The following is a 56,993-nucleotide window of genomic DNA, read 5'->3' on the forward strand; positions in this document are numbered from 1 at the left end:
AGTTCGAGCATCTTCGGATCGATCATGATCATCCGGCACTGGTTCGGCGTCAGCTTGTACAGCAGCGACAGGATCATGCTGTTCAGGCCGACCGACTTGCCCGAACCGGTCGTGCCCGCGACCAGCAGATGCGGCATCGGTGCGAGATCGGCGATCACCGAATCGCCCGCAATGTTCTTGCCGAGAATGATCGGCAGCTGCGCCGACTGGTCCTCGAACGTCTGGCTGCCGACGAGTTCGTGCAGACTGACCGCCTCGCGCCGTGCGTTCGGCAGCTCGATACCGATCACGTTGCGGCCCGGAATCACCGCGACGCGCGCGGAGATCGCGGACATGTTGCGCGCGATGTCGTCGGCCAGCGCGATCACGCGGCTCGCCTTGATGCCGGGCGCTGGCTCGAGTTCGTACATCGTCACGACCGGGCCCGGCCGCACCTCGATGATCGATCCCTTCACGTGGAAATCGTCGAGCACGTTCTCGAGCAGCCGCGCGTTGCGCTCAAGCCCGGCCTTGTCGATCACGTTGCCCTGGCTCGGCGGCGACGGCGTGAGCAGGTCGAGGCTCGGCAGCGTGAAATTGTCGCGCAGGTCTAGCGACGACTGGCGTTCCTTGGGTTTCGCCTGCGACGGCGCATTCTGGCGGTCCGCGATCACGGGGGCAGGGCGCGGGTCCGGCTCGGCGACCGCGCGCGGCTCGACCGGTTTGCGCGTGAGGGTCAGCGGCTCGTCGTCGTCCTCGTTGATGTCGGCAAAGCCGTCATAACCTAGCGCCTCGGTGCGATTACGGCGGGGAAGGCGCCATTTGCGCTCGCCGAGGTCGATCTCGATGCTCTTGCCCCAGACGATCGCGCCCGCGATCGCCGCGATCAGCCCGACCGCGCGGGCGGACCACAGCTCGGCGACCGGCTGGCCGATGAAGCTCAACGCCCAGTGCACCGCGCTGGAGACCGACAGGCCGATCACGCCGCCCCAGCCGGCGGGGAGCGCCAACACCGAATTGCCCGACACGAATGCCAGTGCGCTCGCCATCAGTGCGACGCCGATTGCCGCCCCGCGTACCATCCGCAGCCAATGCCCAAGCGGCGCATCCCGCCACAGCCGCATGCCGAGGATGGGTCCGATCGGCAGCATCAGCGCCACCGCGGGCCCGAACAGGGTGAGCGCGATATCGGCGAACCACGCGCCCGGCGGCCCGACCAGATTGGCCGGATAGCCGCCCGACGCAGTGTTCAAGGCCGCGTCGCTCGGGTGATAGCTCGCCAGGGCCAGGGCCATCAGCAGCGTGCCGACGAACAACGCGATCGCCGCGATCAGCGCACCGCTGCGGACGGCGCCCGCCTTCACCGTCTCACGCCACAAGGCTGGCTGCGCGCGGCTGGCCATGACCCGTATTCTCCAAATTCGAAATAATGGAGAAATTCATCGTCCTCGGCAGCCTCAACGTCAAGCTAACCGCGCGACAACACGGGTTAAGCTGCGTCCGGATCGTCGTTGGCAGCGACCGGCGGGCGGGATAAAGCGGGCTCATGGACACAGATGTAATCATCCTCGGTGGCGGGCTGGTCGGCGCGACGCTCGCCGTGGCGCTCGACGTGCACGGCATTTCGACCATCGTGATCGATCCCGCGGACCCGGCGGTTACGCTGGCGCCCGGCTTCGACGGTCGTGCGTCGGCGGTGGCGAGCGCGAGCCACCGGATGCTCGATGCGATCGGCATCGGCGCGACGCTGGCGGGGCAGGGCTGTGCGATCCGCCAGATTCGGGTGAGCGATGGGTTGGAGCCGGGTGCGCTCGATTTCGTCCCGGCTGCCGACGATGGTGCGCTTGGTACGATGTACGAGAACAAGCTGATCCGTCGGACATTGTTCGATGCCGCGACCGCCGCAGCCAAAGTCGACCTGCGGATGAAGACGCGCGCAACATCGGTCGACCGCGCCGAATCGGGCGTTACCGTCACGCTGGACTCGGGCGACACGATCCGCGCGCCGCTGATGATCGCCGCAGAGGGTCGGAACTCGCCGACGCGAGAGGCCGCCGGGATCACGATCGCGCGCTGGTCGTACGAGCATACCGCGATCATCGCCGCGTTCCACCACGAACGCTCGCACGAAGACGTCGCATACGAAATCTTCTATTCGAGCGGCCCGTTCGCACTGCTCCCGCTCCCCGACGATGCCGATGGTCACCGATCGGCGATCGTCTGGACGGTCGACGCGAAGAACGCGCCCGGCATGCTCAAGCTTGGCGACCGCGCGTTCCTCGCCGAAGCGGAAAAGAGCATGGGCGGTTTCCTCGGCGCGTTGTCGATGGCGACGCCCCGGTCGAGCTACCCGCTCGGCTTCCACCATGCCGCACGCATCACCGACACGCGGCTAGCGCTGGTCGGCGACGCCGGCCACGGCATCCACCCGATCGCCGGGCAGGGCCTCAACCTCGGCTTCCGCGACGTCGCGACGCTCGCGGAGGTGCTGGTCGAGGGCAAGCGCCTCGGCCTCGATCTCGGCGACGCGGCGCTGCTCGCGCGCTATCAGCGCTGGCGCGGGCTCGACACGTTCATGACCGCCGCCGCGACCGATACGCTCACCCGCCTGTTCGGCCTCCCCGGCAAGACCGCCAGTGCCGTCCGCCGGTTCGGTATCAGTGCGGTCAATGCGATCCCACCGCTCAAGGACCGTTTCATGGCGGAGGCACGTGGGGAATCAGGCGACCTGCCGAAGCTCTTGCAGGGCACGATGATCTAGCGTGCCTTGGCCGATCCGGCGTTCCGACGCGAACAGCGCGGCGTGGCTGCGTTGCGCGTCACCGCGGCGATCGGTCAGCCGGTCTTGAGCCACTGACGGAGCAGCGCGGTGACTTCGCCGGGACGCTCCATCGGTGCGAGGTGACCGCAGGAGCGAAGCATGTGGAACCGAGACCCTTCGATCCGGGCACTCAGCGCGCGTGCGTCGTCGGGGGTGCAGATCAGGTCGCGGTCGCCGACTGCCACCAGCGTCGCGACTTGGATCGCTGCGATCGCCTCGCTGATGTCGGGACGAGCAAGGAGTGCGCGTTGCTGGCGTTCGAAGACGGTCTGGCCGACGCGCTCCGCCATCGCCTGTGCGGGGCCGGCGACGATCGCGGTCAGGCGGGGGTCGGCGTGCGGCGCGGTGGCAAGCAGGCCCTGGCCGACGACGGTGCGGGGGCGCACCTCCATCGACGCGCGCGTGCCGAACAGCGCGATCCGTTCGATCCGGTCGGGGGCTTGCCGCACCATCTCCATCGCGACGTAGCCGCCGAGGCTGACGCCGGCGACCGCGAACCGCGGCGGTGCACTGGCGAGGACACGCGCGGCCATTTCGGACAGGGTATCGTCCTGCGACAGGTCGCCGAACTCGACCTGCGCGACGGCGGCGAGGTCGACGATCTGGCGGGCCCAGAGCTGCCCGTCGCAGCCCATCGCGGGGAGCAGCATCAGCGGTGTACGCGGTCGGACCATGCGGAAACTCCGGTAGCGGCGGGTTGCGGGGATGCTCACGTCAGGCGACGAACGGGAAGGCGAGCGCGATCATCCCGACCAGCGTCATCACCGTGCAGACGGCGATGGCCGGCACGAGCGTGAAGCGCTGGTGATCGGCGAGGTCGATCCCGACCAGGCTGACCAGCAGATAGGTCGACGGCACCAGCGGGCTGAGCAGGTGGACCGGCTGGCCCATCAGCGACGCGCGCGCGATCGCTTCGGGGGCGACGCCGTAATGCGCGCCGGCCTCCGCCAGGATCGGCAGCATTCCGAAATAGAACGCGTCGTTCGAGATGAAGAAGGTGGCCGGCATGCTCAGCAGCGCGGTGATCGGCGCCATGTACGGCCCGAGCGCGGGGGGGATCACGCCGACCACCGCCTTGCTCATCGCCTCGACCATGCCGGTGCCGCCGAGGATCCCGGTGAAGATGCCCGCCGCGAAGATCAGCGACACCACCGCCAGCACGTTGCCGGCATGCGCGGAGATGCGCTCCTTCTGGTCGGCGACGCCGGGATAGTTGACGATCATCGCGATCGCGAACGCCAGCATCATCAACACCGACAGCGGGAGAATGCCCCACACCAGCAACGTCAGCAGCGTGATGACGAGGGCTGCGTTGAACCAGATCAGCTTGGGACGGCGGGCTTCGGGATATTGCGAAACGGCCATGCCGGTGAACTCGGTGTCCGCGGTTATGCCCGCTTCACCCATCCGGACGCGCTCCTTGCGCCCGAAATACACGGCGAGGCCGATCAGGAAGGCAAGGCCGGCGATCATGCCGGGGATCAGCGGCAGGAACAGCGTGGCGGGGTCGAGCTTCAGTGCGCTGGCGGCGCGCGCGGTCGGCCCGCCCCACGGCGTCAGGTTCATGATCCCGCTGGTCGTCATCAACAGGCATACGAGATACAGCCGGTTCATGTTGAAGCGCTTGTAGAGCGGCAGCAGCGCGGCGATCGTGATGATGTAGGTGGTCGACCCGTCGCCATCGAGGCTGACGAGCGCGCACAGCACGACCGTCCCGATCAGGATCCGCATCGGATCGCCGTGGACCATCCGGATCAGCCGCCCGACCAGTGGATCGAAGAGGCCGGTGTCGGTCATCGTCGAGAAGAAAAGGATCGCGAACAGCAGCATGACGCCCGTCGGCGCGAGGTTCTTGATGCCGTCGATCATCATCGGGCCAAGACCCGCGGCCTCGCCCGCGAACACGCCGAAGATCGACGGGATCACGATGAGCGCGACCAGCGGCGTCATCTTCTTGGTCATGATCAACGTCATGAACGTGGCCACCATCAGGAAGCCGAGCAGGGCAAGATTCATCGCATCGTCCTAGGAAAGGGCGTGAAAAAGGGGGGTGGGGGCGGTGGCAAGGGCCGTCGCAGTCAATGTCGAGCGGGCCGCCACAACCACTCCGTCATCTGACGAAAGTCAGGATCCAGGGTTACGGGGTGCAGTGCTGCGTGGCTCTGGGTCCTGACTTTCGTCAGGATGACGGGGCACGGGAGGCGCTTTGTAGGGCCCAAGACAGCGCCAAACACGGGACCGACTGTCAGCATCAGAACGTCACGCCGACACGGGCGCTGACCGTCTGACCGCTGTCGTTGCCGACATAGTCGCCGGCGCGGTTGTCGGTGTTCCACTGGATTGCGTTCACCTGGAAGCGGGTGAAGCTGTTGAGGTACCAGTTGACGCCTACGGTCGCCGCCCAGCCGTCGCCGCCGGTCAGCAGATTGTCGAAATCGAGGCTTTCGTAGCGCGCGGTCAGTTCGATCGCGCCGACCCCGCCGTCGAAGGTCGGCTTCAACACCTTGGGCTGGCCGAAGCTGCCGAGACGCGGGTTGTACGGCGGCAGATCGCCGGTCAGGAACAGCCCGCCCGAGACGCTCCACGCCTTGCTGACGAAATCGGGACGCCCGCCGTCGAGCCGCGCGTTGCGGCGGCCCGCCTCGCCCATCACCCACAACGGCCCGCGATAGCCGCCAAGCTCGACCCCGTAGCCGGTCGTGCCGGTGCCGCCGATCAGCGGCCCGGTCGACACGCGCAGCGCCCCATTGAAGCGGCCGCCGATCACCGTGTTGCGGGTCAGCGTGCCCGCAACAGACGACAGCGATTCGTCGAAGCCCCACGCGCCGATGTGGAGCACGCCGGTGTCGGACTTGATCGGGTTCCAGTGCGCGCGGCCGAGCACCGTGCGGCTGTCGCCGACCGCCTGCGTGCCGTCGATCCGGTCGCCGGTGACGGTGACCGACGCATGGCCGGTCTTCCAGAAGATGCGCGGCATCACGCCGATGCCGTAGAAGCCGCGCTGCGGGATGATCGCGGTCGAGACCGTGCTGCGCTCTAGGAACGGCGTCGAATCCGAGCCCGTCGAGCCTTCGAAGCTGCGGTCGTTGAACAGATGGCCGGCGCGGACGTCGTAATCGAGGCCCGGCGTGATGCGGTTGCGCCAGCCGACGAACGCGGTGACGACGTCGACCTCGTTCTCCGAGAAATCGCTCTCGAACTGGTAGAAGAAATGCGTGCCGACGCCGCCTTCGAGGCCGAGGCGCAGTGCGCGCATGCCCGTCGTCGTGATGTTGCGGCCGTCGTACTTGGAGCCGAAGCTGGAGCTGACGTCGGTCAGAATGCGGCCGCGCGGCTTGAACGTGTAGACGCCGTCCGCCGAGTGGAAGACGGGCAGGCCCGCACCCCATTCGGTGGTCACGCCCGACGGATTGTCGCGCGCGGCGACCGCTTGCGCGACGCTGCGGTCGGCGGGGCCGGGGGGCGCGAGTTGCGGGGCGAATGGCAGGGTGCGACGTGGCTCGTTATTCTGCGCGACCGCCTGCGGCGCGATCTGCACCGGCGCTACCGGAGCGGATGCCTGCGCGACGGCGGTGACATTCTCGAGCCGGTCGAGCCGCGACTTCAGCGCTGCGATCTCGGCGGCCTGCGCACGCACCAGCGCGGCAAGGTCGGCGTCGCTCGGAGTCGATGTCGGGACTTGGGCCAGCGCCGGAGTCGCGGCGATCAGCGCGAGTGCGGCGCACCCGGTACGGAAAAGAGTCATTTTTGGGCTCCGGTGGCGAGAATCGCGGTCCAGTCGCGCAGGAAACGCTGGCGCTTGACGCGGTCGAGGTTGACGAGAAGTTGTGGGCCGACGCGGATCGGGCGGGCCTGCGCGGCGGGAAGACGGCGCGCGGCCACATCCGTGCGGACCGGCCACAGGCTGCGCTTGGCGAGCAGCGACTGCCCCTCGCGCGACAGCAGGAAATCGAGGAACAGCTTCGCCGCCGCCGGGTGCGCGGCCTCGCGCGCGATGAACGCGATCCGCGACGTGACGATCGTATAGTCCTGGAGGAACGCGACGCCGATGCGGGGATCGGTTCGCGCGCGTTCCAGCGCGTAGGAGCCGATGACGTTGTACGCGATCGCCTGCCGCCCCTCGGCAACGCCGCGCAGCATAGGCTCGCTGGTCCGCGACAGGACGGGCCTGGTCGCGGCGATCGCCTCCAGCAACGACCGCGTATCGCGCGTAATAGCCAGGTCTTCGGACAGATATAGATAGCCGACGTTGGAGCGCGCCGGGTCGAACGTCGTGACGCGGCCGGTCAGCGCGCGGGCGTTCCGACGCAGCCACGTCTCCAGCGCGGCGTGCGTGCGCGGCACCTGTCCGGCCGGCACGAGGCGCTTGTTGTAGACGATCCCGATCGGCTCCGCGGTGACGCCGAAGCCCATGTTCTTCCACACGGACACCGGCGGCAGCGCGGGCTTTTCGGGACTGGCATAGCCTTGCGCGAAGCCGTCGTTGATCAGCTTCACCTGCAGGTCCATCGCCGACGACCAGACGATGTCGGCGGATAGTTTCCTGGCACGAGTCTCCGTGACGAAGCGGCGGTACATCTCGGTCGAACCGAGGTCGGCGTACAGCACGGTGATGCCCGGATAGCGCTTCCGGAATGCAGCGACGACCGGCAGCAATTCGGCGCGATCGGCATTGCCGTAGATCCGCACCTGCCGCTCGGCGCGCGCATCGGAGATCAGCTGGTCGTAGGAGCGCGGATAATTGGCAGGGCGCTGCGCCACGACGGCGGTCGCGGTGAAACTCGTAGCCAGCAGTGCGATCTTCAGAAAAATTCGGGTCATCGTCACTCTCCTCGCCTTCCGTCTCTGTGTTCGGATAGACTGCATCGGTGGAGTACGAAGCGAACCTGTCACCAACCTTTCATGGTTTTTCATGCGCATCCTGCTGATCGAGGACGATGCGGCATTGGCACGCAGCATCGCGGCGTTGCTGCGCGCGGGCGGGAATGCGGTCGATCACGTCGCGACCGGCGAGGACGCGTTGTCGGTGGTCGCGGGCGAGCCGTACGCGCTGGTGATCCTCGACGTCGGGCTGCCCGGGATCGACGGGTTCACCGTGTTGAAGACGTTGCGGCGGCGTGGCGAACGCGTCCCCGTACTGATGCTCACCGCGCGCGATGCGCTCGACGACCGGGTGCGGGGGCTCGATCTCGGTGCCGACGACTACCTACGCAAACCGTTCGATCCCGAGGAACTGGAGGCGCGGGTGCGGGCGCTTGGCCGGCGGCGCGGCGGCGATCCGCTGCCGGTGCTCAGCGTCGGAACGCTCACGATCAATCGCTCGACGGGCGAGGCCGACATCGCGGGCCGCGCACTCGACTTGCGGCGGCGCGAGCGTGCGGTGCTGGAGGCGCTGGCGACCCGCGCAGGCCGCGTGGTACCGCGCGAACTCCTGATCGGCGAGGTGTTCGGGTTCGACGAGCCGGTCGGCGACAACGCGATCGAGGTGCATGTCACGCGGCTTCGCGGCAAGCTCGCGCCCGATGGCCCCGGTATCCGCACCGTAAGGGGCGTCGGCTATATGCTCGATGCCGGCTGAGACCATAGCTACCGATCGGGGCACCCCAGCGCTGCGAACGCGCCTGCTGGTCGCGGTGCTCGGGCCACTGCTAGCGGCGGCGATCCTGATCGGCGTGGTCGGTGCGACGTTGATCGCCGACGTCGTCCGCCGTACCAACGACCGTGTGCTCGGCGGCGCGCTCGGGGCGATCGCCGAGACGGTGCAGGTCGAGCGGGGCGAGGTGACGCTCGACCTGCCCTCCGCCGCGTTCGGGATGCTGGAGAATACCGAGCGCGACAACGTCTATTACCGCGTCGCCGTGGGGCCAGATCTGCTCACCGGTTACGCGGACCTTCCCGCGCCCGATCCCGCCACGCTCGACATCGACGTGCCGCGCTATCGCTTCGCGCGCTACCGGGGCCAGCAGATCCGCATCGCCGAAGTCCGCCGCTCGCTGCCGCGGATCGACAAGCCGGTCGTCGTCCAGATCGCCGAGACGCTCGACAACCGCGGTGCGCTTACTCGCCGGCTGATGCTCGCTTTGCTGATCGGCGAATGCGTCCTCGTCGGTGCGGCGGCGTTGCTCCTCCGCCCTGCGCTAGGCTGGAGTCTGCGTCCGCTTGCCCGCCTCCGCGGTGCCGTCGAAGCGCGCGACGGACGCGCGCGTCCCGATTTCTCGCCGCTGGATACCGGTCCGCTCCCCAGCGAACTCCGCCCGCTCGCCGGTGCGTTCGACCGCCTGCTGGCGCAGCTCGACACCGCGACCGTCGGCGTCCGCCGCTTCACCGCCGACGCCTCGCACCAGATGCGAACGCCCTTGTCGGTGCTGAAGGTCCAGGTCGCGCTCGCTAGGCGGGGCTCGGGACCGGAACGCAGCGTAGCACTCGACGAGATCGCCGACGCGGTGACTCGTCTCGAACGGCTGGTGACGCAGTTGCTGGCGCTGGCGCGCGCGGAGGAGGCCGGCGTGTCCGCGCCGCTGGAGGCGGTCGACCTGCGTGAGGTGGCGGCGGCGGTCATCACGCGACAGATCAACCGCGCGATCGATGCGGGCATCGATTTGACGATCGAAGGCGACCCGGAGGTCAGCCACGTCGTGCCCGGCCACCGGACGCTGATCTTCGAGATCGTGTCGAACCTGATCGACAACGGCATCCGCTACAACCGGCGCGGCGGAACCGTGTCGGTCAGGCTCGAGACGACGCCGTCGGAAACGACGATTGCGGTCGTCGACGATGGTCCGGGGATACCGATCGACCAGCGCGAGATGGCGTTCGACCGGTTCGTCCGGCTTGGCGCGCCCGGCAGTTCGGAGGGCAGCGGCCTCGGTCTGGCGATCGTGCGGTCGGCGGCCACACGCCTCAACGCGACCGTGGCATTCGGCGACGCGGCCAGCGGTACGACCGTCGTCCTGCGCTTCTTTCGTGCGCGCGAGTAGCCAGCATCGATATCGCCAGGTGGGGAGGGCGCTGGGCGTGCGACGTCCTTAACGTGTCCTTTGCGGCAAGCCTCCGCCTGTCGCACGGATCGCCGCCTGACGGCTTACCGGCAGTTCTGCAGCGTGATCGCGTCGCGATGGTCGTGCGCTCGACCCCCTCGAGTGCGGTACGCCGGCGCGCCGCGAAATATTGTCGGGCGGTCGAAATGCTTTGCCATAATGCCGGTATGCTATTGTGGACGTGTGGGACTTTGAGTAGCAAATAGTCGCTTGGAACAGAGTGCGAACCAGACGTCCTTGCGGGACGAGGACGCCGATCATACGCTGATCATGGCGGCTTTCGGCCGTTCGCTGGACGCGGCCGATCCTTTCGTCGTCGGGTTCAACGAAGCGATATTGCCTATGGCGATCAGCGATCCGACGCTTCCCGACAACCCGATCATTCACGTGAACGCCGCGTTCGAGCGCCTGACGGGGTATCCCCGCGACGAGGTGGTCGGACGGAATTGTCGGTTCCTGCAAGGGCCGGAAACCTATTCCGAGGACGTGTCGCGGCTTCGCGACGCGATCGGGCGGGCCGAGCGGATCAAGATCGACCTGCTCAACCACCGCAAGGACGGGACGCCGTTCTGGAACCGGCTGCTGGTCGCGCCGGTGTTCGATCGCAGCCGGCACCTGCGCTATTACGTCGCGTCGCAGCACGACGTGACGCTCGAGCGCGAAACGCTGGCGCTGCTGGAAGCCGAACAGCGCGAACTCGAGGCCTCCGCCGCGGAGACGCAGGCTCGGCTCGTCGACAGCGCCGCACGGCTGCAATTCGCGTTGAAGGCGGGGCGGCTGGGCGCGTGGACCTTCGATCCGGCAAGTCAGCAGCTCGATGCGTCGACGGGTTGCAAGATCGTCTTCGGCTATGATCCCGACGCCGAGTTCGGCTATCCCGAGTTCCTCGAAGCGATCCATGCGGAGGATCGCGCGCGCGTCGTCGCGGCGATCGCCGAAACGGTCGCGACGGGATGCGACTATGACATCGAATACCGCATCGTGACGCCGACCGCCGAAGTGCGCTGGGTCGCGATCCGCGGCGAATTGCTGACGCGCGCGGATGGTACGGCTCTGTCGATGACCGGGTTCTCGACCGACATCACCGAGCGCAAGCGGACCGAGGAACACCGCGCGCTGTTGGCGGGGGAATTGACGCACCGCGTGAAGAACACGCTCGCCACGGTCAGCGCGATCGTCAACCAGACGTTGCGTGATGCCGCGTCGATGTCCGAGGCGCGCGACACGATCGGTGCACGGATCGGATCGCTGGCGGTCGCGCACGACCTGTTGCTGCGCGACGAGGTCGAGGGTGCGACGATCGCCGATATCGTGACCGGCGTGATGGCGCCGTTCGACGATGGCGGCGGTCGCCTGTTCTCGGTCGAGGGGCCGCATGTCCGGCTCGAGCCGCGCGTGACGCTGGCCTTGTCGATGGCGCTTCACGAGCTGGCGACCAACGCCGCCAAATACGGTGCGCTCCACGTCGCGGGCGGGCATGTCACGATCGCCTGGAGCGTCGGCATCGGCGAAGGCGGACGCAGGCTGGCCTTCATGTGGGAGGAAACCGGCGGCCCGGTGGTCACCACGCCGACGCGCACCGGCTTCGGATCGCGGATGATCGAACGCGTGCTCGCGCAGCATATGCGCGGCACCGCGCAGATCGAGTATCGCGGTACCGGGGTCGTCTTCACGATCGACGCGCCGCTCTAGGCTTGCGCGCGTCGATGCCGAAACCGCCTGCGCTGACGACTCCCGACGGGCGGTATATCGTGGTGCGCGGACGGCTCTGGCGTACCGCGAATCCTGACCTGCCTGAAGGCGAACGCGCGCGACTGGTTGCGGCCTTGATGGACGGACGGCGGGGCGTGGCCGCGGCGAAGCGGGGCGGGGACAGTGCGGCGGAGGCGGCTGCGCGGTCAGCGGTCGATGCTGCGAAGCACGGTCTCGGCGAGCGAGGCCCGGTGTGGTGGACCGACGGTGCGCCCGATCTCAACCGGCACATGGCGCGAACGACGCCGTATGCGGACTGGTTTGCGACGGTGGATGACACTGCGGATGACGCGGCGTAACAATAATACGCTTTTAACCGTAAACGACCGCCAGGCGGGACCCGACCCGGACTCAGCGCGTTGAGGGACCCTGATTTACGGGAAACGCAGATGTGCCACGTGCTTGTGATCGAAGACGACTGGCTTATCGCGGATCATATTATCAGCCTCATCGAACAAGCCGGCGCGACATCCTATGATCAGGCAGATTGCGAAACCGACGCGGTCTTCGCTGCGGGCGCGCGCATCCCTGACATGATCGTGTCCGACGTCCGGCTGCGCGAGGGGACCGGGCCGCTGGCGGTACAACGGATCATCGCCGCGCACGGCAATATCCCCGTGATGTTCATTACCGGAACGCCCGAAGCCTGCGTGCCGTGCGATCCGCCTGCCGAAGTGCTCGACAAGCCGATCATGGAGTCCGCGGTTTTGGAGACGTTCCGGAGACTTGCCCCACATTGACAGGTACGAGGTACGGCGTGGTTGGCGCCGTACCTCGACGGGATATCAGCCCTGGATATCGCTCGCGTCGAATTCCTTGAACGCGGCCTTCACTTCGGCGGCGCGGGCGTCGTCCTCGATATCGACCGAAACCACGATCTTGCCTTCCAACGCCGCATCGTCACGCGACTCCGGCGTCGGGCCCTTGCCTTCGGTATCCGAACCGGCCTTCTCGTCGCCGACGCTGTTGTCTGCGCCGTCGGTGGTGATGAAGATGTCCGTCCGTTCGACGCCCTGCTCCTGGACCAGGCGCTCGACGGTCATCTCGGCTTCGCGGCGGGTGTCGAACTTTGCCTTGAGGGTGGTGGACATTGGTCGCTCCTTGTTGCGGGTCAAAGGGTCAGGCGGGACACAGATCGGGCGATGCGGCATCCGCGCGATCGCTGGCGTCGATGTCCGCGAGGTGATCGAGAAAGTTGCTGAGTTCGGTGCGGCGCCGTGCTTCGTCGGCGAACTCGCGGTCGACGCCCAGCGCCCACAACAGCGAACGGCGATCGGGATCGTCATGCAACGCCGCGAGCTGCGCCGCGCGGTGCTCGACGTCGTCGGTCGTCTCCGCGAGCCCGGCTTCGACGATGTCCTCGGCCTGGCGACGCAGCGCCACGGCGATCTCGCCGAGCGCGAGTTCGGGATGATATTGCACGCCCCAGAAAACCCCGCCGTCGTGACGGATCTCGGCCGCCTGGATCGTCGTGACCGCGTTGCTCGCCAGCAGGGTCGCATCGGCGGGGAGCGTTTCGACCTCGTCGCCGTGGATCGCGGGGGCGTCCCAGCTGGCCGCGCGGCCGGCGAGAAGCGGGTGATCGCGGCCAGCGTCGGTCGGGGTGATGCGGCGGGCGATCCCGGCCTCCATCTGCTGCGGCATCTTGCGGACCGTCCCACCCGCGGCGGCGACCGCGAGCTGCAGCCCGGCGCACGATCCGAACGACGGCGTGCCCGACGCGAATACAGATCGCATGAAGGTCAGCTGGCGCCGGACCTCCGGGCTGTCGTCATAGACGTGGAGCGGCGATCCGGTGATGAACACCGCGTCGAACACGCCCAGGGCGTCGGTTTCGTAGACCTGTGCATCGTCGTCGGCGGGCGCGACGATCGTGATCTCGGCATCGGGCTGCAACTGACGGAGCGTCGCCGCATAGGTTTCGCCCGAGCTTTTGCCGGCATGGCGACGACGCGCCTCGCGCTCGTCCGCAGTCTCGCTTTCGGCAACCAAAAAATGCGGCAAACCCGGTCCTCTCCCGTTTCGGTTCGAGCGACCTCAACGCGCTGGCGGGCGTTTCGTCCGCCGCTGCCGCAAATTTTGCGCGCTCACATCTCCAGCGCGCGCTCGTAGCCAGTGAGTTCGAGATAGCCGCGACCACCGCGCGTGCGGACCGCGCCCTCCCAATAGACCGGCAGGCCACTGCGGCGGGCGTCGAGTTCCTGCGCGGCGAACATCGGCACCAGCCGCCAACGCTGGATGCCGCCGGCGACGCGGACGCTCAATTCCTGCGAGACGGGATAGACTGCCCCGGTTGCCTTGCTCCGCCATGTCGCGAGCGGGCGGAAGGCGACGTCTTTGGGGCCGAACACCGTCATGCTGCCGTCGGCGCGGCGGAGCGAGCCGCCCGTCCAGACCGTGCCGCCGCCCTTGCGCCGGATCCGGAACGCCATCAGCGCGGAGCCATCGTCGAAATTGAGGCCGGTCCAGTCCCAACCCCGCGCTGTGGGCGCGAGATAGTTGGACGACCATTCGCGGTCCAACCACGCCTCGCCGGTCACTGCGACCGTTCCGCCACCTTTGCGGACCCGGCCGGTGACGCGGAGATGCGGCACCGAGTAATAATAGCTCGCTTCCTCAGGGCGCGGTCCCTTGCGGCTATAGCCTCCGATCCCCTGCGGCAGGGGAGGCTGCGTCGGCTGGAAATCGAGCGCGAGGCCGAAGCCGTCCGCGTCGACGCGCGCCGTCCAGCGGCCATCGCCAGCGCGGCGCAATCGCCAGTTGCGGATCGCGACGTCGGCATCGCCGGTACGCGCCTGCGCCAGACCGAAGCCTTCGCGTGCCGCCTGCTCGCCGTGGAGCAGCTTGCCGGTGGCCGGATCGGACAGTGCGGCATGCGCGAACAGGACCTGGCGCGCGGCGAACCGGCTCGGGTTGCGCGGATCGACCGGCGGGCGCGTCCGGAAGAACGTAACCTGGAAGCCGAGATCCTTACCGTCCGCGGTCTTCAGCCAGCCGGTGACGTACCACCATTCGGTGCGAAACGCCGGGTGCGCGCCGTGATCCGCTGGAAAGCGCAGGCTGATCCCCGGCCGCACGACGGGATAGGGCGTGGCGGCTGGCGCGGCGACACCGATCGCGGCGATCCAGCCGAGCAGGGCCCAAGGTCGCAGCATCACCAATCCTCCCGCACCGACTGTACCGCGCTCTTTGCCGTGGCACGCCGCCCCGCCAGCATCGCGGTTGCCGCCGCCGCGCCCGTCAGCGCGGTCGCGACGCCGATCAGCGTGCCCACCGGAATGCGCGTGGTCATCGTCCAGTTGAACGACTGCGGGTTGATGACGTGGATCAGCACCTGCGACAGGAGCAGCCCCAGCCCGACCCCTGCGAGTGCACCGGTGAGACCGACGATCGCACCCTCGGTCGCGAGCATCCGGGTGAGCTGGCCGCGCGTGAGCCCCAGATGCCGCAGCATCCCGAACTCGCGTTCGCGCGCGATCGTCTGCGCCGACATGGTCGCTGCCACGCCTGCCAGCCCGACCAGGATCGCCACCGCCTCCAGCAGATAGGTGACCGCGAAACTGCGATCGAACAGCGTCAGCGCGAGTTTCCGCAGCGTCGCGGGCTGGCCGACCTCGACCTGGGGACGTAGGTCGGCGGGCAGGCGATCGGTCATCGCGCGCGCGACCTTCGCCGGATCCGCACCGGGCAGGATCGTCGCGGAAATTTCGTCGCGGCGGTCGTCGCCGGTGAGGCGCTGGTAATCGCCCTCGTCGATCAGCACCGCGCCCGCTTGGCGCCCGTAATCGCGCCATATGCCGGCGACCACGAATTGCGTGCGGCCGGCGATCGGCAGCGTGATGCGCTCGCCGGTATCCCAGCCGTACAGGCGGTGTGCGGGCTCGGAGACCCAGATCGGGAGCGCGTTCTTCGGCACCGGCGGCCCGCGATCGATCAGCACCAGCAACGGATCGCGGCCACCGCGCTCGGGTCGCGCGATCAGGCTGACCGGTGGGCGATCCGCGGCGATGGTCAGCGGGATCTGGCGGCTGAAGGCGAGCTGCGCGACACCGGGTGTCCCTGCGATGCGGGTGCGGGTCGCCGGATCGAACGTCGCGCCGGAAGTGGTGCGCAGATACAGGTCCGCGCCAAGCACCTGGTCGAGCCACTCGTCGACCGCGCCGCGGAAGCTAGTCACCATCGTCGCCATCGCGATCATCAGCGCGGTCGATGCGACGATTCCGCATAGCGCGGTCGCCGCTTCGCCGGGCGCACCGTGGAGGTGACGGACCGCGAGCAGCCCGGGCACGCTGCCCCGCGTCCGCCGCGCCAACGGGGTCAGCAGCGTGCGGGCGAACCACGGCACGCCCGCTACGCCGCCCGCGAGCATCAGCGCCATCCCCAGGAAACCGAACAGCGGCAGTCCGGCGATCGCGGGCAACAGCGACGCGGCGGCGCCCGCGACGAGTAACACGGCGGCGGGCCACCACGCGACCGGCCGCCGCGGATCGAGCACGTCGCCCGCGTTCTTGAGCGCTGCGGCAGGCGCTGCCCGTGCCGCGACGCGGGCAGGCAACGCGCTGCCGAGGATCGCCGCAAGCAGGCCGAGCGCGAAGAACCCGATCGCGGCACCGGGCTGGATCACGACGCGCGCGGTGCTGCCGCCGAAATAGCCCGCGCCCAAGTCGCCGCCGAACCAGTGGAGTGCCGCCCAAGCCAGGCCGTATCCTGCCGCCAATCCCGCCGCCGCGCCGACCAGTCCGATCGCGAGCCCCTCGATCACGACCGCGGCGATGATCCCGGCGCGCGGCATGCCCAATGTCCGGAGCAGTGCGAACGCGCGTTGTCGCCGCACCACCGACAGCGACTGCGCCGAATAGACGAGAAAACCGCCGGTCAGCAGCGCGACCAGCGCCAGCATGTCGAGATTGACGCGGTACGCGCGCGACAGTGCATCGCCCTGCGCGTTCTGCGTCTCGGCGGTCGACAGGATAGCGTCCGCCGGCAGGATCGCACGCAACGCCGGCTCCGCGGTCGCACGATCCGACAGCGCCAGGTCGAGCCGGTCGATCCGCCCGAGACGCCCGAACCGCCACTGTGCTGCGGCGATATCCATGACGCCGACCGCGGTCGATTCGTCCGTCGCCGGCAGCGTGCCCGCCACCCGCAGCGGCACCGATCGGCCATTGGCGACGACGACCACTTGCGTCCCGATCTTCGCGCCGACCTGGGTCAGCGCCGCGCGCGACAGGAACAGCGCGGACTCGTCGAACGCCGCGTCGTTGCCGGTATCGGGGCCACGCGGGCGGATGCCGATCAGCGACGGCGTCACCGTGGCCGCACGGATCACGTCGACGCCCAGCAGAGTCAGCCGCGCCTTACCGATCCGCGCATCGAGGCGCAGCACCGGGCTGGCATCGCCGACTCCATCGGCACGTGCGACGCGGGGATAGAGGCGTTCGTCGAAGCCGAGCGGGCTGGTCGCGCGGACCGACAGTTCGGCGGCACCGTTGACGCCGCGCATCGCGCCATCGAACGACGCCAGCGCCGAACCGTTGACCAGATGTACCGCAAACCCGAGCGCGACGCCGACCGCGATCGCGACTGCCGTCAACAGGAAGCGGGCAGGGTGGAACCGCCACTCGCCCGCGATCAGCCACTTGAGTCCGAGACGTCCCGACCAGAGCCCGGACCCCGATCTCAGGTCGCGCTCAGGCGCCACGCCGCTCCACCAGTCCTTCGGCACCCAGAGTCAGCACGCGGTCGGCGATCGCCGCGCTCGCGTCCGAATGCGTCACCATCACGCCCGCCGCACCATTGCCGCGCACCGCATCGGCGAACAGCGACAGCACGCGCGCGGCGGTCTCCGGATCGAGGTTGCCGGTCGGCTCGTCCGCGAGGATCAAAGCGGGGCGGTGGACGAGCGCACGGGCGATCGCCACGCGCTGCAACTCGCCCCCCGACAGATCACGCGCATAGCCGTCGCCGCGACCGTCCAGGCCGACCGCGTCGAGCATCTCCTCGGCGCGCGCCGATGCCGCGACATTGTCCGGTGAGACGAGTGCCAGCGGTAGCGCGACGTTCTGGCGCAGCGTCAGATAGGGGAGGATGTGGAAGGCCTGGAAGACGAAGCCGATCCGCTCGCGCCGCAACCGGGTCCGCGCGGTCTCGTCGAGCGTACCCAGCTCGATCCCGTCGATCGCGACGCTGCCTTCGTCCGCCTCGTCCAGCCCAGCGAGGATGTTGAGCAGCGTCGATTTGCCGACCCCCGATTCGCCGATGATCGCGACCAGTTCGCCCGCGCCGACGTCGAGATCCAGATGCCGGAACAACCGCCGCGGCCCCGGCACCGACTTACCGAGCGCACGGACCGCGAGAAGGGGAGGGGCGTCAGGCATATCCAGTCCGTGCAATAGCTTGGGTGGCTCCGCAAGCGTCGACATCGCGGGATATGCGGTAGATCAGTTACCCGGCCGATAGGTTCGTTCGACGTGGCCCGTCAGTTCGTCGGGATGAAAATAGACCGGCCGCAATCGTCCTTCGGCATAGCGCGATACCTGGTCGGCGAAATGCGGCGATCGGACGTCGCCGCTCTGTCCGCCGGCCATGACCGCCATCGCCTTCACACGCGCGCCGAACTCGACCACCGCGACGAAGCTGTTGCCGCTGGTCCCGTAATAGCGTTTCGTCCCCGGCCACGGCTTCGCGCCGAACGATGCGAGGCTGCCCCATTGTGCCGAGGTGAACGGCACTGGGGTCGAGGCGCGGGCATCGTCGAAATGCGGCGCGATCGAATCGTCCAGTCGCTGGAAGCGGTTGATGTCCTTCCACGGCGTCCGCCAGTCGCCGAAATCCTGCTTGAGCCGGGCGACCGCGGTGGTCAGCGCGGCGAGCTTCGCGTCCGCGCCGACTCGCGTGGTGATATAATCGGGGACGTTCAGCCGCTCGGCCTGCGCGAAACTGCCGACCTCGCGCCACAACTGATCGCCCCAGAAGACCGCGAGGCTGGTCGCGGTGGAATCATAGGCCCAGCGATGGTCCCAGCCCTTGAGCAGCGCGATCGGGGCCGCGAGCGCGGGGCGACGCGGATCGCCGGCGGGAAGCGCCTCCCACGCCGCGACCAGTCCGGGCAGCAGTCGCGCAAAGGCAGGCAAATAGGGATCGAACGCGGCTGCCCTCAGCGTGTCGGGGGTCCAGCCGGTCTTGCCCGTCAGCAACAGGTCGGCATGGACGCCGCGCGCATTGCCGCCGACCTGGTCCATGTAGCGCGGATAGTCGGCTGCCTTGGGGCTGTCGGGACCTGCCGCGCTCCACGGCCAGTCGTTGGTGTTGTGCGCCCATCCCACGCGAGGATTGAGCACGCTCGGCAGGCTGGGGAGCGTGTGCAGGCCTCGCCAGTCCGTCGCGGGATCGCTGCCGTCGACCGGGCGGGTATAGTCGAACCGGTCGTCGCGGACCGGCATGAACTGCGGCATCAGGAACGCGATCTCGCCCTTGCTGTCGGCGAACAGCGTGTCGTTCGACGAATTCGCCTTCAGCGCCGCGACCTTCATGTATTCCGCGAGATCGGTCGCCTTGGTCCGCAGATAGCTTTGTTCGAGCGCCGGCACCGGACGCCACATCAGCGCGGTGGCGATCCATTTGCCGGCCTTGGTGGCGACGATCGGGCCGTGATGCGTGCGATAGGTCGTGAAGCTACGCTCGGCCATCGTCCCGTCGGGCTGGCGGACGCGGAGCAGGACGGTGTTCGCGACGACCGGGCGGCTGGTCTTGCCGTAGCGATAGGTATAACCGCCTGCCTGCCGCGTGATCCGCTCGGCGAACTCATCGACATTATCGACCGTTGCCGAGGTGTGCATCCACCCGGCCTTTGGATTGAAGCCTTGGTAGACGAAGAACTGGCCCCAGGTGCTTGCGCCATACGCGTTCAGCCCTTCGTCGCTGGTCATCTGCGCCTCGGACCGGAAATAGAAGCTGGTGTGCGGATTGATGAGCAACAGCGCGTGGCCATTCGCGGTCAGCCGCGGTGCAATGGCGATGCCGTTGGAGCCCGACGGTTCGCGCGGGATCATGCCCAGTTCTTCCGGCGTCGGTGGCGTCGGTCGGCCATAGAAGGTCTTGAGGTCGCTGAGCGAGATCCGCTCGATATCGCCGCCGATGCTGCCCTCGGTGAAGCTGAGCGCCATCCACGGTTCGAACCTGGTCAGCACGCGGGGCTTCGTCTGCGGGTGCGTCGCGAGATAATAGTTCAGCCCGTCCGCCCAGGCCTGCATCAAAGTGCGCAACCAGACCGGGCTCGCGGCATAGTCCGCCTTCAGCGTGGGTGGATCGACGAACAGCCGCTGGCGAAGGTCCGCCCAGACCGCGTCCTCACCCACGTCAGCGCCGGCCGCTTCGGCGGTCCGGCCGAGCGCGGTCAGGTAATTCGCCTCGATCCGCGCGAAATCGTCTTCCGCCTGCGCATAGATCATCCCGAACACCGCATCGGCATCCGACCGGCCCTTGATATGCGGAATGCCCCAGTCGTCGCGGGTGATCGTCACGCGCTCGGCCTGCGCCTGCCATCGCTGCATGTCGGTGGGCGCAGTACCGGGTGCTGCAGAGGAGGGGGGGGCCAGCAGCAAAGCCGACAGGATCAACGGATGACGCGCGTGTCGAAAGATTGCCATGCGGCGAGCGTAAGGCGGCCGCATGGGAAATGCCATGCGTACTGGTGGTAGTGATAAAGGTGGATCTGAGAGCTGAGGCTGTGTCGCCTCGCGCTGGACCGCTGTTTTCCTGAGAAAACTGGAGCGGGCGAAGGGATTCGAACCCTCGACCCCAACCTTGGCAAGGTTGTGCTCTACCCCTGAGCTACGCCCGCTCTGGCGCCTATGTCTCCGGTCGAAAGCGACACGGTGACTGGGTGAGGCGCGCTGTTAGCCCGGTGTTTCCGGGACGGCAAGCGCCTTTTCGACTTTCGCGTGAAATTCACCGCAAACGAGATTCCGCTTGGCGACTCCGGCACTAGAACATTACAAGAACAATTGTGAACGAGTCGCTTGCCTTGATAGCCCGCCTGAAGCGGATTGCTACGACGGGGATGCCTACACAGGGTGATGGCCGTGCGCACGATGCGTGGCTGACGCAGGGGATGGCGAAGGCGCAACTCCACGAGGTTTTCGCGACGATCGACGATTCGGCGAGTGGCGCGGGGTTCGCGGTCGCTTCGGTGCTGGCGGCAAAGGCGGCGCCGGTAATGTGGCTGCGGACCGAGGCGAGCGAGCGACAGGGCGGGCGGCTGCATGCGACCGGGCTGGTCGAGATGGGGCTCGACGTATCGTCGCTGGTGCTGGGCCTGGTCGACGACGAGGCAAGCCTGTTGCGCGCGGCTGCCGATGCCGCGCGGTGCCATGGGCTCGGCACGTTGCTGATCGAATCCTGGGGACGCGCGCCGGGGATCGACCTGACCGCGACACGGCGGCTGATGCTGGCTGCCGAAGCATCGGGCGTGACTATTCTAAGCCTGCGCATCGGGGCCGAACCGGTGCCGAGTGCGGCCGCGTCGCGCTGGCGGGTGGCGGCATGTTCCTCCCGCCCCCTGGAAGCCGACGCACCTGGCAAACCTGCCTTCGACATCGAATTGCTGCGTCGACGCGGAGGCCAGGCCGGGCTTCGCTGGCGCGTGGAGTGGGACCGTGACGCGTACATCTTCGACCAAACCGCCTTCGCCTCTGGTGATTCCGCGGCGTTACCTGGCGCTGGTATTCCCGTGGCTGCCGATCGAGCGGCTGCGGACGATGCGGCCGCATCTGTTCGTCGGACGGGCTGAGACGCCGATCGCGTTCGTCGAGACGGTCTCGGGTGGAGTGCGGCTGAAGGCGCTCGACCGTGAGGCGGTGCGGGCAGGCCTCCAGCCGGGGCTGACGCTGGCCGATGCGCGGGCGCGTGTTCCCGAACTCGAGGTGTACGAGCATGACGCGCATGCCGATCACGAATGGCTCGAGCGGCTCGCGGATGGATGCCAGCGGTACACGCCCTCGGTTGCGCTCGACGAACCCGATGGGTTGATCCTCGATATCGCCGGGTGCGTGCACGAGTTCGAGGGCGAGCGCCGTCTCGCCGCCGATCTGGAGGAGCGCCTCGCGCGGCGCGGACTGCTGGTGCGCCACGCGTTCGGCGACACGCCCGACACCGCGCGCGCGTTGGCCCGGTTCGCAGGGGCGCCGGCACCGGATGAAAAGCGTGCGGTGAAGCGCCTGCCTGTCGCTGCACTGGGCCTGGACGAGGATGCGACGACGGCCTTATCGCGTGCCGGTCTGAAGACGGTCGGCGACGTGATGGCACGACCGCTCGCGACCATTGCGGCGCGGTTCGGCGAGGAGGCGGCGATGATGATCCGCCGGCTCGACGGATCGGTGAAGGGACCGATCGTCGCGCGGCGGACGGTGGCGAAGATCGGTGTCGAGCGTCGTTTTGCCGAACCGATCGCGCGGACCGAATATGCGCTGGAGATGCTGGCCGAACTTGCCACCGAGGCTGCGGTCCAGCTTGCCGACCGTCATGAAGGCGGCCGGCGGTGGGAGGCGCGGCTGTTTCGTGCGGACGGCCTGGTCCAGCGGTTGCGGATCGAGACCGGCCAGCCGACGCGCGACGTGGCGCTGTTGATGCGGCTGTTCCGCGAGCGGATCGACAGCCTCGCCGATCCGCTCGATCCGGGGTTCGGCTATGATCTGGTCCGACTCGACGTCGCTTTGGCCGAGAAACTCGATGCGTCGCAACTGAAGCTGGAGGGCGGCGAGGCGCAGAAGGGGGAGGTCGCGCAACTTGTCGACCAGCTCGGCACGCGGCTGGGCCGGGCGCGCGTGCGCCGGTTTTCGGCGCGCGACAGTCATATTCCCGAACAGGCCGAGCTGATGCTGCCCGCTGCCGAGACGCCTTCGCCGACGCCGTGGACCGCGCCGGAAACGGGGGAGCCGCCGCTCCGCCCGATCTACCTGTTCGACCCACCGCAACCGATCGAATCGATGATGGCCGAAGTCCCCGACGGCCCGCCGCACCGCTTCCGCTGGCGCCGCACCGTGCACGACGTCGCGCACAGTGAAGGTCCGGAGCGGATCGCGGGCGAATGGTGGCGGCGCCAGGATATCCCGACGCGCGATTACTACCGCATCGAAGACCGCCGCGGCCGTCGCTTCTGGATCTTCCGCCACGGCCTGTATTCCGAGATGGAGGCGCCGCGCTGGTATCTCCACGGCGTCTTCGCATGACCACGCAAGCGTCATGACCGGGTTCGCCGAACTGGTCGCGGCGACAAATTTCTCGTTTCTCGACGGGGCCAGCCATCCGAGCGACATTGTTGGTCGCGCAATCGAATTAAAACTGGCCGGTATCGGTATCGCCGATCGCAACACGGTTGCCGGCGTGGTCCGCGCTTATGATGCACTGGAACGCGCAAAACGGGGGCAGCTCGGCGCGATGCTGCCGCCGTTCGATTTCAAGCTGGTGGTCGGCGCGCGGCTCGTCTTCGCCGACGGTACGCCGGACATCGTTGCCTATCCCGCGACGCGCGCCGGATGGGGGCGACTGACGCGGCTGCTGACGCTGGGTAACCGGCGCGCCGAGAAAGGCGGCTGCATCCTCGGCTTCGACGATCTGCTTGCGCATCTCGGCGATATGTTGCTGATCGTCATGCCGGATTGCACCGCTCGCCCGGTGGTCGCGCACAAGGATTTCGTGCTTCCCACGCGCAACGATGCCAGTCTCGAAGCCACACTTGTCGCGCTCCGTCCGCTGGCGCGGCGATCGGTGTGGCTTGGGGTTACGATGCCGCATGGCGGTCGCGATCGGCGACGCCAAACCCGGCTTGCCCGGATCGCCGTCAAGGCACACGTGCCGATCCTGGCGACCAACGACGTGCGTTATGCGGTCGCCGATGATCGCTCGCTTCACGATATCGTCACCTGCATCCGGGAGGGCACGACGATCCAGCGAGCCGGCAAACGGCTCGGTGCCAATGGCGAACGCCATTTGAAGGATGCGGACGAGATCGCACACCTTTACCGCGACCGGCCGCACGCGATCGCCGAGACGGCAAAGCTGCTCGCGCGGATCGATTTCACGCTCGACGAACTCAAATACGAATATCCGCATGAGCCGGTTCCCACAGGCTGGGACCCGCAGGACTGGCTGGAGCATCTCTCATGGCAATCCGCGATCGACCATTATGACGGCTATGTGCCGGACAAGCTGGTTGCGTCGCTGCGCGAGGAGTTCGCGCTGATCCGGCAGCAGAACTATGCCTATTATTTCCTCACGGTACACGACGTCGTCCGGTTCGCGCGCAGCGTCGATCCGCCGATACTGTGCCAGGGACGTGGTTCGGCTGCCAATTCGGTGGTGTGCTACGTGCTCGGCGTCACGTCGGTGGATCCGATGAAGCACGATCTGCTTTTCTCGCGCTTCGTTTCCGCCGAACGTAGCGAACCGCCGGATATCGACGTCGATTTTGAGCATGAGCGGCGCGAAGAGGTGATGCAGTATATCTACGGGCGCTACGGTCGGGAGCGCGCGGCGATCGCCGCGACGGTCATCCACTTCCGCTCGCGCAGCACCGTGCGCGAGGTCGGCAAGGCGTTGGGCTTTACCGAAGACGTCACGCAACGCCTGACCAGCACCGTATGGGGCAGCTTTTCGAACCGTTTCCCGGAACGTCGCTTTGCCGAAACGGGGTTCGATGTGGCCAATCCCGAAATCGCCCGGTTGCGGGACATGGTCGAACGGCTGCTCGAATTTCCACGTCATTTGTCGCAGCATGTCGGCGGCTTCGTGCTGACACAGGGGCGGCTAGACGAGATCGTGCCGATCCATAACGGCGCGATGGAGGATCGTACGTTCATCGAATGGGACAAGGACGACATCGACTGCCTTGGCCTGATGAAGGTCGACATTCTCGCGCTTGGCATGCTGACCTGCATCCGCAAGAGCTTTGATCTGATGCGGGAGCACGGACTCGGCGACCATGAGCTGAAGACGATTGCCAACGACGAGAATTCGAAGGTCTATGACATGCTGTGCGATGGCGACAGCATTGGCGTGTTCCAGGTCGAGAGCCGCGCCCAGATCAACATGCTACCCCGTCTGCGACCGCGGAAATTGTACGATCTGGTGGTCCAGGTCGCGATCGTTCGACCCGGGCCGATCGAAGGCGACATGGTGCATCCGTATCTTCGACGGCGGGCGAAGAAGGAGGTGGTGGTCTATCCCTCGCCATCGCCCGAGCATGGCCGAAGCGACGAACTCGAAGTGCTGCTTGGCGAGACATACGGCGTGCCGTTGTTTCAGGAACAGGCGATGAAGCTGGCGATCGTCGCGGCGAAGTTCACCCCTGACGAGGCCAATGAACTCCGCAAGTCGATGGCGACGTTTCGCAAGGTCGGGGGAATGAATAATTTCCAGGCCAAGCTGATCGGCGGAATGGTCGCGCGCGGATATGAGGCGGAGTTCGCGGAGCGCTGTTTCAAGCAGATCGAGGGGTTCGGATCCTATGGTTTCCCGGAGAGCCATGCGCTGTCGTTCGCGCGGCTGGTATATGTCTCGTCGTGGATCAAATGCTTTCATCCGGCGGTGTTCTGCTGCGCGTTGCTGAATTCGCAGCCGATGGGATTTTATGCGCCGGCGCAACTCGTGCGCGATGCGGTGGAGCATGGGGTCACGGTGCTGCCGGTCGATGTGAATGCGAGCGGTTGGGATAACTCGCTCGAGGACTCGGGCGCGGATTTGCGGCTAGGGTTTCGGCAGGTGGACGGGTTTCGGAAGGACTGGGCGGAGGCGATCGTCGCGGCGCGGGCGGGCGCGCCGTTCGCCGGGATCGAGGACGTCGTGCGGCGGGCGAACCTGCCACAGCGGGCGATGAACCTGCTGGCCGATGCGGATGCGTTTCGATCGGTCGCGAAGGAGCGGCGCGAGGCGTTGTGGGACGTGCGTCGGACGCCGCCCAAGCAGCTCGCGCTGTTCGCCGCCGCCGAAGTACCCGAACTCGGTCAGGAACCCGACGCGGATTTGCCGGCGATGCCGCTCTCCGAACAGGTGGCGGCGGATTACCAGACGACGCGACTGTCGTTGAAGGGGCATCCGATGGCGTTCCTTCGCACGCGTTTTGCAGCCGAGGGAATCCTGTCGAGCGCGCAGGCCAATGCTACCAAGGACGGGCGGCGCGCGAAGGTCGCGGGCGTGGTGCTGGTGCGCCAGAGGCCGGGCAAGGGCAATGCGATCTTCGTGACGATCGAGGACGAGACCGGGATCACCAACGGGCTGATGTGGGCGCGTGATTTCGAGGCGAACCGCCGCGCGGTGATGGCGTCGCGGCTGATGGTGCTGGAGGGCGTGATCCAGCGTAGCGAGGAAGGCGTGACGCACCTGATGACGTCGCGGGTGCAGGACCGCACCGACATGCTGCGGCTGTTGTCGGAGGATCATGCGCTGGAGCCGCCGCTCGCGCGGGTCGACGAGGTGATCCGACCGGTGCTGACGCGGAGTCCGGATGCCCGGGCGCATCATCCGCGCGCGACGCATCCTCGGGACGTGCGCGTGCTGCCCAAGTCGCGCGACTTTCATTGACCTCCGTCATCGCGACGAACGCGGGGCCTTCTGCGACAGTCTTGTTCTCCTGCGAACGCAGGAGCCCAGGGTTTCGAATGCCGTACGCGGTCGTTCGGCTTGGCCCTGGATTCCTGCGTGCGCAGGAAAACGGCGCCTGGGTCCCTGCCTCTGGATCCCGCGTCGGGCTTGGGATGACGCGCGGCAGGAGGTTAGGCTCGGTTTGTCGTGCGTACCGATCCATCCTAAAGGTGGCATTAATCGCGAGCGCCCCCAAATACCGCGCTAGAACCACACGGGAGTTGAACTTGGCCACGCTTGGAATGTCCCCCGCGGAGAAGGATGCCGTCGAGGCGTTCCGTCGCGATGTCGTCGAACCGTCGATGACGAAGCTCGTGATCATCGATTTCTGGGCGGAATGGTGCGGGCCGTGCAAGGCGCTGACGCCGACGCTGGAAAAGGTAGCCGCGGATTACGCCGACAAGGGCGTCGTGCTGGCGAAGGTCGACACCGACAAGAACCAGTTCATCGCCGCGCAATTCCAGATCAAGTCGATCCCGACCGTCTACGCGATGTTCCAGGGCCAGCTGGTCGCCGACATGACCAGCGCGCGCACCGAATCGCAGTTGCGCGTGATCCTCGACCAGTTGCTCAAGCAGCTGCCGATCGAAGCCGGCGCGACGGACGCGGCGCCCGATGTCGAGCCGCTGATCGCGGTGGGCGAAGAGGCGCTGGCCGAGGGTGACGGCGAGCGCGCGCTTGGGATCTTCCGCGAGATCGCCGAGATCGCGCCCGAGCATCCGCAGGTCCATGCCGGCTTCGTCCGCGCGCTGGTCGCGACCGGGCAGCTCGACGAGGCGACCGATTGGCTCGCGAACCTCGACCCGGCGATCGCCAAGGACCCGGCGATCCACCGCGCGCAGGCAGCGCTCGCACTCGCGCAGTCGGCACCGCCGGTTGAGGATCTGTCGCCGCTGGTCGCCGCGGTCGAGGCGAACCCCGACGACCTGCAGGCCCGGTTCGCGCTCGCCAACGGCCAGATGGCGGCGAACGACCGCGATGCCGCCGCGGACACGTTTCTCGGCATCATCGCCACCGAGCGCGACTGGAACGAGGGCGCGGCGCGGACGCAGTTGCTGAAATTGTTCGAGGTCGTCGGGCTCGAGGACCCGTGGGTGTCTGGACAGCGCCGTCGTCTGTCTGCGATCCTGTTCGGATGACCACCGAGTCCGCCCCTCCGCGCGCTACTACGCGTTTGTCTATCTTCCCGTTGCCGGGGGCGCTGCTGTTCCCCGGCATGCACCTGCCGCTGCACATGTTCGAGCCGCGCTATCGGGCGATGATCAGCGATGCGATGGCGCGCGACCGGCGGATCGGCATGATCCAGCCGCGGGGCGGACCGCATGACGACGCGGATGCGCTGTACGACATCGGCTGCGTCGGGAAGATCGCCGAGGTCGAGGCGCTCGATGACGGGCGGTACAATGTCGTACTGGAGGGCATCGCGCTGTTCCGGATCGTCCGCGAACTCGATGTGACGACCGCGTTCCGGCAGGTCGAGGCGGAGTTGCTGCCGTTGATCGAGGAAGACTCTCTGTCGCTCGGGCGGCGGTCTTCACTGGAACTGGAATCGCGTCGGTTCGCGGACATGCAGGGCTATGCGGTCGACTGGGATGCGGTCGGACGGCTCGACGACGAGAGCCTGGTTAACGGCATCGCCCAGATCGCACCGTTCGATGCGGCGGCGAAGCAGGCGTTGCTGGAAGCGCCGAACATCGAGCAGCGCGCCGAGCTGATCATCCAGCTGATGCAGTTCTTCGGGCGGCACGACGGCGACGAATCGGTGACGTTGCAGTGAAGTCGCCCAGCAAGGGTCACGCGCACGGTGCCGTGATGATGATCGGCATGTTCTTCGCCAATCTGTTCGATCCGAAGAAGATCACCGCGATCGAACACGTCGCGACGCAGCGGCGGATCGGCAGCGAGTCCGGTCGCATTGCGCAGGCCGCTGCCGCGCCTCCGTCCCACCGGGAAAGAGTTTGACGATGAAGCCCCTGGACCCGTGGTTGCTCGAACGCCTCGTCTGCCCCGCGACGCGCACGCCGCTTCGCTATGACGAGGCCGCGCAGGAACTGATTTCGGACGCCGCCGGGCTCGCTTACCCGATCCGCGACGGCGTGCCCGTGATGCTGGTCGAAGAGGCACGCCGGATCGACGCGACCGCTGCCTGATCGTCCGGCTTCAGCGGCCCGTCCGCGTCGCTCCGGCCTCTCGAACGGCGGCGATCGTCGGGTAGCCGTTCACCGCCATCAACAGGTCGGCTTCGGCGAGGATGCATTTCAGCACATGGGCGGCGCCGTTCGCGCCGTCTAGTGCCAAGCCGTACGTGTAGGGCCGGCCGACCCCGACCGCGGTGGCGCCGAGCGCGAGCGCCTTGACGACGTCGCTGCCCGACCGGATGCCGGAATCGAATAGCACCGGCACTGTCCCGCTCGCCTCGACCACCGCAGGCAGCATGTCGATCGCGGCGACCCCGCCATTCGCCTGGCGCCCGCCATGGTTCGAGCAGTAGATCGCGTCCGCACCCAGATCGATCGCGTGCCGCGCGTCGTCGGGATGACAGATCCCCTTAAGGACGATCGGCAGCGACGTCATCGATCGCAGCCACGGCATGTCGTCCCATGTCAGGACCTTGCCGAACGTCCCGGCCCATTGCCGCACTGCCGCCGACAGATCCTCGCGGGGTGGTTTGGCGAGCATCGCGCGGAAGACCGGATCGCTGAAGTAGTTCTCCAGCACATGGCCGCGCAGTTGCGGGAAGTTCGCGACGTTCAGGTCGCGCGGACGCCAACCCGTCACCCAGGTGTCGAGCGTGACGACGATCGCCTTGTAACCCGCCGCTTCGGCACGGTGGACGAGGCTTTCGGCAAGCGGCTTGTCCTTGGGCGTGTAGAGCTGGAAGAAGCCGGGCGTGTCGCCCATCGCCGCGGCGACGTCTTCGAGTGCGTCGTTCGACAGCGTCGACTGGATCAGCGGGACGCCGGTGAGCGCGGCGGCCCGCGCGGCGGCGAGATCGCCGTGCCCGTCCTGCGTGCAAAGGCCGTTGATCCCGACCGGGCTCATGAAGATCGGACTGGGCAGCGTCATCCCGACCAGGTCGATCGACAGGTCGCGACGCGTCGCATCGACCATCATGCGTGGCGTCATGCCCCAATGCCGGAACGCGTCGGCATTCTGACGTTGCGTGAACTCGTCGCCGCATCCGCCCTGCAGATAGCCGAGCACCGACGGTGGCAAGGCCGCCGCGGCGCGAGCCTCGAGCGACGCGAAATCGACCGGCACCTTCGGGACGACGCCGGCGAGCCCGGCGAAGTAAATCTCGTTCTGGTAATCGCCGTAATGCGGCATGCATTGCCCTCCGAACGTCTTCGCGGTCAGTCCCGATAGCCCGGATTGACGCGGTCGAGCTTGCGCAACAGTGCGGGCCAGGCGAGTCCGTCGGCGAGCATGCGCATCCCGGTCGCGCTCGATTGTCCCTCGACCTTCTCGGCGACACCCTGGTTCGGGTTGTTCAGATTCTCGCGACCGGCGCTGAGCATCAGGACCTGCGCTTCGCAGGCACGCTCGAGAAAATACATCCGCAGGAACGCCTGGGGTACCGATTCACCGACCGTCAACGTGCCGTGGTTGCGCAGGATCATCGCGTTCTTCGTGCCGAGATCCTGAACCAGCCGCTCGCGTTCCTCCAGCTCCGTCGCGATACCTTCGAAGTCGTGATAGGCGACGTCGTGCCCGGCGATCATCGCCGTCTGCGTATGGGGAAGCAGCCCTTCGGCCATCGCCGACACCGCCTGGCCGTGGGGGGTGTGGAGATGCAGCACCGCGACCGCATCGTGGCGCGCGGCGTGGACCGCCGAGTGGATCACGAAGCCCGCGCGGTTGACCGGGGCAGGGGTGTCCATGACCTTGTTGCCGTCGACGTCGATCTTGACCAGCGACGACGCGGTGATCTCCTCGAACATGTGCGTGTACGGGTTGATCAGGAAATGATGCTCGGGGCCGGGGACGCGCGCCGAAAGATGCGTGAAGATCAGGTCGTCCCAGCCGTATAGCGCGACCAGCCGGTACGCGGCGGCGAGATCGACGCGCAGCGCCCATTCCTCGGCCGATACCTGGTCCTCGATCGCCGTCGTTGCCGCGGTCGCCATCGCAGCCGGTTCCATCGCCTTCAGTGCCGTTGCCATCATCCGCCTCCTTATGTTTTGCCCCTTGTACGACCGTCATTCGGCAAACTTTGTCTCGATGGTGACATTCCCAAAATTTCACCTAGCTTCGGGTGATGCATGATGCGGATCACGCGATACTGGCAACCGACACGTGGTTCGCCGCGATACCGGCGGGCCGTCGCGAACGCGTGTTGCAGGAGGCGCGGGTCGCGGTGCTGGAGAATGGCGCGCGAATCTATGGTTCGGGCGATCCGCCGAACGGGTTGTGGGCGGTTCTGGACGGGCAGGTCCGGCTGAAAGGGCTGTCCGCCAATGGTGTGGAACTGCTCGCCCTGATCGTGCGGCCGGGGACGTGGTTCGGGGAATTGTCCACGTTCGACGGTCATCCAAGACCGCATGACGCGACGGCGTTCGGCGCGGCGCGACTGGTGCATGTGTCGGTAGCGGCGTTCGCGCGGGCGGCAGCGGCGGACCCGGAACTCTACCGCGATCTCGGCCTGCTCGTGTGTGCGCATCAACGCACGGCATTGCGGTTCATCGCGCAGAGTGTGGGACAATCGATCCGGGTACGGCTGGCGCAGGCGCTGATGCGAGCAACGCAGGCGGGGGATGGCCGGATCACGATCCGTCAGGAGGAGCTTGCCGGCGTGGTCGGCATCGCGCGCCAGACGCTCAACCGGCATCTGAAGCGGTTCGAGCGCGATGGCTTGGTCGCGGTCGCCTATGCGCAGGTGCGTATCCTCGACCTGCCGGGGCTGCGCGGCGTCATCACCGAATAGGGCATCGCCAAGCCTGTCCGCGGAGCGCTACACTCGCGGCCATGACCATTAGAATCGGTATTGGCGGCTGGACCTACGAGCCGTGGCGCGGGACCTTCTATCCGGAGAAATGGCCGCAGAAGCGCGAGCTCGACTATGCCGCCGAGCACGTCACCGCGATCGAGATCAACGGCACCTATTACGGCAGCCAGAAGCCGGCGACGTTCGCGTCCTGGGCGAAGGCGGTGCCCGACGGGTTCGTCTTTTCGCTCAAGGCGTCACGCTATTGCACCAACCGGAAGGTGCTGGCGGAGGCGGGCGAGTCGATCGCGAAGTTCACCGGGCAGGGGATCGTCGAGCTCGGCGACCGGCTCGGACCGATCCTGTGGCAGTTCATGGCAACGAAGAAGTTCGACGCGGACGATTTCGGCGCGTTCCTGAAGCTGTTGCCGGCCAAGCAGGACGGCCTCGCGCTGCGGCATGCGATCCAGGTCCGGCATGAGAGTTTCGCGGTGCCGGAATTCGTCGCGATGTGCCGCGATGCTGGCGTCGCGATCGTCTTCGCGCAGTCGGCGGAATATCCGGCGATCGCCGACGTGACCGGCGACTTCGTCTATGCGCGACTTGAGGACGCCGAAGAGCGCTACGTCGCGGGTTACGCACCGACCGCGCTGGACGAATGGGCGGACAAAGCGAAGATCTGGGCGGCCGGCGGACGCCCCGAGGGCTTGCCCTATGTCGAGGATGCCACGCCGGCGAAGAAGAAGCGGGAGACGTTCGTGTTCTTCATCAACGGCGCCAAGGTTCGCGCTCCACATGCGGCGATGGCGTTGATCGAGAGGGTGGAGGGGTAAGTACGCCGAGCTATCCGAACGCCCCTGCGGACGGCTCACTCGGGTCCGTCATGCGCTGTTCGGACAAAGCCTATCGCGAATCTCGACACGGCCATGGGCTAGTTTGCAGCAGGTTAGACCGCCTTGGACGACCCAAGGGCGTAGGCCGGAATTTGCGGTTCAGACGCCCGCCGGGTCCGGGGCGGTGTCTATCACGGGCGGTGCCGTTTCGGGCGTCGGGATCACCACCGGCGCGGGCTGGGGTTGTCCTGCCTGTCCGATCAACGCGGTGTTCTCGATCACGTCCAGTGCCTGGCGGGCGACGACATAGCGCCGTGCCGCATCCATCCAATTGCCGGCTTGGGCTGCACCGGGCAGGCGGGCGACTTCGGCCCGTGCCGCCTCGACCTGCCCCGCGCCCAGGAGGCGTCGCGCGCGCGCCAGGCGGTCGGCCGGCATTGGCGAGGGCGTTCCCGCTTTGCGCAGCACGATCAACGAATCGATCTGATGCTGGATCGTGTCGAGCCAGTTCTCACCCGTCGAACTCGTGATATCGGGAGCAATCGCGTCGAGCCCTTGGCGAAGGTCCTCCAACGTCACCGGTTGGCGCGCGGACTGGATCAGCAGCATGGTCGCGCGCGGCTGGGCCTGGCCGAACCGCAAGCGCAATTGCTCTTCCAGATAGCCGAGCCCGACCCCGCGATCGAGCGCCCGCCGCGAGGCGAAGGCCACCAGCAGGCCTTCCGCGCGCGTGGCTTGCCCGCTGGCCGCGGCCGCATCGGTGGTGATCGCCGCGGTGCGCGCCTCGAGTGCGGTCAACTGGCCCGCCAACGTCGCTTCACGCGTTGCCAGCACCGCGGTGTCGACCGGCGCAGCCGCCTGGGGCTGGCCATCCGGACCTAGCGGCTGCGAGGGGATATACCCGGTGTTGCTCGCGCCGACTTTCTGCCCTGCGACGGGTGTGCCTGTGGTGGCCGACCGCGTCGCATCGAACCAGGGCAGCTTTCTGGCGGCATAGGCCATCAGCGCCAGCCCGGCGATGAACGCAAGCGCGGTCAGGGCGATGATGACGCCCATTCTGGGTCCGCGTGCCCGTGGGCGATCGGTCGGCACATGGTCGCTCATGGCGTGCTTATCCCCGCCATGCACCGGATGGTCAATCGCGCGTATGTTCGCACGCGCAGCAGCGAGCGCGACGAGCGCGGGGTCGCTCGGTTGCGTGGCGATCGAGACGGTGGCCCAGCCGGTTCCGGCGGCGTCTCCGACCGTCGCGCTGATCGCCGCGATCTCGATTCCGGTCCGGTCGACGCCAGTCCCGTCGAGCACTTCCCTCAGCCGGACAGCAGCGCGTTCCGAGTGCAGCAGGACGACGGTATCGGCGAACGATCGCGCGGTGTCGGCGTCGATCGGTACGGCATCGCTGGCGTAGACGGTAATGGCCTCGACCCCGTCGTCGGTCGGGGCACGATCGCGTCCGGCAAGGTGGAGCAGGCGCGCAAAGCCGCGGTCGCGCGCTTCCGAAACGGCGTCGCGGGCATCGCCCGACCCGGTAACCGCGACCGCGAAGCCCGCCTCGCTCGCTGCCGCGGCAGTCGCAGCGCCGACGGCGACCACCGGCAGGCGCTTCAACACGTCCAGTCCTGCGCCACCATGCCGCACCGCGTTCGCGCTGGTCAGCAATAGCCCGTCGAACCCCGCCGGATCGGGTATGCTCCAGTCGACCGGCGTTACGGCGAACAGCGGAACCTGCCGTACGTCGAGCCCGAGCGTCCGCAGCGCCGCCGCGGTTCGGGCATTGCTGGGCTCCGGCCGCACGACGATGACGGCGTGGGGGGGCGTCATGCCGCGAACAGCCGACGGACGCTGGCCGGCGCGCGCGTGAGAAGGTCGATCGCCAGCATCGTGCCGAGGTCTTCGCCCGCGCCGCCCTCGATCGATCCGGCGACGTCGCACGTCCCATCCTCCGCGATCAGCTCGGCGCGCAACGTCAGCGTCTCGCCTGCCAGCGACGCGAGAGCCGCGACCGGCGAGTGGCAATCCGCGCCGAGCCGCGCCAGCAACGCGCGCTCGGTCAGGACGCACAGGCTGGTGTCGTCATGGTCGATCGCCGCGACGGTCGCGTGCGCGGCACTGCCGTCGAGGACCTCGATCCCGACCGCGCCCTGCGCCGGTGCAGGCAGCATGATGTCGGTCGGGATCGCATGGCCGTCGTCGCGCCCGAGGCGATCGAGCCCAGCGGCGGCGAGCAGCGTGGCGTCCATCTCGCCGCTCGCCACCCGGCCGAGCCGCGTATCGACGTTGCCGCGGATCAGGACGATCTCCAGGTCGGGCCTCAGCCTGAGCATCTGCGCGCGGCGTCGCGGCGAACTCGTGCCGACGACGGCTCCGGGTCGCAGGTCGGCGAACGTCTCCGCACCGATCAGCCGATCACGGACGTCGGCGCGCGGCAGCATCGCGGCGATCTTCAGCGTGTGTGGCCGGATGGTCTCGACGTCCTTCATCGAATGCACCGCGCAGTCGATGTCGCCGTCGTGCAGCGCGCGATCGAGTTCCCTGGTCCACAGCGCCTTGCCGCCGATCTCGGCGAGCGCGCGATCCTGCACGCGGTCGCCGGTGGTGCGGATCACGACCGTCTCGACCTGGTCGGGCGACCAGCCATGCGCCGCGCACAGGGCATCGCGGACCAGGCCCGCCTGGGTGAGCGCCAGCGGCGAACCGCGCGTACCGAGCCGAAAAAATGTCATCCTGCGTGCCATGCAGAAAGGGGCCCCCTTCGACAAGCTTCACGCGGGCCTATACAGACGCGCGATGATCATTCTCGGCATCGAATCCTCCTGCGACGAAACTGCCGCCGCGCTCGTCACCGGCGACCGTCAGGTCCTGGCGCATCGGCTGCTGGGGCAGGAAGCGGCGCACGCGCCGTTCGGCGGCGTAGTCCCCGAGATCGCCGCGCGCGCACATGTCGAGGCACTGGAGCCGCTGATCGTCGCGGCCCTGGCCGACGCGAAGCTGACGCTGGCCGATGTTGATGCGATCGCCGCGACTGCGGGGCCGGGGCTGATCGGTGGGGTGATGGTCGGGCTGGTCACCGGCAAGGCGCTCGCACACGCCGCGGGCAAGCCGTTGATCGCGGTGAATCATCTCGAGGGCCACGCTTTGTCGCCGCGCTTGTCGGATCCGGACCTGGAGTTTCCGTATCTGCTGTTGTTGGTATCGGGTGGGCATTGCCAGTTGCTGTTGGTCGAGGGTGTTGGTGCGTATCGGCGCCTCGCTACGACGATCGACGATGCCGCGGGCGAGGCGTTCGACAAGACCGCCAAGCTCTTGGGCCTGAGCTTCCCCGGCGGTCCCGCGGTCGAACGGGCGGCGGCGCTCGGCGACCCTAAAGCTGTCCCCCTGCCGCGCCCGCTCAAAGGCTCGGCCGAACCGCATTTCTCGTTCGCCGGACTGAAGAGTGCGGTCGCGCGCGTCGTCGGCCAGTATTCGCCCGAGGATCTTGCCGCCTCTTTCCAGGCGGCAGTGGTGGACTGCCTGATCGACCGCACCACCAAGGCGCTGCGGACCTCGCACGGTGCCACCGCGCTCGTCGTCGCCGGCGGAGTCGCGGCCAATAGCGCGGTCCGTACAGCGTTGCAGGGGCTCGCGAGCGCGCACGGTCTCCGCTTCGTCGCGCCGCCTTTGTGGCTGTGCACCGACAACGCCGCGATGATCGGCTGGGCGGGTGCCGAGCGATTTGCCGCGGGCCTTACCGATCCGCTCGACGTCGCCGCCCGCCCGCGCTGGCCGCTCGATCCGAATGCGGAAGCGGTTCGCGGTGCGGGGGTTAAGGCATGAAGATCGGCGTCATCGGCGGCGGCGCGTGGGGCACTGCGCTCGCACAGGTCGCCGCGCATGGCGGCCGCGACGTCATCCTGTGGGCGCGCGAAACCGATGTCGTCGACTCGATCAACGCGTCTCACGAGAATAGCCTGTTCCTCGCGGGCGTAACGCTGTCGCCGACGATCCGCGCAACCGACGACCTCGCCGCGCTGGCGGATATGGATGCGATCCTCGTCGTCGCACCCGCCCAGCACGTCGGCAGCGTGCTCGCCGCCGCCCCGATCGGCCGCATACCGCTCGTGCTCTGCGCGAAGGGGATCGAGGCGGGGAGCAAGCGGCTCGTCGGCGAGGTCGCTCGCGCGGTGCATCCAGGTGCGCCGATCGCAGTGCTCTCGGGACCGACCTTCGCGCACGAAGTTGCCGCTGGACTGCCGACCGCGGTGACGCTTGCCTGCGAGGATGCGGAGCTCGGCGAGCGGCTCGCGACACGGCTCGCGGCGCGCCATTTTCGGACCTACGCTTCGACCGACGTCGCGGGTGCGGAGATCGGTGGCGCGGTGAAGAACGTCCTCGCGATCGGTTGCGGAGTCGTTGAGGGGGCCGGGCTGGGCCAGAACGCCCGCGCCGCCTTGATCGCGCGCGGGTTCGCCGAAATGACGCGGTTCGGCCTCGCACGTGGTGCGCGGGCGGAGACGCTGGCGGGGCTTTCGGGGCTGGGCGATCTCGTGCTCACCTGCTCCTCGACCAGTTCGCGCAACTTCTCGCTGGGTGTTGGCCTGGGGCGCGGCGATTCGGCGGCGGCGTTGCTGGCGGATCGCCGGACCGTCGCGGAAGGGGCCTTCACCGCGCCCGTGCTCCGCGAAGCCGCCCGCGACGCACGCGTCGACATGCCGATCACCGAAGCGGTCTGCCGCCTGCTGGAGGGCGCGCCGGTGAGCGACGTGATCGGCGACCTGCTCGCCCGGCCGTTGAAGGGCGAGGCGGGCTGATCGCGCGTAACCGATCCGCGAATGGGCTTGCCTCGTTCGTGGATTGTTCTATTTCCGGCGCATGCTCGATATGCCGCCGGACTCCTGCACCGACGAACCCGGATCGCCTCCCGATGCGGTGATGTGTGCTGCCGATGTGGCGCGCGGCGTCATTCGGATGTTGCTGCGCCACGACCTCACCGCGATGACCGAAGTGCCGCTCGACGGCGGGCGTCGCGCCGACCTGATGGCGGTGGATGCGCGCGGGCAGATCGTGATCGTCGAGATCAAGGTGTCGCGGGCCGACCTGCTCGGCGACGGGAAGTGGCCGGACTATCTCGGGCATTGCGACCGGTATTTCTGGGCGGTTCCGGCCGGGTTCGACGTCGGGCCGCTGAATGGGCCTGCGTTCCTGCCGGAGCGGACGGGGATCATCGTTGCGGACCGCTATGACGCGGCGATCGTGCGGGAGGCGCATACCGTGCCGCTGCCGGCGCATGTGCGCAAGCGGTGTACGCTGGCGTTTGCGCGACGCGCTGCGCGGCGGCTGATCGCGCAGATGGACCCGGATGCGGATGGGCTGGCGTTCTGAAGGTAAGCACCGGCTATTCTTCCCCCCTCCCTGGAAGGGAGGGGCCGGGGGTGGGTTGGTTTCCGTATGATGCAGCGGTCGCGCCACAAGCTGGCCTACCCACCCCCAACCCCTCCCTTTCAGGGAGGGGGGAAGGTGCGTTGCTAGCTTCATTACTCTCTTACGAAGTTTAGAACTTCGGACCCGACACCGCTTTCCGAACCTTCTTCGGCGCATCTTCCAGCAGCTTGCTCACGATCGGATTGCGTCCGTCCTGCTTGGCATAGGCGCGCGCGGACATGCCGGCGATGATATCGGCCTGGTCCGGATCGGCGTTCTCGGCCAGCAACACCCGGATCATGCCCACATCACGGCGCTGCACCGCGCGGATCAGCGGCGTTTCGCCCGCCGAGTTCGCCAGGTTCGGGTTCGCCCCCGCCGCGGTCAGGATCGGGATCATGCCCGTCTGTCCCAGCGTCACCGCGAGCAGCAGCGGCGTGTTGCCCTTGCCGTCGCGCAAGTTCGCATCCGCACCCTTTTGCAGCAGGAACCGCAGATACACCTCGTCGCTGCGCTTGATGACGATGTGCAGCGCGCCTTCGCCGCTGGTCACGTCGCGCGTGTTGATGATGTTGCTGCCGGGCTTGCCGAGCATCTCCAGCACCTCGTTGTTCTTCGCATCGCGCACCGCGGACAGGAACTTGTAGCCCTCCGACTGGCCCTGCGCGAACGCGGGTGCCGCGACGCAGGCGAGCGCAGGCGTCAGGAGGGTAGCGGCGAGCATCAGGCGGATACGCATCGAGAGACTTCCTTGGTTCGTCCTGGATATCGGGTGACGCTTGCGCCGCAGTAGCGAACAGATCAAGGCTGGCGGCACCATGACCCTCCGTTTCCTCCTCTGCGCGCTCGCGCTGCCCGCCTTGGCGCTGTCGGCGTGCAACTCGTCCCAGCCCCCCGCCAAGCCGCCGCTCGAAGGCGCCCGGATCGGCGGCGCCTTCACGCTGACCGACCAGAACGGGCAGACCGTCACCGAGCGCGCGTTCGCGGGCAAATACCGGATCATGTATTTCGGCTACACCTTCTGTCCCGATGTGTGTCCGACGGATGTCCAGGCGATCGGCGCCGCGGTGAAAAAGCTCGAGGTGAGCGATCCCGCGATCGGCGCGAAGATCGTGCCGGTGTTCGTGACGGTCGACCCGGCGCGCGATACGCCTGCGGTGCTCAAGCAGTTCGTCTCGGCGTTCCACCCGCGCATGGTCGGACTGACCGGCACCGACGACCAGATCGCCAAGATCAAGACCGAATACGCCGTCTATTCGAGCAAGGGCGACGCATCGCCCGGCGCCGGTCCGAGCGGGGGCTACCTCGTAAACCACTCGCGCCAGGCCTATCTGATGGATCCGGACGGCAAGCCCCTCGCTTTGCTGCCACAGGAACAAGGGCCCGACGCAGTGGTGACGGAAATCAAGCGCTGGGCCCGGTGAGCGCGCGCTTCTGGGAAGATACGCCGATCGACCAGCTCGACCGCGGCCAATGGGAAGCCTTGTGCGACGGCTGCGGCAAATGCTGCATCCACAAGCTCGAGGACGAGGATACCGGCGAGCTGGTCGCGACCAACGTCTCGTGCCGCCTGCTCGACCGGCGCAGCGGGCAATGCTCCGATTACCGCCATCGCCATGCCTATGTGCCCGAGTGTGTGCGGCTGACGACCGGCAACGTCCGCGGGATCGACTGGCTGCCCTCGACCTGCGCGTACCGCCTGCGCGCGGCCGGCGAGCAATTGCCCGAATGGCATTACCTGGTCTGCGGCGACCGTGAAGCCGTCCACCGCGCCAAGCAATCGGTCCGCGGCTGGACAATCAGCGAGGACGAGGCCGGCGAGCTAGAATATCACGTGATCGACCGCGAGCTCTGACCCGGTGATAGCCCGATGATCGAGGGCCTGGAGATTGTCCGTCACCCGCGAGCACGCCGCGCGCGTCTGTCGATCGACCCCGCGAGTGGCCGGGCAAGGCTTGTCCTCCCCAAGCGCGCCGCGTTGAAGCAGGCGCTGGCATGGGCCGAGGACAAGGCCGGCTGGATCGCCGAACAGCGCGCGCTGCTCCCCCAGCCGCGCCCGTTCGTGCCGGGCGCTGTCATCACCGTCGCCGACGAACCGCTGACGATCGAGTGGACTCCGGGCAGCCGCCGCACCGTGATACGCGAAGGCTCGGTCCTGTCATTGTCAGGGCCCCCCGAAACCATCGCGCGTCGCGTCGAGGCATGGTTGAAACGCACCGCGCTCGCCGTGCTGGAGACCGAAACCGCCGAATACGCCACCAAGGCCAAGGTCAGCGTCGCTCAGGTCGCGGTCGGCGATGCGAAAGGCCGCTGGGGCAGTTGCGCATCGAGCGGCATCATCCGCTACAGCTGGCGGCTGATCCTCGCGCCGAGCTGGGTCCGCCGCGCCACCGTCGCGCACGAAGTCGCTCACCGCGTCCATATGAACCACGCGCCGGTCTTTCACGCGCTGGTCGAGCAACTCTACGGCGAAGACCCGACGCCCGCGCGCGTCTGGCTACGCACGCATGGTGCGGGGCTTCACTGGTTCGGACGCTCGTCCTGATAGCGACGATCCTGACTGCGGTCATCCTGGTATCGGCCGTCCCGGTACCGGTCATCCTGATACCGATCGCGGGGCACGTCGCGGGTTAGCGGCTGGCGTCCCGCTGGTTGCTCCTGTCGCGGCTGGTTGCGGCCGATGACGCGGTCGATCCAATCCTGGTTCATCTGCTGTGGCGGCGGAGCCGGTGCCGCTTCGGGCTGGTCCGCATCGGGACGCGGGATCGTGTCGCCGGTCTGCGCGTCGGTCGGCACCGGCGGCTGGCTCGGATCGATCGGATTGCCGTCCGCGTCGACCGCCATCTGGCCATTGTCGGGCTGGCCGAAATAGCTCTCCTCGTCGGGCTCGAGCTGCCACTCCGGCAGGGTCACCTTCGTATCGAACTGCTCGATCGGTCGGTTCGCGGTCGCGGGCTTCATGAACGCCGCCCACGCACGCGCAGGTGCGGTGCCACCGTGAAGGCCGGCGATCGGCTTGGCATCGTCGCGGCCCATCCACACGCCGGTCGTGATCCCGCTCGAGAAGCCGAGGAACCACCCATCCTTCGACGAACTGGTCGTCCCCGTCTTGCCCGCGACCGGGCGGCCGATCTGCGCCGCGCGACCAGTGCCGGTGTTGACCGCGGTCTGCAACAGGTCGGTCATCTCGGCGGCGACGTATGGCGCGACGAGCACATGGCTGCGGTCGACCTCATGCGTGTAGATCGTCTGGCCGTTCGCGGTCACGCGCGTGATCCCGTAGGGCGTGACGGCGACCCCCTTGCTGGCGACGGAGGCGAATGCGCGCGTCATGTCGATCACGCGGACCTCGGACGTGCCCAGCACCATCGACGGGTGCGTATTGACCGGCGTCGTGATGCCGAACCGCCGCGCCATGTCGGCGACCGTGTTGAAGCCGACCTCCTGCCCCAGTTTCGCGGCGATGGTGTTGAGCGAATAGGCGAACGCGGTCCGCAACGAGACCGCGCCGGAGTTGCGCCGGGAATCGTTGCGCGGGCTCCAGCCGTTGATCGTCACCGGCTCGTCGACGATCGAATCCTCGGGCTTATGCCCTGCCTCCAGTGCGGCGAGGTACACGAACAGCTTGAACGACGATCCGGGCTGGCGGACCGCCTGCGTCGCGCGATTGTAGATCGACGAGACGTAATCCTTGCCGCCGACCATCGCGCGCACTTCGCCGCCACGGTCGAGCGCCACCAGCGCGCCTTGTGCGCCCGGCGGGGCATTGGCGCGGATCGCCTCGTCGGCCTGGCGCTGCATGTTGAGGTCGAGCGTGGTCCAGACCTCGAGCGGCTCGGTCGTCTCGTCGATCAGCGTCTCAAGCTGTGGGATCGCCCAGTCGGTGAAATACCGGACACTGTTCTGCTTCGGCTCGGGCGCGAGTTTCAGCCCGGACACGTCGGCGTCGGCCGCCTCGGATGCGGAGATCACGCCGGTTTCCCGCATCGTCTCAAGCACGACACCCGCGCGACCCATCGCGGCCTCTGCGTCGGCGGTCGGCGAATAGTTGGACGGTGCCTTGACGAGGCCGGCGATGACGGCCGCTTCGGCAAGGCTCAGATGGTCCGCGCCGTGGCCGAAGAACTTCCGGCTCGCCGCGTCGATCCCGTACGCGCCGCCGCCATAATAGACCTTGTTCAGATAGAGTTCGAGAATCTGGTCCTTAGAAAACTTCCATTCGAGCGCGAACGCCAGGATGCCCTCGCGAAATTTACGGCCGAACTTCTTCTGGTTGTTGAGGAAGACGGTCCGCGCGAGCTGCTGCGTGATCGTCGAGCCGCCTTGCGTCCAGTGACCGCGATCGAACCGCACCTTCACCGAACGCGCGATGCCGACCGGATCGATACCGATATGCGAGCGGAAGCGGCGATCCTCGACCGAGACGGTCGCATCGCGCATGACCCGCGGGATCTGTGTATAGGGCAGCCACTCGCCGAAGCTCGGCCCCATCGACACGATCACGGTGCCGTCAGCGGCATGGACGCGGATCATCTGGCCGTTGGGCGACGACTTCAGGCTGTCGAAACTCGGCAGCTGCGACATCGCGATATAGACCGCGATCGCCAGCGCACCGAGCGCGAGAACGCCGATCCCGACGCAAAGCTGAAGGAACACGACCAGCCGCCGCCGCCAGCGTGACGCCGGGGGAGTTGGGGACCGACGGGACGGGGAAGCAGAACGCGTACGAGCCATGTGGCCGCAGAATTACGCGCGATGCCCCCGCCCTACAAGCGACATCAGGCCGCGACGTTCGCTTTGCGCGGTCGGAATTCGAGCGAGAGCGAATTCATGCAATAGCGTTGCCCGGTCGGTGGCGGACCGTCGGGGAAGACGTGACCCATATGGCTGTCGCATCGTGCGCACCGCGTCTCGATGCGGGTCATGCCGTGGCTGCGATCGGCGTGGTCGGTGACTGCGTCCGGGCCGATCGGCTGGGTGAAGCTCGGCCAGCCCGAGCCGGAATCATATTTGTCCGCGCTGTCGAACAGCTCGTTGCTACACGCCGCGCACCGATAGATGCCGTCGGCCTTGTTGTCGGTCAGGACGCCCGCGAAGGCGCGCTCGGTGCCGGCTTCGCGGAGCACGTGATATTGTTCGGGGGTTAGCCGCTTGCGCCATTCGGCCTCGGAAAGATTGAGCTGTTCCATGGACATGCATCTCGTGCTGGCGGGGCGGTTTTCAAGGCTGCCCCATTCTGGTTGCGTTCGCGATGACCTGGATCAGTGCCGGGCGCATGAACGGGAGCAACCACGCGGCGCGTTCGCTTTCGGCGATATGGCGGACGATGCCGGCGATACCGATCGGGCGGGCGAGGCGGCGGGCGAAGTCGACCTGCCACTGCGCGGCGGAGGCGGGGCCGCCGAGGACATACGCGTTGGCAGCCGCGACGCCGCTGGCGAGCGCGATGCCCATCCCTTCGCCGGCGAGCGAGGGGATGACGCCGGCCTGGTCGCCGAGCCGGAAGATCGCGTCGACGCCGGTGCGTTGGCGCCAGCCGTAAGGGACGTTGGCGATCGCATCGATCGACGCGTTCGGTTCGATCCGCGCGACCCATTCGCCGAGCGCGGGCATCTCTCGACCCAGCGCTTCGAGCAATTGCGCAGGGGAGCCTGCCGCCTGGAGCCGCGAGCGATGGACCGCCATGCACAGGTTCGCGGTGCCGTCCTCCTGCATCGCCAGCCCGGCATAGCCACGGTCGAACAGGTGAAGCTCGATGCCACCGGCGAGTGATTTGCCTAGCGCAGGCGAGGGGACGATCCGCACGCGTATCCCCAGGGTCGGGTCGTCGCCGCGTGCATCCTCGGGGCGCGCCATGCCGCGTACGTCGTGCTTGCCGCTCGCGAGGAACAGCGCATCGGCCGCGATCGTTGCGCCGTCCGCGAGCCGTGCGCTCGTCCCGTCGATCTCGCGCACGGTGACGCCGCGTTCGACTGGCGTTCCCAGCCGTTCGGCCTCCGCCAACAGCACGGTATCGAGCCGACGACGCGACACCGAGACCGCCGGATGGGGCAGGGCGGCCTCCGCACGGCGATTCCCCGCGAAAATACGGGCCCGCGTCACGCGGTCGGGGTTCAACGTGCCGGGATCGATCCCGAGTCCGTCGAGCGTTTCCAGCGTCCGCCAGCTGAGGAACCCGCCGCAGATCGCGTCGCCGGTCTCGCGCGATCGTTCGACGAGCAGATGCGGCAGGCCAGCGCGCGCGAGACCGATCGCGGTCGCGGCCCCGGCGAGCCCGCCGCCGACGATCAGCGCAGGCGTTCGACGCATAACCGGAACGGAAAGACGCGGCGGACCTTCGCCTGGGTGATGCCGGCCTCGGCGAGCAGCGGTGGCCACTCGTCGGGACGATAGCTGCGCGCGATCGACAGCGTCCCGTCATGTCTCACGATCGGGTGCCAGCGCGCGATCGTCGCGAGGACCGGAAATCCCCAATGCGCGAAGCCGTGGCGGTGGAGGTCGTTGACGAACCACGCCGCGTTCGCGTGGTGCTCCATGAAGCGCAGGAACGCGATCAGCTGGTCGTGGCTCATGTGATGCGCGACGAGGCTGCTGACGATCACGTCCCACGGCTCGCCGGCAAGGTCGGCATAGTCACCCGTGACGTAGCGGATGTCGCCGCCATGAGCCCGCGCCGCCTGTTCGCTGCGCGGGTTGAGGTCGACCCCGACCAGCTCCGCCTCGATACCCTTCGCCTTAGCCCAGCGTGCGATCCGCCGCAGCATGTCGCCATCGCCAAACCCCACGTCGAGCAACCGGAAGCTCTTTCGCCCTGCGGTCGCTCGCGTGAGGAAATCCAGCGTCGGGCGGCGCGCCATCGTCACCGTGTTGACCTTCGCGAGATCGCCGACCACGTCCGCATAGGTCGCCGCGTCGAGGTCGTCGGCGTCCATCAGCTCGTCGGCCTGGCTGCGGACCGCGAGGCTCATGCCGCGCTCCGGAATCCGAAGCCCTCCGCCGCGAGGCCAGGCCCGAACGCCAGCGCCACGCCGTGCGCAACCGGCGGCCCGGCCAGCAACCGCTCGAGCACGAACATCAACGTCGCCGACGACATGTTGCCGTTGTCCGCGAGAACCTGCCGCGATGCCGCCAGTGCTTCAGGGTTCAGGTGCATCGCATGCTCGACCGCATCGAGGATCGATCGCCCACCTGCATGGACCGCCCATCCGTCGATCGATTCCGGTGGCTGTCCGGCACTGACGATCGCGCGGAAGTCCTCGTCGGATAGCGCAGTCGCGATCCGCCCCGGCACCTCACCCGACAAGTGCATCGCAAAGCCCGCATCGGTGACGTCCCAGCGGATCAGTTGCTCGCTATCCGGCAACGACGCGGCGAACGGCGCTTCGAGCGCGAACCCGGTCGCATCGGCCGTCACCAGCGCAGCGGCGGCGCCATCGCCGAACTGCAGCATCGCCAGCAGCGCCTCGATGTCGTTTGCCGGTTGCAGGTGCAGCGTGGAAAGCTCGACCGTCACCACCAGCACGCGCGCGTCAGGCTCGGACCGGACGATATGCCTAGCACTCCGCAACGCGACGATCGCGGCGTAACACCCCATGAAACCGATCAGCAGCCGCTCGACGCTCGACGCGAGCCCAAGCCTGCGCGCGATGATTTGGTCGATGCCGGGCGCGACGAAGCCGGTGCAGCTCGCGACCACGAGATGCGTGATGCCCTCCACCGCGACCTTCGCGCGCAACGCCTCGATCGCGCGGATCGCGAGGTCGGGTGCATGCTCGGCATAAAGAACCATCCGCGCGCTCGTCCCCGGATGGGGTTCCGCCGCGTAGAAACCGGCATCGTCGACCGGGGACCCGCCCTCCGCGGTAGGTGGCAACACGGACCAGCGGTGGCCGATACCCGATCGCGATGCCATCCGGTCGAACACGCGCTCGCCCCGCGCATCGACGCGCCCTCGCGCCCACGCGATGAACGCCGCGTGGATATCATGACCGGGAACGGCGGACCCTACGGCATTGAGATAAGCGGACACGATACCCTTTCGCCTGCGATCGATGCCCAACGCATGGCACGTTCAATCGGACTAGGGGAGTTCGATGTTGGTCGGTTGCCGATAGCAATTGGCCTGAAGGCTCCGTCTGATGTCGCGAGATTTCCTCGTCGCGGTCGGCGTCGGTGTAGCGGCACGCGCGGCGACTTAACCGAATTGAGGACCAATATAGAACTGAATTGAGTTCGTCACCGACACATCAAATTCAATCCGGATATATTAACATAGAATAGGTTTGAATAACCGACTTAAATGTAGTGTTGTCGGGTTGTGCCCATTTCCGCGATCAATAACTGGAAATACGAGACCGAGCATTTATCGTTCAATCCGATCGTCAGGGTGTCTCAGCCTGGGTTTGAGATGGCCGGCGGTAACGTGCGATAGCGGCGACAAAGCTGCAGGCACCGCACCTTCCGGTCGCGTAACGAGTATCAATGGGCAACGGGGAGCCTTTCGTGAAGAACGAGACAGTCGTGGACTTGATTAAGGATCTGACTGCCAAACTTTCGGCGGTGGCCGAAGAGTTCAACGGAAGGGTTGCGAAAGCCGCCGAACCGGTGTTGCCAAGCGAGGAGCCCAACGAGGCAGCGCTCGTGGATCACGCGAATGTGGTACTCGCGGAACGGCGTATGCGGCGACAGTTCCTGCCAGCCGAACTGTTTCACGAGCCGGCATGGGACATGCTTCTCGCGCTGTTCGCGGCGCGTGACGACCGGATGCCGATGAACATCAAGGCGCTCGTCAGCATGTCCGACGCGCCGGTCACCACATCGCAGCGCTGGATCGAGCATCTCCACAAGCTGAAACTGATCGATCGCGTCATCGACCCGACCGATCGGCGGCGGGTCGAGATTTCGCTGAGCCATGCCGGCGATCAACAGATGAAAGCCTATCTGCGCGCGCTTCTTCGCCGCTGAGCGAAAAGTTGAGGATGGAAGCTAACACTTCAACCACTATGACAGTTGATTAGGCCAGCAACAGTAAATAACCTCAATCTGGCGCTGATGAGAGGTCGATACCGGTCGGAACGGATGTTGTCCGATTAACTATCTTAGTTTTAGAATCTACCCCCGTTTTGATTTCGTAGTATTTGATTAAGCCGAATCGAACACGGTGCCCCGGTCAAAGGGTGGGGCACACATTGATTCGTCGGATTTCATCGAGTGGGGTGAGTATTAGATCGCGTCCGCGCGTCTTGGCGGGTCCGCGCTTGATGACGTGTGTCCTCGTCGGCGCGCTATCCCAGCCTGGTCTTGCGCAAACTCCCGTGACCGGCACGTCGGCCGGCACCCCGATCGTCAATACGGCCGGTTTGCAGTACGATATCGGCGGTACGGCCCGGTCGACGAATTCGAACACCGTCACGATCATCGTCGCCGAACGGCTCGACGTGGCGCTCGTCCGTGACGGGCAGGGTGCGGTCGTCGTCACGTCTCGGCCGGTCGCAATACCCTTCACGCTGACCAATCTGAACAATGGCGCCGAAGCGTTCGCGATCGCGGCGACCCTGTCGTCCGGCGCGGTCGTGTTGCGCGCGCTGGTCATCGATACCGACGGCGACGGCCTATACGATCCTGCAGAGGACATTGCGCCGGTCGACGGCACGACGCCGCTGCTGGCACCCGGCCAGTCGATCAAGCTGCTCGCGATCCTGGTCGCCACCGCGGAGGGCGCCGCGAACGCCGCGCTGACCGTTACCGCGCGCTCGACGACCGGATCGGGTGCGAACGGCAGCGTCTATCCCGGCGCAGGCGATGGCGGCGGCGATGCGGTCGTCGGCATGACCGGCGCGATCGCCAGCGTTGCAGTCCCGCTCGGCACGGCCCCCGCCGGCCCCGTATTGCTCAAGAGGCAGTCGGTACGCGCCGCCGACGGCTCGCAGAACGCGGTCCGCGACTCGATCATAACCTATTCGCTCGAGGCGCGCTTCACCGACGCCGTCACCGGCGCGCGGATTGCCGATCCGATCCCCGCAGGCACCGTCTTCGTCCCCGGCAGCCTCGTGCTCGACGGCGTGCCGCTCAGCGATGGCGCGGACGCCGACGCCGGACGCTTCGACCCGAACGCCGCACCGGGCGCCGGCATCACGGTCGCGCTCGGCCGGGTTGCCGCCGGGTCCGTCCACACAGTCCAGTTCAAAGCCAAGATCCAATGAGGAGCCAAGCCATGATTACGCGTCCAATGATTGCCGCCGTTCTGGCCACCACCGCGGCGGTCGCATCCGCGGCGGCCGGTCCGTTGCAGGTCACCAGCAGCATCATGGTCGAGGCGCGCAGTGCCGCGCCCGACGGCACCACGCGGGTGACTCTGGTGAAGCCGTCGCGGGTGACGCCGGGCGACAAGGTCATCTTCATCCTGGCCTATCGCAACACCGGTGCGCAGCCGCTGGCGAACGTCGTGCTCGACAACCCGTTGCCGCGCCAGATCGCCTATCGATCGGCCAATCCCGGCTCGCCCGCGCCCGACGTGTCGGTCGACGGCAAGACTTTCGGTTCGCTTGCCACCCTCCGCGTCCGCAGCCCCGACGGCAGCACGCGCGCGGCGAGCCCCAACGATGTCACCAGCGTCCGGTGGCGCCTCGCGAGCCCGCTAGCGGCCGGTTCGCAGGGCCAGTTCGCGTTCCAGGCGGTCCTCAAATGAGACCGTCATTCCGCCTTTACACCTGACCGACCCAACATAGGAAGACCAAGATAATGTACGCAAAAGGGGTAATACGCACGCTGATGGCCGGAACGGCCGCTGTCGTGTCGTTCGGAACCGCATCGGCACAGACCGCGCCGCCACCCGCCGGCACCACTGCCGGCACGACGATCACCAACACCGCGCTGGCGAGCTACACCGTCAACGGCGTGGAACAGACTGCCGAGTCGAACGCCGCGTCGTTCGTCGTCGATCTGAAGGCCAACCTGACCGTAGCGCCACTGGCTGGAAACACGCCTGTCGCGATCGGAGAGGCCGACGCGGTGTTGAAGTTCACCGTCACCAACAACACCAACGGAACCCAGGACTTCATCCTGTCGTCCGTACAAAGCCTCATCGGCGGTATCTTCACAGGGGATAACTTCGACGTCGGCAACATACGGATCATCGTCGATTCGGATGGCAACAACACGTATACCAGTGCCGATACCGCGACCTACATCAACGAACTCCCGGCGGACCAGACCAGGACCGTCTTCATCGTTGCGAACGTGCCTGCAGACCAGGCGGCGTCGCTCGCCACCGTCACGCTGGTGGCGCAGATCGCTGCGGGCGGCGACGTGGCGGGGGTGGGCGATGCGCTGGTATCGAACGGTCTTGCCGCCAACCGTGACGGCGTGGTCGACGTGGTCTTTGCCGACAATGATTCGGGCTTCGGCGACCTCGCGTTCAACGGATACGGCCGTGCGACGCTCGCGTACGAGATCACGACCCGCAACGTGGAGCTCTCGATCGCGAAATCGTCGACGGTCATCTCCGACCCGGTCAACGACATCGGGTTTCCGAAGGCCATTCCCGGTGCGATCGTGCGCTATTGCCTGATCGTGAGAAACGCGACGACGCTGACCCCGGCGCGCAACGTCAACCTGACCGATCTCATTCCCGCCAATACGACGTATGAAGCCAACTCGATCACGGTCGGCGGCATCGGGCTCGGCAACGAGTGCGTGCTGGACGGTCTCCCGCTGAGCGACGCCGGTGGGACGGTATTGCCGTTGAGCGGCATCACCGGATCGTACGACGCGACTGCCCGGAAGGTGAGTGTGACGATCCCGACGGTGACCTCGCTGCTGCCGGTCGCCGCCAGCTTCCGCGTGAAGATCAACTAAACCCGCCCCTCGCGATCCCCGTCCCTCGATAAGGAACGACCGATCCCGGCGCGTGTCGCGACGCGCGCCGAGAGACGACCCTTGATGTCCAGCCTCCGCCGCCTTTCGCGCCTTTTTGCGCTGGTTCTGACGATCCTGTTCGGGCTCGTGATCGGCTGCCTGCCGGTCGCGGCGCAGACTGGTGGCCAAACGCGTATCCAGAACACCGCGACACTGTCGTTCGACGATGTGGGCAGCGATTCGGGCGTTCGCACCGTGACCTCGAACATGGTTTTGCTCGACGTGAACCGCGCCAAGCGTCCCACGACGCTGACGTTTCGCCTGCCGCCGCCAAATTTCGCGATGACCGGCGCGGCGTGCCAGACCGCGCCAACGCTTCTCTTCACGCCGGCGCCGATCGACGCCGCGACCTATGCCGCGTCGTCCCCGATCGCGACCATCGACATCTATGCCGACATGATCCTGGTCCTCGACAACCAGGCCGGCAACCGCGATCCCGACGTGCGCGAAACCGCGATCATCGCGGTCGAGGTCGGCACCATCCAGACCACGCTGACGCTGACCGAGACGGCGGTCGCCAGCGGCATCTTCGCCGGCGGCATCCCCGCGGTCGCGACCGGCAAGCATCCCGAACTCGCCGCCTGCGACATCCGCAACCAGCGCGGCGCGGCGATCACGCTGAGTTTTGCCGAGGACGGCTACAGCCTGTCCTCGACGGCATCGCTGTTGATCGACCCGGCCGGCTACACCTTCGATTCGCGCACCGGCGCGTTGGTCGATGGCACCGTCATGTCGCTGGTCGACGAGACCGGACAGCCCGCAACGGTATTCGGCGACGATGGCACGAGCCGCTATCCCTCCACCGTCGTCACCGGCGAAGCCGTCACCGACGCCAGCGGCCGCGTCTATCCGGGCGAGACGGGGCGATATCGTTTTCCGCTGACCGCGCCCGGCCGGTATTTCCTGAAGGTCGCGCCACCCGGCACCTATACCGCGCCATCGACCGTCGACCGCGCGACGCTGGCCGCGCTGAAGGACCCGCAGGGGCGGCCCTATATCCTCAACGACACGAGTTTCGGCGCATCGCTGACGCTGTCGACGCCCGAGCCGTTCGCTGCCGACATTCCGCTCGACAGCCCCGGCGCGGGGGCTCTGCTGCTGACCAAGACGGCGTCGGTGCGTGAGGCGTCGCCGGGGGATTTCGTCCAGTATCTGTTGCGCATCACCAACCGCGACACGGTTCCGGCGCGGGGGCTCCACGTCGCCGATACGTTGCCCAGGGGACTGCGCTACGAACGCAATTCCGCGCGGGGCGGCGAAGAGCCGACCGTGTCGAGCGACGGCCGAACGCTCGATTTCGCGATACCGTTGCTCGCTGCCGGCGCTTCGACCGAGCTGAAATACGTCGTCAGCATCGCCCCCGGTGCACCCACAGGTGAAGCGCTCAACCGCGCGCGCGTCGTCGGGCAGGGAACCGTCACCAGCAACGAGGCCGCGGCATCGGTCCGCCTGCGTCCGTTGCTGTTTACCGATGCGATGACGATCATCGGCCGCGTCACCGAGGGCAATTGTGGCGATCCGGTCGACAAGCGCAAGGGCGTGGCCGGGATCCGCCTGTTGATGGAGGACGGCACGTTCGTCGCCACCGATCGCGACGGACTGTATCATTTCGAGGGCGTTCGCGCCGGGCGTCATGTCGTCCAGATCGACACGTCGAGCATTCCCGCGACGCATGCGCCGGTCGCCTGCGACATCGACACGCGCCAGGCGAACAGTGCGATCTCGCGCTTCGTCGAGGGAGACGGCGGCCTGCTCAAGCGCGTCGATTTCCAGCTCAAGCCGACGGGCAAGGCCAAGGCTGCGGACGCCGCACTGCCGATCACGGTCCTCGACGACGCCACCGCCGCGGGCAGCCGCGACTGGCTCGCCAGCGGCCAGACCGCCGGCGTAGACTGGCTGTTCCCGCTCGCCGACCATAACCCGCGCGCTCCGGTCGTTCGCGCCGTCATCAAGCATCTGCCCGGGCAGCGTGTTGCGCTCACGATCAACGGCAAGCAGGTCGAACCGCTCGCGTTCGACGGCACCGATACCCGCGACGGCACCGATATCGCAGTCTCGCGCTGGACCGGCATCCCATTGATCGACGGCGATAATCGTCTCCAGGCCCGCGTGCTTGCCGCCGATGGCAGCGTCGTGAAGACGCTCGACCGGGTCGTGCATTATGCGGGCCTCCCGGTCCGCGCGGTGTTCGATGCCGCCAACAGCCGGCTGGTTGCGGATGGGCTCACCCGCCCGCTGATCGCGGTGCGCGTGACCGACAAGGCCGGCCGGCCGGTGCGGGCAGGGACGATCGTACCGTTCGTGGTCGATCAGCCCTACATCGCCGCCGTCGAAGTCGCGCTCGAACAGAGCCGCCAGCTCGCCGGTCGCGAGCGCTCGTCGACGACCGCGCTGGTGGTGGGCGATGACGGGCTTGCCTTCCTCGCGCTCCAGCCGACCACCCAGGCGGGTGCGGTCCGCGTCGCGGTTTCGCTGACCGAGGAAAAGGTCGTGCACACCAACGAAATTCGGGCCTGGCTCGCCGCGTCCGCCAAGGACTGGGTCGTGGTCGGTTTCGGCGCGGGCTCGCTCGGCTATGACATGCTCAGCAAGCGCCAGTCGGGCCTGCCGCGCTCGGAGCGGGGCAGCGTCGTCACCGATGGCCAGCTCGCCTTCTATGCCAAGGGTCGCGTCAAGGGTTCGTGGCTGGCGACGATCGCCTATGACAGCGACCGCAAATACGATCCCGACCGCGGCCTGCTCGGGACGATCGACCCCGATCGCTATTACACCGTGTACGGCGACGGTTCGCGCCAGGGCTACGACGCGGCGACCCGGCGGAAGCTGTACCTGCGGCTCGAACGTCGCGAATTCTACGCGCTGTTCGGCGATTTCGAGACCGGGTTCACCGATACCCAGCTGACCCGCTACAACCGGACGCTCAACGGCGTGAAGACCGCGTACGAAGGCAAGCGCGTGCGGGCGACCGGGTTCGCGGCGCATACCGACACGCTGTATTCGCGCGACGAGATCCAGGGCAACGGGTTGAGTGGTCCGTACCGCCTGTCGGGGCGCAACATCGTGCCGAACAGCGACAAGCTGCGGCTCGAGACGCGCGATCGCTTCCGTTCGGAACTGATCGTATCGACCACGCAACTGACGCGTCACATCGACTACGACATCGACACGTCGATGGGCACGGTGCGGTTCCGCAACCCCGTCCTGAGTCGCGACAGCAACCTCAACCCGACCTTCATCGTCGCCGATTACGAGGTCGAGAGCGGCCGATCCGCCAAGCTGGCCGCTGCCGCGCGCGTCGCGACCAAGCTGGTCAAGGCGCGCGTCGAAGTCGGTGCGGCGATGATCCGCGACGAGACCAACGGTGATGCCACCGTGCTCGGTGCGGACATCAAGGCGCGCGTCACCGCCAACACCGAAGTCCGTGGTGAATTCGCCAAAGGCGGGCGCGGCGGATTGGGGCAGGGGCTCGCCTATCTCGCGGAGATCGACCACCACGGCGCAAAGCTCGACCTGCTTGCCTATGCCCGCCAGCAGGATACCGCGTTCGGGGTCGGTCAGCAGAATTTGGTCGAGGCGGGGACGCGCAAGTTCGGGCTCGACGGCCGGGTTCGCCTGACCGATCGGCTGAGCCTGACGGGTGTGGTGTGGCACCAGCAACAGCTCGACAGCGCGGGCACGCGGACCGCCGCCGACGCCCGGATCGAATACCGTCGCGAATCGGGTACGATCTTCGTCGGTGGACAATATGCGGCCGACCGCGGCATCGACGGCAAGCCCCGTGACAGCCGTCTCCTGACGGTCGGCGGCACGCAACTTCTGTTCGACAGCAAGCTGAGCGTCACCTTGCAGACCCAGTTCGCGCCGGGTGGGCAAAGCGACAGCGTCGACTTCCCGATCCGCCACCAGATCCAGCTTGCCTACCGGATCACGCCGGGCATCCGCCTGATCGGCGGCTACGAGATCGCGAACGGCGATGGCTATGTCGCGCATACCAAGCAGGTGGGCTTCGACGTCGCGCCGTGGACCGGTGCCAAGCTGATGAGCACGCTGAACCAACAGGCGATGGGAGAAGACGGCGGGCGGACCTACGCGCAATATGGTCTCAGCCAGTCGGTGCCGATCGGCAAGAACTGGACCATCGACGGTACGCTCGATGCGAGCAATACGGTGAAGGGCGAGATCCCGAAAGGCGCGGTGGTCAATCCGTTCCAGCCGGTCACGTCGGGTGGCTATGTCGGGCAGGACCAGACCAACGGCGATTACGCGGCTGCCACGATCGGCGCGACTTATCGCCAGACCTTGTGGTCCGTGAACGGGCGGCTCGAATACCGCAACGCCGACAGCGGCGATCGCTGGGGGATCACGACCAACTTCCTCCGCACGCTGGGGCAGGGCAAGACCCTGGCGTCGAGCATCAAGGCATACACGATCAGGGACCGGACCGGCGCGGTGGCGACCTATGCCACCGCCGACATGGCGCTCGCCTTCCGTCCGCTCGACAGCCGCTGGTCGGTGCTCGAACGGCTCGAACTGCGGTACGAGAGCGCGGATGCGGGGTTCTCGGACTCCAATTCGCTCGGCGTGCCCGCCTATGGCGGCGGCGACCAGGTGACGTCGCGGATCATCAACAACCTCGCCGTGAACTATCGCACCGGCCCGGAAGGGCTCGGCCATGGCACCGAGGCGACGCTGTATTACGGCGCGAAATACGTCGCGGGGCGGTTCGCTGACGACACCTATGACGGGTATATCGACGTCACCGGGTTCGAACTGCGCCAGGATGTCGGCACGCGGTTCGATATCGGCGTGAGCGGTTCGGTGCAGCACGCCTGGTCGCGCGCCGCCTGGTCGTGGAGCGGTGGGCCGTCGGTCGGCGTGTCGCCCGCGCAGAATACGTGGATCAGCGCCGGCTACAACGTGTCCGGCTACCGCGACCGCGATTTCGAGGACGACCGCTACACGCGTCAGGGGCCGTACGTCACGATGCGGCTGAAGTTCGACCAGACGACGCTTGGCCCCGCGCTCGGTGGCGCAACGCGCGCGCTGTTCGCCGGGCGGCGATAATTACGGGGAGAGACAGGAATGCCGATACCGAGCCAGCCCACACCTATGCCGCAGCCACGCGACTTCACCGACCATGGTCCGTGCGCCGAGGATTTGGCACGAGCGTTCGCGATGCAGGACGCTGCGACGAGCGAGGCGTTAATCGAGACGCTGGCGACTCAGGCGATCCGGCAATGGCGGCTCGACGACGCGACGTTCTGGCAGCGGGTGAAGTTCCAGGCGCGGATGATTCGGGCACAGATGGGGTCGGGTCAGCGGGGAAGCGCTGAGCGGTAACTACAGCTTCCCCCCCCTCCCTGGAAGGGAGGGGCCGGGGGTGGGTCGGCTTCCGCATAATCCGGACTGGCGTGGCACGAGCGGGCCGACCCACCCCCAACCCCTCCCTTCCAGGGAGGGGAGCGCGTTACCCTCGGGCTAGACCGCGCGACCCAGACGCCCGCCTATTTCTCGTCGGTGGTCAGCTTCACCTTGTTGGGCAGCTTCTTCCCCTTGGTTCGGCGCGAAGGCAGCTGGACCGGGTTCTTCTTCTTCCACTGCGCAAACGTCATCGGGCCCTCGGGCGTGTCGATGATCGTGTCGTCGATCGAACTCATGCAATGCCTCCGCCACGCCCAACGCACGGCAGCGCAAGGGGGACCCTCGAAGGGGGTGTATACTCTATCGGGGAAAATGGTGCGGCCAAGAAGACTCGAACTTCCACGGGCTTTCGCCCACAACGACCTCAACGTTGCGCGTCTACCAGTTCCGCCATGGCCGCCCATGAAACATCACCGGGCGGACCCGGCATCTGGTAGGCGAGCGCCACTAGCAAGGCTTTCCGCATCGCGCAACGGCCTTTGCGAAAAACCGTTCGTCCGGTACCGCAAACGATGCCTACGCCCTTTCTCTCGACCGATATGAAAGCCGAAACGCGTCGCGTTCTCGCGCTCGCATGGCCAGTGATGCTGACCAGCCTCAACTGGACGATCCTCCACGTCACCGACGTGATCGTCGTCGGCCTCGTCGGCGCGCACGAGGTCGCTGCGCTGGGGGCGAGCCGCTCGCTGACGTTCATCGCGATCGTCACGGGGCTCGCGTGGCTGTCGGGCGTGCTGGTCCATACCGCGCGTGCCGACGGGGCGGGGGATTTGCCGCGTACCGGACAGGTGCTGCGCGAAGGTCTCGTGCTGGGATTGCTGCTCGGGCTTGTCGTAGGCGTCGTCATGTTCGTGTCCGCAGACGCCATGCTCGCCGGGATCGGTGTCGCGCCCGCGCTGGTCGATCCGGCCGGACAGGTCGTGCGCGTCATGGCCTTCACCTATCCGCCGCAGCTGATGATCGTCGCCGCCAGCTTCTTCCTGGAGGGCGTCAGCCGACCGCGGCGCGTCGCGGTGGTCAACCTGTCGATCTTGCCGCTGAACGCCGTGCTCGCCTGGGCGATGTCGGGCGGGCACCTCGGGCTACCGGCGATGGGCGCGGTCGGGGCGGCGACGGCGACCGCGATCGCGTCGGGGCTCGGAGCGGTCGGGATGATCACCGCCGCATTGACCCTCCCGCGAGCGAAGGAGCGGGGCGTTCGGCGAATCGATCTCGCGGCATGGCGCGGCGTGCCCGCCGGGATCGCGGCACTGGCGGTGTTCGGTATCGTCCCCGCGGTCGCGTCAGGACTCGAGCTGGCCGGCTTCTCGATCCTCATCGCGCTGTCGACGCAGTTCGGCGACGATGTCGCGCACGCGTTCCAGATCGTGTTCTCGGTCCACAACGTCACGTTCGCGCTGGCGCTCGGGCTTGGGTCGGCCTGTGGCGTCCGCGTGGGCAATGCGGTGGGCGAGGGGGATCCGAAAGCGGGTATCTCTCGCACCTTGATCGCAACCGGGCTGTCGATGCTCGCGCTGGGGGTGTGCGGGATCGTCCTGATCGTCGCGCGCGGGCCGATCGTCGCCCCGTTCCCCTCCGATACCGCGACGCACGCGGCCGCGCTGGCGATGCTGCCGGTATGGGCACCGTTCATCCTGTTCGACGGCGCGCAGGTGGTGCTGGTCTATGCGCTCCGCTCGCTAGGCGATCAGGTCGTTGCGGGCGTGAACAGCATCGCCGCGTATTTTATCGTTACCGGCGGCGCGGGCTGGTGGATGGTCCACGCCGGGGTGGGACCGATGGCGCTGGTCTATGCCTCCGGGCTCGGGATGCTGACCGCGGCCCTATTGCACGGCGCACGGTTCTGGCTCGTGAGCCGGCGTTTGCGACGCGCCTAGCGGGTCGCCTCGCCGGCAAAGCTCAGTTCGAGGCGCTTCGAATTCGCAGGCACGTTCAGCGTCGCGGAGTTGAAGTTGATCGCACCGCCGGGTGCCAGGGTCCGCTGTTGCGGCGTGATCGTCCAGCTATACACCAGCCGCCCCTGCGCATCGCGGAGTTCGGCGCGGATGTCCGGCACACGCTGGCGCTGATCGGACGGGTTGGTGACCTGGCCGCTAACCGCGAACAGTTCCGAGCCGTTATCCAGCTCGCGCCGCTCGATCGGGTTGTCGCGCAGCCGCAACGGCGTCTCGTCGCTGCCGATCCCGAGACCGAGGTTCGCCGCGACACCCGGGGCGCCGAGATACACGATCGCCCCGGCCGCGATCAGCATCAACAGCCCGGCAAGCACCGCGACG

At 67.3% G+C, this 56,993-nt stretch carries 51 protein-coding genes and 2 tRNA genes (2 of these 53 only partly in view); 28 read left to right on the forward strand and 25 right to left on the reverse strand.

Going from position 1 to position 56,993, the window contains the following annotated elements:
- Window positions 1–1,382, reverse strand: partial view of a DNA translocase FtsK gene (locus U1708_RS09395; protein WP_307087969.1) — the 5' portion only. 931 nt of this gene lie to the left of the window's left edge; 1,382 of the gene's 2,313 nt are visible here — the first part of the coding sequence; it begins with the start codon at window positions 1,380–1,382; the stop codon falls past the left edge of the window.
- A 143-nt stretch (window positions 1,383–1,525) separates the two neighbouring features.
- Here U1708_RS09395 and U1708_RS09400 point away from each other — a divergent pair, with 143 nt between their 5' ends.
- Window positions 1,526–2,740: a UbiH/UbiF/VisC/COQ6 family ubiquinone biosynthesis hydroxylase gene (locus U1708_RS09400; protein ID WP_332744978.1), complete on the forward strand. Its 1,215-nt coding sequence runs from the start codon at window positions 1,526–1,528 to the stop codon at window positions 2,738–2,740.
- A gap of 74 nt (window positions 2,741–2,814) precedes the next feature.
- Here U1708_RS09400 and U1708_RS09405 read toward each other — a convergent pair whose 3' ends face one another.
- From U1708_RS09405 to U1708_RS09420, 4 genes are all read right to left on the reverse strand, one after another.
- Window positions 2,815–3,474, reverse strand: coding sequence for an alpha/beta fold hydrolase (locus tag U1708_RS09405; protein WP_332744980.1), 660 nt, complete (start codon window positions 3,472–3,474; stop codon window positions 2,815–2,817).
- A gap of 40 nt (window positions 3,475–3,514) precedes the next feature.
- Complete coding sequence (locus tag U1708_RS09410) at window positions 3,515–4,816, reverse strand: CitMHS family transporter (protein WP_307087976.1); 1,302 nt, start codon at window positions 4,814–4,816, stop codon at window positions 3,515–3,517.
- A 235-nt stretch (window positions 4,817–5,051) separates the two neighbouring features.
- Window positions 5,052–6,545, reverse strand: a complete 1,494-nt coding sequence (locus U1708_RS09415; protein ID WP_332744983.1) for an OprO/OprP family phosphate-selective porin — start codon at window positions 6,543–6,545, stop codon at window positions 5,052–5,054.
- The gene (locus U1708_RS09420; RefSeq protein ID WP_332744984.1) at window positions 6,542–7,621 is read right to left on the reverse strand and encodes an ABC transporter substrate-binding protein; all 1,080 of its coding nucleotides are present in this window, start codon (window positions 7,619–7,621) and stop codon (window positions 6,542–6,544) included. The genes U1708_RS09415 and U1708_RS09420 overlap by 4 nt, the downstream gene beginning before the upstream one ends.
- A gap of 91 nt (window positions 7,622–7,712) precedes the next feature.
- On the opposite strand from U1708_RS09420, the gene U1708_RS09425 reads away from it, so the two are divergent.
- From U1708_RS09425 to U1708_RS09445, 5 genes are all read left to right on the forward strand, one after another.
- Window positions 7,713–8,378, forward strand: a complete 666-nt coding sequence (locus tag U1708_RS09425; RefSeq protein ID WP_332744985.1) for a response regulator transcription factor — start codon at window positions 7,713–7,715, stop codon at window positions 8,376–8,378.
- Entirely contained in the window at window positions 8,368–9,777 is a 1,410-nt protein-coding gene (locus U1708_RS09430; protein WP_332744987.1) for a sensor histidine kinase, read from the forward strand. The genes U1708_RS09425 and U1708_RS09430 overlap by 11 nt, the downstream gene beginning before the upstream one ends.
- Window positions 9,778–10,047: 270 nt before the next feature.
- The gene (locus U1708_RS09435) at window positions 10,048–11,529 is read left to right on the forward strand and encodes a PAS domain-containing protein (protein WP_332744989.1); all 1,482 of its coding nucleotides are present in this window, start codon (window positions 10,048–10,050) and stop codon (window positions 11,527–11,529) included.
- A gap of 14 nt (window positions 11,530–11,543) precedes the next feature.
- Window positions 11,544–11,888 (forward strand): hypothetical protein, encoded by a 345-nt coding sequence (locus tag U1708_RS09440; protein WP_332744991.1) that lies wholly within the window; start codon window positions 11,544–11,546, stop codon window positions 11,886–11,888.
- Between the two features lie 90 nt (window positions 11,889–11,978).
- The gene (locus U1708_RS09445) at window positions 11,979–12,329 is read left to right on the forward strand and encodes a response regulator (RefSeq protein WP_332744993.1); all 351 of its coding nucleotides are present in this window, start codon (window positions 11,979–11,981) and stop codon (window positions 12,327–12,329) included.
- 45 nt (window positions 12,330–12,374) lie between these two features.
- On the opposite strand, the gene U1708_RS09450 is transcribed toward U1708_RS09445, so the two are convergent.
- From U1708_RS09450 to U1708_RS09480, 7 genes are all read right to left on the reverse strand, one after another.
- Window positions 12,375–12,680, reverse strand: coding sequence for a hypothetical protein (locus U1708_RS09450; protein ID WP_332744995.1), 306 nt, complete (start codon window positions 12,678–12,680; stop codon window positions 12,375–12,377).
- A 28-nt stretch (window positions 12,681–12,708) separates the two neighbouring features.
- Window positions 12,709–13,593, reverse strand: a complete 885-nt coding sequence (locus U1708_RS09455; protein WP_332744998.1) for a type 1 glutamine amidotransferase — start codon at window positions 13,591–13,593, stop codon at window positions 12,709–12,711.
- A gap of 83 nt (window positions 13,594–13,676) precedes the next feature.
- Window positions 13,677–14,744, reverse strand: a complete 1,068-nt coding sequence (locus tag U1708_RS09460; protein ID WP_332745000.1) for a lipocalin-like domain-containing protein — start codon at window positions 14,742–14,744, stop codon at window positions 13,677–13,679.
- Window positions 14,744–17,314 (reverse strand): FtsX-like permease family protein, encoded by a 2,571-nt coding sequence (locus U1708_RS09465; protein ID WP_332745002.1) that lies wholly within the window; start codon window positions 17,312–17,314, stop codon window positions 14,744–14,746. The genes U1708_RS09460 and U1708_RS09465 overlap by 1 nt, the downstream gene beginning before the upstream one ends.
- Window positions 17,280–17,966 (reverse strand): ABC transporter ATP-binding protein, encoded by a 687-nt coding sequence (locus U1708_RS09470; protein ID WP_332745004.1) that lies wholly within the window; start codon window positions 17,964–17,966, stop codon window positions 17,280–17,282. The genes U1708_RS09465 and U1708_RS09470 overlap by 35 nt, the downstream gene beginning before the upstream one ends.
- A gap of 63 nt (window positions 17,967–18,029) precedes the next feature.
- A complete protein-coding gene (locus U1708_RS09475) occupies window positions 18,030–20,237 on the reverse strand; it encodes a penicillin acylase family protein (RefSeq protein ID WP_332745006.1) in 2,208 nt (735 codons plus the stop codon).
- Window positions 20,238–20,356: 119 nt separating this feature from the next.
- Window positions 20,357–20,431: transfer RNA gene (locus U1708_RS09480), tRNA-Gly, on the reverse strand.
- Between the two features lie 219 nt (window positions 20,432–20,650).
- On the opposite strand from U1708_RS09480, the gene U1708_RS09485 reads away from it, so the two are divergent.
- The 7 genes from U1708_RS09485 to U1708_RS09515 all read left to right on the forward strand — a co-directional run bounded on the left by U1708_RS09485 (window position 20,651) and on the right by U1708_RS09515 (window position 28,376).
- Window positions 20,651–21,379 carry a hypothetical protein gene (locus tag U1708_RS09485; protein WP_332745008.1) on the forward strand — a complete coding sequence of 243 codons (729 nt, stop codon included), beginning with the start codon at window positions 20,651–20,653 and terminating at the stop codon, window positions 21,377–21,379.
- Entirely contained in the window at window positions 21,348–22,817 is a 1,470-nt protein-coding gene (locus tag U1708_RS09490) for a Y-family DNA polymerase (RefSeq protein ID WP_332745160.1), read from the forward strand. The genes U1708_RS09485 and U1708_RS09490 overlap by 32 nt, the downstream gene beginning before the upstream one ends.
- 13 nt (window positions 22,818–22,830) lie before the next feature.
- A complete protein-coding gene (locus U1708_RS09495; RefSeq protein WP_332745010.1) occupies window positions 22,831–26,166 on the forward strand; it encodes an error-prone DNA polymerase in 3,336 nt (1,111 codons plus the stop codon).
- Between the two features lie 302 nt (window positions 26,167–26,468).
- Window positions 26,469–27,365: a tetratricopeptide repeat protein gene (locus U1708_RS09500; protein ID WP_332745163.1), complete on the forward strand. Its 897-nt coding sequence runs from the start codon at window positions 26,469–26,471 to the stop codon at window positions 27,363–27,365.
- Window positions 27,362–28,003, forward strand: a complete 642-nt coding sequence (locus U1708_RS09505) for an LON peptidase substrate-binding domain-containing protein (RefSeq protein ID WP_332745012.1) — start codon at window positions 27,362–27,364, stop codon at window positions 28,001–28,003. Before U1708_RS09500 ends, U1708_RS09505 begins: the two co-directional genes overlap by 4 nt.
- Window positions 28,000–28,188 carry a hypothetical protein gene (locus U1708_RS09510; protein ID WP_332745014.1) on the forward strand — a complete coding sequence of 63 codons (189 nt, stop codon included), beginning with the start codon at window positions 28,000–28,002 and terminating at the stop codon, window positions 28,186–28,188. Before U1708_RS09505 ends, U1708_RS09510 begins: the two co-directional genes overlap by 4 nt.
- A 2-nt stretch (window positions 28,189–28,190) precedes the next feature.
- Window positions 28,191–28,376, forward strand: coding sequence for a Trm112 family protein (locus U1708_RS09515; protein WP_332745016.1), 186 nt, complete (start codon window positions 28,191–28,193; stop codon window positions 28,374–28,376).
- Between the two features lie 10 nt (window positions 28,377–28,386).
- On the opposite strand, the gene U1708_RS09520 is transcribed toward U1708_RS09515, so the two are convergent.
- Together U1708_RS09520 and U1708_RS09525 are read right to left on the reverse strand one after the other, a co-directional pair.
- Window positions 28,387–29,553: an alpha-hydroxy-acid oxidizing protein gene (locus tag U1708_RS09520; protein WP_332745018.1), complete on the reverse strand. Its 1,167-nt coding sequence runs from the start codon at window positions 29,551–29,553 to the stop codon at window positions 28,387–28,389.
- A 26-nt stretch (window positions 29,554–29,579) separates the two neighbouring features.
- Window positions 29,580–30,353, reverse strand: a complete 774-nt coding sequence (locus tag U1708_RS09525) for a class II aldolase/adducin family protein (RefSeq protein WP_332745165.1) — start codon at window positions 30,351–30,353, stop codon at window positions 29,580–29,582.
- A 131-nt stretch (window positions 30,354–30,484) separates the two neighbouring features.
- Between U1708_RS09525 and U1708_RS09530 the strand changes: the two genes are divergently transcribed.
- Window positions 30,485–31,150, forward strand: coding sequence for a Crp/Fnr family transcriptional regulator (locus tag U1708_RS09530; RefSeq protein WP_332745020.1), 666 nt, complete (start codon window positions 30,485–30,487; stop codon window positions 31,148–31,150).
- Window positions 31,151–31,191: 41 nt separating this feature from the next.
- Window positions 31,192–31,983 carry a DUF72 domain-containing protein gene (locus tag U1708_RS09535; protein WP_332745022.1) on the forward strand — a complete coding sequence of 264 codons (792 nt, stop codon included), beginning with the start codon at window positions 31,192–31,194 and terminating at the stop codon, window positions 31,981–31,983.
- A 159-nt stretch (window positions 31,984–32,142) separates the two neighbouring features.
- On the opposite strand, the gene U1708_RS09540 is transcribed toward U1708_RS09535, so the two are convergent.
- Together U1708_RS09540 and hemC are read right to left on the reverse strand one after the other, a co-directional pair.
- Entirely contained in the window at window positions 32,143–33,804 is a 1,662-nt protein-coding gene (locus U1708_RS09540; RefSeq protein WP_332745024.1) for a uroporphyrinogen-III synthase, read from the reverse strand.
- On the reverse strand, window positions 33,801–34,706 hold the full coding sequence (hemC, locus tag U1708_RS09545) for a hydroxymethylbilane synthase (RefSeq protein WP_332745026.1): 906 nt from the start codon (window positions 34,704–34,706) through the stop codon (window positions 33,801–33,803). Before hemC ends, U1708_RS09540 begins: the two co-directional genes overlap by 4 nt.
- A gap of 64 nt (window positions 34,707–34,770) precedes the next feature.
- Here hemC and tsaD point away from each other — a divergent pair, with 64 nt between their 5' ends.
- From tsaD to U1708_RS09560, 3 genes are all read left to right on the forward strand, one after another.
- Complete coding sequence (gene tsaD / locus U1708_RS09550) at window positions 34,771–35,796, forward strand: tRNA (adenosine(37)-N6)-threonylcarbamoyltransferase complex transferase subunit TsaD (RefSeq protein WP_332745028.1); 1,026 nt, start codon at window positions 34,771–34,773, stop codon at window positions 35,794–35,796.
- Window positions 35,793–36,770, forward strand: coding sequence for an NAD(P)H-dependent glycerol-3-phosphate dehydrogenase (locus U1708_RS09555; RefSeq protein WP_332745030.1), 978 nt, complete (start codon window positions 35,793–35,795; stop codon window positions 36,768–36,770). The genes tsaD and U1708_RS09555 overlap by 4 nt, the downstream gene beginning before the upstream one ends.
- 61 nt (window positions 36,771–36,831) lie before the next feature.
- On the forward strand, window positions 36,832–37,341 hold the full coding sequence (locus U1708_RS09560; RefSeq protein WP_332745032.1) for an MmcB family DNA repair protein: 510 nt from the start codon (window positions 36,832–36,834) through the stop codon (window positions 37,339–37,341).
- Between the two features lie 169 nt (window positions 37,342–37,510).
- Here the strand turns inward: U1708_RS09560 and U1708_RS09565 are convergent, their stop codons facing one another.
- Window positions 37,511–38,119, reverse strand: coding sequence for an ankyrin repeat domain-containing protein (locus tag U1708_RS09565; RefSeq protein WP_332745034.1), 609 nt, complete (start codon window positions 38,117–38,119; stop codon window positions 37,511–37,513).
- Window positions 38,120–38,198: 79 nt separating this feature from the next.
- Between U1708_RS09565 and U1708_RS09570 the strand changes: the two genes are divergently transcribed.
- From U1708_RS09570 to U1708_RS09580, 3 genes are read left to right on the forward strand one after another with little or no spacing between them, the layout of a single operon-like run.
- The gene (locus U1708_RS09570; protein WP_332745036.1) at window positions 38,199–38,804 is read left to right on the forward strand and encodes an SCO family protein; all 606 of its coding nucleotides are present in this window, start codon (window positions 38,199–38,201) and stop codon (window positions 38,802–38,804) included.
- The gene (locus U1708_RS09575) at window positions 38,801–39,235 is read left to right on the forward strand and encodes a YcgN family cysteine cluster protein (RefSeq protein ID WP_133020171.1); all 435 of its coding nucleotides are present in this window, start codon (window positions 38,801–38,803) and stop codon (window positions 39,233–39,235) included. Before U1708_RS09570 ends, U1708_RS09575 begins: the two co-directional genes overlap by 4 nt.
- Window positions 39,236–39,250: 15 nt before the next feature.
- Complete coding sequence (locus U1708_RS09580) at window positions 39,251–39,925, forward strand: M48 family metallopeptidase (protein WP_332745038.1); 675 nt, start codon at window positions 39,251–39,253, stop codon at window positions 39,923–39,925.
- Here the strand turns inward: U1708_RS09580 and U1708_RS09585 are convergent.
- Genes U1708_RS09585 through U1708_RS09605 form a run of 5 tightly spaced genes read right to left on the reverse strand, consistent with a single transcriptional unit; the run spans window position 39,901 to window position 45,409 of the window.
- Complete coding sequence (locus tag U1708_RS09585; RefSeq protein WP_443030029.1) at window positions 39,901–42,114, reverse strand: transglycosylase domain-containing protein; 2,214 nt, start codon at window positions 42,112–42,114, stop codon at window positions 39,901–39,903. The two genes, U1708_RS09580 and U1708_RS09585, sit on opposite strands and share 25 nt — an antisense overlap.
- A 44-nt stretch (window positions 42,115–42,158) precedes the next feature.
- Window positions 42,159–42,569: a peptide-methionine (R)-S-oxide reductase MsrB gene (gene msrB / locus U1708_RS09590; RefSeq protein WP_332745040.1), complete on the reverse strand. Its 411-nt coding sequence runs from the start codon at window positions 42,567–42,569 to the stop codon at window positions 42,159–42,161.
- A gap of 31 nt (window positions 42,570–42,600) precedes the next feature.
- Complete coding sequence (locus tag U1708_RS09595) at window positions 42,601–43,689, reverse strand: NAD(P)/FAD-dependent oxidoreductase (protein ID WP_332745042.1); 1,089 nt, start codon at window positions 43,687–43,689, stop codon at window positions 42,601–42,603.
- Window positions 43,668–44,348: a methyltransferase domain-containing protein gene (locus tag U1708_RS09600; RefSeq protein ID WP_332745044.1), complete on the reverse strand. Its 681-nt coding sequence runs from the start codon at window positions 44,346–44,348 to the stop codon at window positions 43,668–43,670. Before U1708_RS09600 ends, U1708_RS09595 begins: the two co-directional genes overlap by 22 nt.
- On the reverse strand, window positions 44,345–45,409 hold the full coding sequence (locus tag U1708_RS09605) for a type III polyketide synthase (RefSeq protein ID WP_332745047.1): 1,065 nt from the start codon (window positions 45,407–45,409) through the stop codon (window positions 44,345–44,347). The genes U1708_RS09600 and U1708_RS09605 overlap by 4 nt, the downstream gene beginning before the upstream one ends.
- Window positions 45,410–45,882: 473 nt before the next feature.
- Here U1708_RS09605 and U1708_RS09610 point away from each other — a divergent pair, with 473 nt between their 5' ends.
- From U1708_RS09610 to U1708_RS09635, 6 genes are all read left to right on the forward strand, one after another.
- Window positions 45,883–46,344, forward strand: a complete 462-nt coding sequence (locus U1708_RS09610; RefSeq protein ID WP_332745049.1) for a winged helix DNA-binding protein — start codon at window positions 45,883–45,885, stop codon at window positions 46,342–46,344.
- Between the two features lie 350 nt (window positions 46,345–46,694).
- The gene (locus U1708_RS09615; RefSeq protein ID WP_332745051.1) at window positions 46,695–47,582 is read left to right on the forward strand and encodes a hypothetical protein; all 888 of its coding nucleotides are present in this window, start codon (window positions 46,695–46,697) and stop codon (window positions 47,580–47,582) included.
- A gap of 11 nt (window positions 47,583–47,593) precedes the next feature.
- Window positions 47,594–48,067, forward strand: coding sequence for a hypothetical protein (locus U1708_RS09620; protein WP_332745053.1), 474 nt, complete (start codon window positions 47,594–47,596; stop codon window positions 48,065–48,067).
- Window positions 48,068–48,150: 83 nt separating this feature from the next.
- Window positions 48,151–49,236: a hypothetical protein gene (locus U1708_RS09625; protein WP_332745055.1), complete on the forward strand. Its 1,086-nt coding sequence runs from the start codon at window positions 48,151–48,153 to the stop codon at window positions 49,234–49,236.
- Window positions 49,237–49,320: 84 nt separating this feature from the next.
- Complete coding sequence (locus U1708_RS09630) at window positions 49,321–54,360, forward strand: hypothetical protein (protein WP_332745171.1); 5,040 nt, start codon at window positions 49,321–49,323, stop codon at window positions 54,358–54,360.
- A gap of 18 nt (window positions 54,361–54,378) precedes the next feature.
- On the forward strand, window positions 54,379–54,636 hold the full coding sequence (locus tag U1708_RS09635; protein WP_332745057.1) for a hypothetical protein: 258 nt from the start codon (window positions 54,379–54,381) through the stop codon (window positions 54,634–54,636).
- A gap of 164 nt (window positions 54,637–54,800) precedes the next feature.
- On the opposite strand, the gene U1708_RS09640 is transcribed toward U1708_RS09635, so the two are convergent.
- Both U1708_RS09640 and U1708_RS09645 read right to left on the reverse strand, forming a co-directional pair.
- On the reverse strand, window positions 54,801–54,953 hold the full coding sequence (locus U1708_RS09640) for a hypothetical protein (protein WP_165886441.1): 153 nt from the start codon (window positions 54,951–54,953) through the stop codon (window positions 54,801–54,803).
- Window positions 54,954–55,030: 77 nt separating this feature from the next.
- Window positions 55,031–55,117 (reverse strand) — tRNA-Leu (locus U1708_RS09645).
- Between the two features lie 139 nt (window positions 55,118–55,256).
- On the opposite strand from U1708_RS09645, the gene U1708_RS09650 reads away from it, so the two are divergent.
- Window positions 55,257–56,594 (forward strand): MATE family efflux transporter, encoded by a 1,338-nt coding sequence (locus tag U1708_RS09650; protein WP_332745060.1) that lies wholly within the window; start codon window positions 55,257–55,259, stop codon window positions 56,592–56,594.
- Here U1708_RS09650 and U1708_RS09655 read toward each other — a convergent pair.
- Window positions 56,591–56,993 carry the 3' portion of a DUF3426 domain-containing protein gene (locus tag U1708_RS09655; RefSeq protein WP_332745061.1) on the reverse strand. 389 nt of this gene lie beyond the right edge of the window, so the window shows 403 of its 792 coding nt (coding positions 390–792); its start codon lies off the right edge, out of view — the gene reads right to left on this strand; its stop codon occupies window positions 56,591–56,593. The two genes, U1708_RS09650 and U1708_RS09655, sit on opposite strands and share 4 nt — an antisense overlap.

The sequence above is a fragment of the Sphingomonas arabinosi genome, from assembly GCF_036663715.1.
In the GTDB taxonomy this organism is placed as follows: domain Bacteria; phylum Pseudomonadota; class Alphaproteobacteria; order Sphingomonadales; family Sphingomonadaceae; genus Sphingomonas.

Excerpts from the sequence above, each read along its gene's own strand:
- U1708_RS09440 (WP_332744991.1), top strand. The coding sequence starts at position 11,544 with ATGCCGAAACCGCCTGCGCTGACGACTCCCGACGGGCGGTATATCGTG.
- U1708_RS09530 (WP_332745020.1), top strand. The coding sequence starts at position 30,485 with ATGCATGATGCGGATCACGCGATACTGGCAACCGACACGTGGTTCGCC.
- U1708_RS09635 (WP_332745057.1), top strand. The coding sequence starts at position 54,379 with ATGCCGATACCGAGCCAGCCCACACCTATGCCGCAGCCACGCGACTTC.
- U1708_RS09400 (WP_332744978.1), top strand. The coding sequence starts at position 1,526 with ATGGACACAGATGTAATCATCCTCGGTGGCGGGCTGGTCGGCGCGACG.
- U1708_RS09405 (WP_332744980.1), bottom strand. The coding sequence starts at position 3,474 with ATGGTCCGACCGCGTACACCGCTGATGCTGCTCCCCGCGATGGGCTGC.
- U1708_RS09420 (WP_332744984.1), bottom strand. The coding sequence starts at position 7,621 with ATGACCCGAATTTTTCTGAAGATCGCACTGCTGGCTACGAGTTTCACC.
- U1708_RS09525 (WP_332745165.1), bottom strand. The coding sequence starts at position 30,353 with ATGGCGACCGCGGCAACGACGGCGATCGAGGACCAGGTATCGGCCGAG.
- U1708_RS09460 (WP_332745000.1), bottom strand. The coding sequence starts at position 14,744 with ATGCTGCGACCTTGGGCCCTGCTCGGCTGGATCGCCGCGATCGGTGTC.
- U1708_RS09625 (WP_332745055.1), top strand. The coding sequence starts at position 48,151 with ATGGCCGGAACGGCCGCTGTCGTGTCGTTCGGAACCGCATCGGCACAG.
- U1708_RS09475 (WP_332745006.1), bottom strand. The coding sequence starts at position 20,237 with ATGGCAATCTTTCGACACGCGCGTCATCCGTTGATCCTGTCGGCTTTG.
- U1708_RS09500 (WP_332745163.1), top strand. The coding sequence starts at position 26,469 with ATGTCCCCCGCGGAGAAGGATGCCGTCGAGGCGTTCCGTCGCGATGTC.
- U1708_RS09495 (WP_332745010.1), top strand. The coding sequence starts at position 22,831 with ATGACCGGGTTCGCCGAACTGGTCGCGGCGACAAATTTCTCGTTTCTC.
- U1708_RS09540 (WP_332745024.1), bottom strand. The coding sequence starts at position 33,804 with ATGACGCCCCCCCACGCCGTCATCGTCGTGCGGCCGGAGCCCAGCAAT.
- U1708_RS09485 (WP_332745008.1), top strand. The coding sequence starts at position 20,651 with ATGCCTACACAGGGTGATGGCCGTGCGCACGATGCGTGGCTGACGCAG.
- U1708_RS09445 (WP_332744993.1), top strand. The coding sequence starts at position 11,979 with ATGTGCCACGTGCTTGTGATCGAAGACGACTGGCTTATCGCGGATCAT.
- U1708_RS09515 (WP_332745016.1), top strand. The coding sequence starts at position 28,191 with ATGAAGCCCCTGGACCCGTGGTTGCTCGAACGCCTCGTCTGCCCCGCG.
- msrB (WP_332745040.1), bottom strand. The coding sequence starts at position 42,569 with ATGGAACAGCTCAATCTTTCCGAGGCCGAATGGCGCAAGCGGCTAACC.
- U1708_RS09505 (WP_332745012.1), top strand. The coding sequence starts at position 27,362 with ATGACCACCGAGTCCGCCCCTCCGCGCGCTACTACGCGTTTGTCTATC.
- U1708_RS09640 (WP_165886441.1), bottom strand. The coding sequence starts at position 54,953 with ATGAGTTCGATCGACGACACGATCATCGACACGCCCGAGGGCCCGATG.
- U1708_RS09490 (WP_332745160.1), top strand. The coding sequence starts at position 21,348 with ATGCGGCCGCATCTGTTCGTCGGACGGGCTGAGACGCCGATCGCGTTC.
- U1708_RS09430 (WP_332744987.1), top strand. The coding sequence starts at position 8,368 with ATGCCGGCTGAGACCATAGCTACCGATCGGGGCACCCCAGCGCTGCGA.
- U1708_RS09535 (WP_332745022.1), top strand. The coding sequence starts at position 31,192 with ATGACCATTAGAATCGGTATTGGCGGCTGGACCTACGAGCCGTGGCGC.
- U1708_RS09580 (WP_332745038.1), top strand. The coding sequence starts at position 39,251 with ATGATCGAGGGCCTGGAGATTGTCCGTCACCCGCGAGCACGCCGCGCG.
- tsaD (WP_332745028.1), top strand. The coding sequence starts at position 34,771 with ATGATCATTCTCGGCATCGAATCCTCCTGCGACGAAACTGCCGCCGCG.
- U1708_RS09595 (WP_332745042.1), bottom strand. The coding sequence starts at position 43,689 with ATGCGTCGAACGCCTGCGCTGATCGTCGGCGGCGGGCTCGCCGGGGCC.
- U1708_RS09425 (WP_332744985.1), top strand. The coding sequence starts at position 7,713 with ATGCGCATCCTGCTGATCGAGGACGATGCGGCATTGGCACGCAGCATC.
- U1708_RS09410 (WP_307087976.1), bottom strand. The coding sequence starts at position 4,816 with ATGAATCTTGCCCTGCTCGGCTTCCTGATGGTGGCCACGTTCATGACG.
- U1708_RS09470 (WP_332745004.1), bottom strand. The coding sequence starts at position 17,966 with ATGCCTGACGCCCCTCCCCTTCTCGCGGTCCGTGCGCTCGGTAAGTCG.
- U1708_RS09570 (WP_332745036.1), top strand. The coding sequence starts at position 38,199 with ATGACCCTCCGTTTCCTCCTCTGCGCGCTCGCGCTGCCCGCCTTGGCG.
- U1708_RS09560 (WP_332745032.1), top strand. The coding sequence starts at position 36,832 with ATGCTCGATATGCCGCCGGACTCCTGCACCGACGAACCCGGATCGCCT.
- U1708_RS09555 (WP_332745030.1), top strand. The coding sequence starts at position 35,793 with ATGAAGATCGGCGTCATCGGCGGCGGCGCGTGGGGCACTGCGCTCGCA.
- U1708_RS09450 (WP_332744995.1), bottom strand. The coding sequence starts at position 12,680 with ATGTCCACCACCCTCAAGGCAAAGTTCGACACCCGCCGCGAAGCCGAG.
- U1708_RS09520 (WP_332745018.1), bottom strand. The coding sequence starts at position 29,553 with ATGCCGCATTACGGCGATTACCAGAACGAGATTTACTTCGCCGGGCTC.
- U1708_RS09585 (WP_443030029.1), bottom strand. The coding sequence starts at position 42,114 with ATGGCTCGTACGCGTTCTGCTTCCCCGTCCCGTCGGTCCCCAACTCCC.
- hemC (WP_332745026.1), bottom strand. The coding sequence starts at position 34,706 with ATGACATTTTTTCGGCTCGGTACGCGCGGTTCGCCGCTGGCGCTCACC.
- U1708_RS09650 (WP_332745060.1), top strand. The coding sequence starts at position 55,257 with ATGAAAGCCGAAACGCGTCGCGTTCTCGCGCTCGCATGGCCAGTGATG.
- U1708_RS09565 (WP_332745034.1), bottom strand. The coding sequence starts at position 38,119 with ATGCGTATCCGCCTGATGCTCGCCGCTACCCTCCTGACGCCTGCGCTC.
- U1708_RS09600 (WP_332745044.1), bottom strand. The coding sequence starts at position 44,348 with ATGAGCCTCGCGGTCCGCAGCCAGGCCGACGAGCTGATGGACGCCGAC.
- U1708_RS09630 (WP_332745171.1), top strand. The coding sequence starts at position 49,321 with ATGTCCAGCCTCCGCCGCCTTTCGCGCCTTTTTGCGCTGGTTCTGACG.
- U1708_RS09415 (WP_332744983.1), bottom strand. The coding sequence starts at position 6,545 with ATGACTCTTTTCCGTACCGGGTGCGCCGCACTCGCGCTGATCGCCGCG.
- U1708_RS09620 (WP_332745053.1), top strand. The coding sequence starts at position 47,594 with ATGATTACGCGTCCAATGATTGCCGCCGTTCTGGCCACCACCGCGGCG.